General features: G+C 66.5%; 49 protein-coding genes (2 of these 49 only partly in view). 15 read left to right on the top strand and 34 right to left on the bottom strand.

From position 1 onward, the window contains the following. Positions 1-889, bottom strand: partial view of a 5-(carboxyamino)imidazole ribonucleotide synthase gene (locus AC5FRV_RS13060; protein ID WP_493561526.1) — the 5' portion only. Its footprint begins 287 nt before the window's first position; only the first 889 of its 1176 coding nucleotides appear in the window; it begins with the start codon at positions 887-889; the stop codon falls past the left edge of the window. Positions 890-1222: 333 nt separating this feature from the next. After that, positions 1223-3094 carry a flippase activity-associated protein Agl23 gene (locus AC5FRV_RS13055; RefSeq protein WP_493561525.1) on the bottom strand — a complete coding sequence of 624 codons (1872 nt, stop codon included), beginning with the start codon at positions 3092-3094 and terminating at the stop codon, positions 1223-1225. 198 nt (positions 3095-3292) lie between these two features. On the opposite strand from AC5FRV_RS13055, the gene ribH reads away from it, so the two are divergent. Continuing rightward, entirely contained in the window at positions 3293-3706 is a 414-nt protein-coding gene (gene ribH, locus AC5FRV_RS13050) for a 6,7-dimethyl-8-ribityllumazine synthase (protein WP_493561524.1), read from the top strand. Beyond that, on the top strand, positions 3703-4857 hold the full coding sequence (locus tag AC5FRV_RS13045) for a pyridoxal phosphate-dependent aminotransferase (protein WP_493561523.1): 1155 nt from the start codon (positions 3703-3705) through the stop codon (positions 4855-4857). The genes ribH and AC5FRV_RS13045 overlap by 4 nt, the downstream gene beginning before the upstream one ends. Before the next feature lie 110 nt (positions 4858-4967). Here AC5FRV_RS13045 and AC5FRV_RS13040 read toward each other — a convergent pair whose 3' ends face one another. The 4 genes from AC5FRV_RS13040 to AC5FRV_RS13025 form a co-directional block, all read right to left on the bottom strand. Further along, entirely contained in the window at positions 4968-5261 is a 294-nt protein-coding gene (locus AC5FRV_RS13040; protein ID WP_089815260.1) for a HalOD1 output domain-containing protein, read from the bottom strand. 133 nt (positions 5262-5394) lie between these two features. Further along, complete coding sequence (locus AC5FRV_RS13035) at positions 5395-6162, bottom strand: TrmB family transcriptional regulator (RefSeq protein ID WP_493561522.1); 768 nt, start codon at positions 6160-6162, stop codon at positions 5395-5397. A gap of 305 nt (positions 6163-6467) precedes the next feature. Beyond that, the gene (locus AC5FRV_RS13030) at positions 6468-6905 is read right to left on the bottom strand and encodes an FAD synthase family protein (RefSeq protein WP_493561521.1); all 438 of its coding nucleotides are present in this window, start codon (positions 6903-6905) and stop codon (positions 6468-6470) included. After that, complete coding sequence (locus AC5FRV_RS13025; RefSeq protein ID WP_493561520.1) at positions 6899-7390, bottom strand: Mov34/MPN/PAD-1 family protein; 492 nt, start codon at positions 7388-7390, stop codon at positions 6899-6901. The genes AC5FRV_RS13030 and AC5FRV_RS13025 overlap by 7 nt, the downstream gene beginning before the upstream one ends. 399 nt (positions 7391-7789) lie before the next feature. On the opposite strand from AC5FRV_RS13025, the gene han reads away from it, so the two are divergent. Continuing rightward, on the top strand, positions 7790-9700 hold the full coding sequence (han, locus tag AC5FRV_RS13020) for a Hef-associated nuclease (protein WP_493561519.1): 1911 nt from the start codon (positions 7790-7792) through the stop codon (positions 9698-9700). A gap of 588 nt (positions 9701-10288) precedes the next feature. Here han and AC5FRV_RS13015 read toward each other — a convergent pair. From AC5FRV_RS13015 to AC5FRV_RS13005, 3 genes are all read right to left on the bottom strand, one after another. After that, entirely contained in the window at positions 10289-11956 is a 1668-nt protein-coding gene (locus tag AC5FRV_RS13015) for a phospholipase D-like domain-containing protein (RefSeq protein ID WP_493561518.1), read from the bottom strand. 96 nt (positions 11957-12052) lie between these two features. Further along, the gene (locus AC5FRV_RS13010) at positions 12053-13324 is read right to left on the bottom strand and encodes a HEAT repeat domain-containing protein (RefSeq protein WP_493561517.1); all 1272 of its coding nucleotides are present in this window, start codon (positions 13322-13324) and stop codon (positions 12053-12055) included. A gap of 92 nt (positions 13325-13416) precedes the next feature. Next, positions 13417-13950, bottom strand: a complete 534-nt coding sequence (locus AC5FRV_RS13005; protein WP_493561516.1) for a cob(I)yrinic acid a,c-diamide adenosyltransferase — start codon at positions 13948-13950, stop codon at positions 13417-13419. 256 nt (positions 13951-14206) lie between these two features. Between AC5FRV_RS13005 and AC5FRV_RS13000 the strand changes: the two genes are divergently transcribed. Continuing rightward, complete coding sequence (locus AC5FRV_RS13000) at positions 14207-16138, top strand: asparagine synthase-related protein (protein WP_493561515.1); 1932 nt, start codon at positions 14207-14209, stop codon at positions 16136-16138. Positions 16139-16267: 129 nt separating this feature from the next. On the opposite strand, the gene AC5FRV_RS12995 is transcribed toward AC5FRV_RS13000, so the two are convergent. Next, on the bottom strand, positions 16268-17473 hold the full coding sequence (locus tag AC5FRV_RS12995) for a carboxylate--amine ligase (protein WP_493561514.1): 1206 nt from the start codon (positions 17471-17473) through the stop codon (positions 16268-16270). Positions 17474-17814: 341 nt separating this feature from the next. Between AC5FRV_RS12995 and AC5FRV_RS12990 the strand changes: the two genes are divergently transcribed. Further along, on the top strand, positions 17815-17985 hold the full coding sequence (locus AC5FRV_RS12990; RefSeq protein ID WP_177227234.1) for a DUF7838 family putative zinc beta-ribbon protein: 171 nt from the start codon (positions 17815-17817) through the stop codon (positions 17983-17985). A 352-nt stretch (positions 17986-18337) separates the two neighbouring features. Continuing rightward, positions 18338-18709 (top strand): response regulator, encoded by a 372-nt coding sequence (locus AC5FRV_RS12985; protein ID WP_493561513.1) that lies wholly within the window; start codon positions 18338-18340, stop codon positions 18707-18709. Between the two features lie 150 nt (positions 18710-18859). Here AC5FRV_RS12985 and gcvPB read toward each other — a convergent pair whose 3' ends face one another. The 4 genes from gcvPB to gcvT all read right to left on the bottom strand — a co-directional run bounded on the left by gcvPB (position 18860) and on the right by gcvT (position 23641). Continuing rightward, positions 18860-20344, bottom strand: coding sequence for an aminomethyl-transferring glycine dehydrogenase subunit GcvPB (gene gcvPB / locus AC5FRV_RS12980; RefSeq protein ID WP_493561512.1), 1485 nt, complete (start codon positions 20342-20344; stop codon positions 18860-18862). Then, on the bottom strand, positions 20341-21666 hold the full coding sequence (gene gcvPA / locus AC5FRV_RS12975; protein WP_493561511.1) for an aminomethyl-transferring glycine dehydrogenase subunit GcvPA: 1326 nt from the start codon (positions 21664-21666) through the stop codon (positions 20341-20343). Before gcvPA ends, gcvPB begins: the two co-directional genes overlap by 4 nt. 503 nt (positions 21667-22169) lie before the next feature. After that, positions 22170-22553, bottom strand: a complete 384-nt coding sequence (gene gcvH, locus AC5FRV_RS12970; protein ID WP_493561510.1) for a glycine cleavage system protein GcvH — start codon at positions 22551-22553, stop codon at positions 22170-22172. After that, positions 22550-23641 carry a glycine cleavage system aminomethyltransferase GcvT gene (gcvT, locus tag AC5FRV_RS12965; RefSeq protein ID WP_493561509.1) on the bottom strand — a complete coding sequence of 364 codons (1092 nt, stop codon included), beginning with the start codon at positions 23639-23641 and terminating at the stop codon, positions 22550-22552. The genes gcvH and gcvT overlap by 4 nt, the downstream gene beginning before the upstream one ends. 367 nt (positions 23642-24008) lie before the next feature. Here gcvT and AC5FRV_RS12960 point away from each other — a divergent pair, with 367 nt between their 5' ends. Then, the gene (locus AC5FRV_RS12960) at positions 24009-25169 is read left to right on the top strand and encodes a CBS domain-containing protein (RefSeq protein ID WP_493561508.1); all 1161 of its coding nucleotides are present in this window, start codon (positions 24009-24011) and stop codon (positions 25167-25169) included. A 53-nt stretch (positions 25170-25222) separates the two neighbouring features. Here the strand turns inward: AC5FRV_RS12960 and AC5FRV_RS12955 are convergent, their stop codons facing one another. The 3 genes from AC5FRV_RS12955 to AC5FRV_RS12945 form a co-directional block, all read right to left on the bottom strand. Next, positions 25223-25666: a universal stress protein gene (locus AC5FRV_RS12955; protein ID WP_493561507.1), complete on the bottom strand. Its 444-nt coding sequence runs from the start codon at positions 25664-25666 to the stop codon at positions 25223-25225. Positions 25667-25755: 89 nt separating this feature from the next. Further along, positions 25756-26475, bottom strand: coding sequence for a PH domain-containing protein (locus AC5FRV_RS12950; protein ID WP_493561506.1), 720 nt, complete (start codon positions 26473-26475; stop codon positions 25756-25758). Between the two features lie 2 nt (positions 26476-26477). Then, entirely contained in the window at positions 26478-28136 is a 1659-nt protein-coding gene (locus AC5FRV_RS12945; protein ID WP_493561505.1) for a CARDB domain-containing protein, read from the bottom strand. A gap of 209 nt (positions 28137-28345) precedes the next feature. Here AC5FRV_RS12945 and AC5FRV_RS12940 point away from each other — a divergent pair, with 209 nt between their 5' ends. The 3 genes from AC5FRV_RS12940 to AC5FRV_RS12930 all read left to right on the top strand — a co-directional run bounded on the left by AC5FRV_RS12940 (position 28346) and on the right by AC5FRV_RS12930 (position 30988). After that, on the top strand, positions 28346-28798 hold the full coding sequence (locus tag AC5FRV_RS12940) for an NYN domain-containing protein (RefSeq protein ID WP_493561504.1): 453 nt from the start codon (positions 28346-28348) through the stop codon (positions 28796-28798). 85 nt (positions 28799-28883) lie between these two features. Next, the gene (locus AC5FRV_RS12935; RefSeq protein WP_493561503.1) at positions 28884-29729 is read left to right on the top strand and encodes a TatD family hydrolase; all 846 of its coding nucleotides are present in this window, start codon (positions 28884-28886) and stop codon (positions 29727-29729) included. Between the two features lie 128 nt (positions 29730-29857). Then, positions 29858-30988: a DUF7972 family membrane protein gene (locus tag AC5FRV_RS12930; RefSeq protein WP_493561502.1), complete on the top strand. Its 1131-nt coding sequence runs from the start codon at positions 29858-29860 to the stop codon at positions 30986-30988. Between the two features lie 12 nt (positions 30989-31000). On the opposite strand, the gene AC5FRV_RS12925 is transcribed toward AC5FRV_RS12930, so the two are convergent. The 3 genes from AC5FRV_RS12925 to AC5FRV_RS12915 form a co-directional block, all read right to left on the bottom strand. Continuing rightward, positions 31001-32536 carry a TrkH family potassium uptake protein gene (locus tag AC5FRV_RS12925; protein ID WP_493561501.1) on the bottom strand — a complete coding sequence of 512 codons (1536 nt, stop codon included), beginning with the start codon at positions 32534-32536 and terminating at the stop codon, positions 31001-31003. A 148-nt stretch (positions 32537-32684) separates the two neighbouring features. Continuing rightward, complete coding sequence (gene trkA, locus AC5FRV_RS12920; RefSeq protein ID WP_493561500.1) at positions 32685-34019, bottom strand: Trk system potassium transporter TrkA; 1335 nt, start codon at positions 34017-34019, stop codon at positions 32685-32687. Between the two features lie 118 nt (positions 34020-34137). After that, on the bottom strand, positions 34138-35796 hold the full coding sequence (locus tag AC5FRV_RS12915; protein WP_493561499.1) for a potassium channel family protein: 1659 nt from the start codon (positions 35794-35796) through the stop codon (positions 34138-34140). Between the two features lie 260 nt (positions 35797-36056). On the opposite strand from AC5FRV_RS12915, the gene AC5FRV_RS12910 reads away from it, so the two are divergent. Both AC5FRV_RS12910 and AC5FRV_RS12905 read left to right on the top strand, forming a co-directional pair. After that, on the top strand, positions 36057-36506 hold the full coding sequence (locus AC5FRV_RS12910) for a universal stress protein (RefSeq protein ID WP_493561498.1): 450 nt from the start codon (positions 36057-36059) through the stop codon (positions 36504-36506). Further along, entirely contained in the window at positions 36503-38746 is a 2244-nt protein-coding gene (locus AC5FRV_RS12905; RefSeq protein ID WP_493561497.1) for an amino acid permease, read from the top strand. The genes AC5FRV_RS12910 and AC5FRV_RS12905 overlap by 4 nt, the downstream gene beginning before the upstream one ends. A gap of 135 nt (positions 38747-38881) precedes the next feature. On the opposite strand, the gene AC5FRV_RS12900 is transcribed toward AC5FRV_RS12905, so the two are convergent. Next, a complete protein-coding gene (locus AC5FRV_RS12900; RefSeq protein WP_493561496.1) occupies positions 38882-40111 on the bottom strand; it encodes an AI-2E family transporter in 1230 nt (409 codons plus the stop codon). An 833-nt stretch (positions 40112-40944) separates the two neighbouring features. On the opposite strand from AC5FRV_RS12900, the gene AC5FRV_RS12895 reads away from it, so the two are divergent. The 3 genes from AC5FRV_RS12895 (at position 40945) to AC5FRV_RS12885 (ending at position 49511) form a co-directional block, all read left to right on the top strand. Then, positions 40945-44985, top strand: a complete 4041-nt coding sequence (locus AC5FRV_RS12895) for a hypothetical protein (protein ID WP_493561495.1) — start codon at positions 40945-40947, stop codon at positions 44983-44985. Positions 44986-45203: 218 nt separating this feature from the next. Beyond that, positions 45204-48356 (top strand): hypothetical protein, encoded by a 3153-nt coding sequence (locus tag AC5FRV_RS12890; RefSeq protein ID WP_493561494.1) that lies wholly within the window; start codon positions 45204-45206, stop codon positions 48354-48356. Positions 48357-48938: 582 nt separating this feature from the next. After that, positions 48939-49511 carry a DUF7344 domain-containing protein gene (locus AC5FRV_RS12885; RefSeq protein ID WP_493561493.1) on the top strand — a complete coding sequence of 191 codons (573 nt, stop codon included), beginning with the start codon at positions 48939-48941 and terminating at the stop codon, positions 49509-49511. Between the two features lie 176 nt (positions 49512-49687). On the opposite strand, the gene secY is transcribed toward AC5FRV_RS12885, so the two are convergent. The 13 genes in view from secY to rplX are tightly spaced (at most 2 nt apart) and all read right to left on the bottom strand, a layout consistent with a single transcriptional unit that may run on beyond the window. Then, positions 49688-51175 (bottom strand): preprotein translocase subunit SecY, encoded by a 1488-nt coding sequence (gene secY / locus AC5FRV_RS12880; protein WP_493561492.1) that lies wholly within the window; start codon positions 51173-51175, stop codon positions 49688-49690. A gap of 1 nt (position 51176) precedes the next feature. Next, the gene (locus tag AC5FRV_RS12875) at positions 51177-51674 is read right to left on the bottom strand and encodes an uL15m family ribosomal protein (protein WP_493561491.1); all 498 of its coding nucleotides are present in this window, start codon (positions 51672-51674) and stop codon (positions 51177-51179) included. Next, positions 51674-52138, bottom strand: coding sequence for a 50S ribosomal protein L30 (rpmD, locus tag AC5FRV_RS12870; protein ID WP_493561490.1), 465 nt, complete (start codon positions 52136-52138; stop codon positions 51674-51676). Before rpmD ends, AC5FRV_RS12875 begins: the two co-directional genes overlap by 1 nt. Continuing rightward, positions 52138-52770, bottom strand: a complete 633-nt coding sequence (locus AC5FRV_RS12865; RefSeq protein ID WP_089815174.1) for a 30S ribosomal protein S5 — start codon at positions 52768-52770, stop codon at positions 52138-52140. The genes rpmD and AC5FRV_RS12865 overlap by 1 nt, the downstream gene beginning before the upstream one ends. Further along, positions 52767-53327, bottom strand: coding sequence for a 50S ribosomal protein L18 (locus AC5FRV_RS12860; protein WP_089815172.1), 561 nt, complete (start codon positions 53325-53327; stop codon positions 52767-52769). The genes AC5FRV_RS12865 and AC5FRV_RS12860 overlap by 4 nt, the downstream gene beginning before the upstream one ends. After that, positions 53327-53776 carry a 50S ribosomal protein L19e gene (locus AC5FRV_RS12855; RefSeq protein WP_493561489.1) on the bottom strand — a complete coding sequence of 150 codons (450 nt, stop codon included), beginning with the start codon at positions 53774-53776 and terminating at the stop codon, positions 53327-53329. Before AC5FRV_RS12855 ends, AC5FRV_RS12860 begins: the two co-directional genes overlap by 1 nt. Next, positions 53776-54531, bottom strand: a complete 756-nt coding sequence (locus AC5FRV_RS12850) for a 50S ribosomal protein L32e (protein ID WP_493561488.1) — start codon at positions 54529-54531, stop codon at positions 53776-53778. The genes AC5FRV_RS12855 and AC5FRV_RS12850 overlap by 1 nt, the downstream gene beginning before the upstream one ends. Then, positions 54531-55067 carry a 50S ribosomal protein L6 gene (locus AC5FRV_RS12845; protein ID WP_493561487.1) on the bottom strand — a complete coding sequence of 179 codons (537 nt, stop codon included), beginning with the start codon at positions 55065-55067 and terminating at the stop codon, positions 54531-54533. Before AC5FRV_RS12845 ends, AC5FRV_RS12850 begins: the two co-directional genes overlap by 1 nt. Positions 55068-55069: 2 nt before the next feature. Next, positions 55070-55462: a 30S ribosomal protein S8 gene (locus tag AC5FRV_RS12840; protein ID WP_493561486.1), complete on the bottom strand. Its 393-nt coding sequence runs from the start codon at positions 55460-55462 to the stop codon at positions 55070-55072. A 2-nt stretch (positions 55463-55464) separates the two neighbouring features. Then, positions 55465-55659 carry a 30S ribosomal protein S14 gene (locus tag AC5FRV_RS12835; protein ID WP_089815162.1) on the bottom strand — a complete coding sequence of 65 codons (195 nt, stop codon included), beginning with the start codon at positions 55657-55659 and terminating at the stop codon, positions 55465-55467. Next, the gene (locus tag AC5FRV_RS12830) at positions 55656-56189 is read right to left on the bottom strand and encodes a 50S ribosomal protein L5 (RefSeq protein WP_493561485.1); all 534 of its coding nucleotides are present in this window, start codon (positions 56187-56189) and stop codon (positions 55656-55658) included. Before AC5FRV_RS12830 ends, AC5FRV_RS12835 begins: the two co-directional genes overlap by 4 nt. After that, a complete protein-coding gene (locus AC5FRV_RS12825; protein WP_493561484.1) occupies positions 56186-56893 on the bottom strand; it encodes a 30S ribosomal protein S4e in 708 nt (235 codons plus the stop codon). Before AC5FRV_RS12825 ends, AC5FRV_RS12830 begins: the two co-directional genes overlap by 4 nt. Next, a protein-coding gene (gene rplX, locus AC5FRV_RS12820) for a 50S ribosomal protein L24 (RefSeq protein WP_493561483.1) crosses the window boundary here: on the bottom strand, positions 56890-57054 show its final stretch. The gene runs 198 nt beyond the window's last position; 165 of the gene's 363 nt are visible here — the last part of the coding sequence; the start codon falls outside the window, past its right edge; it ends in the stop codon at positions 56890-56892. The genes AC5FRV_RS12825 and rplX overlap by 4 nt, the downstream gene beginning before the upstream one ends.

Here is a 57054-nt window from a genome sequence, read left to right as displayed (position 1 = left end):
CGGCGCGGACGTGCTGTTCGAACTGCGAGGTGTGACAGCCCTCGATGGTCCAGTGGCCCGAGTTGTGCGGACGCGGGGCGATTTCGTTGAGGAGGATTTCGCCGTCGGGCGTCTCGAACAGTTCGACGCCGAACACGCCGCGGCCGTCCATCGCGTCGAGGACGTCCAGAACGACCGCACGCGCGCGGTTCAGAACGGCGTCGTCGTCGGTCCGCGGCGGTGAGACCGACTCCCGCAGGATCTCTTCTTCGTGAATCGTCTCGGTGACGGAGAAGGTGTCGCGCTCGCCGTCGGCGCCGCGACAGCCCATCACCGCGAGTTCGCGCTCGAAGTCGACCATCTCCTCGACCATCGCCGGGCCGTCGATGGCGGCGAAGGCCTCCTCGACGTCGTCGGGTGACTCGACCGGCACGTTGCCGCGACCGTCGTAGCCGCCCTCGCGGGCCTTGAGCATCGCCGGGTAGCCCAGTTCCTCGCAGGCCTCGCGGAGGTCGTCCGGGGAGTCCACCTGCCGGAACTCGGGGACGGGCACGCCAGCCTCTGAGAGCCGCCGTTTCTGGACGAGTTTGTCCTGGATCGTTCTGAGCGTCTCCGGGTCCGGGTGGACCGGCGTCCCGGTCTCCTCGGCGACGCGTTCGAGGACGTCCGGGTCGGCCAGTTCGATCTCGTAGGTCAGCACGTCCGCGCGCTCCGCCAGCTCGCGGAACGTCCCCTCGTCGTCGAACTCGCCGACGAGCGCGTCGCGGACGACCGGTGCCGCGGGCGGGTCCGGCGTCGGGTCGGTGACGACCAGTTCGACGCCCAGCGGCGCCGCCGCCTCGCCGAGCATCCGACCGAGCTGTCCGCCGCCGACGACGCCCAGCGTCGGGCCCGGTGTGGAGAGTGTCATGTGCGACGGATTCCGACCTGCGCGCTTAAACGTTGCTTCACGTGACGATGATTTTCTGGTGTGTACTCGTAGTTAGTTGCCACCGATACCGCAAACAAAAAGAAAGCCCTCGGCCCGCTCGTACCGCCGCGGGTCGCTGTCGTTCGAGAGAGCTCCGCTCTCTCGTGATGACGAAAGACCGGAGGTCTTTCGAACCACGGTCCTCACTCGCTTGCGCTCGTTGCGGTCCTTACTTCCCCGGGGCGGCGACGACCGGGCCTCGCCCTTTCAGTCCACCAGGATGCCGGATTGTCGGTTCGGCGTGAAAAACGGTTGGTCAGGTCGTGAAAGTCCCTACCCGCTCTCGTTCGGGACGTCTTCGTGGATCCAGAACGTCGTCTCCTTGCCCCAGGCGCGCATCTCGTAGGTCGTCCCGGTGTAGGACGATTCGAGGGCGCCGGTCGGCACGGTCGAGTCCGCGTCCTGGGTGATTATCACCGGCGGCGGGTTCGACTGGATTCTGGACTCCAATTGCGCGCGTTCGCGCGAGCAGTTCACCTGGACGTCTTCCTTGGCGAAGTACCACGGGAACGGCAGCGAGTTGTACCACCGCGCACACAGCGGCCTGGTGTCCAGCGACGAGGAGTCCCACTCGTTCGGGTCGTCCTTGACGAAGGCGAGGTTGTCGTCGTATGCGTCGCCCTGTTCGCCGTAGTAGAGGAGGACGTCGGTGCCGTTGCCTTCGCGGTCTGCGACGGCGCCGATTGTCTGGAGTTCGGCGCGCGGGTCGCCGCCCGGCTGGGCGTACTGGACGAGGTTGTTGTCGTCGGACTGGGGGTTGCCGTACACCGACGGAACGGCGACGGCGGCGACCTGGGCTCCGACGAGCAACAGGAGAACGGCGGCGATGGCGACGCCGACCGAGTCGTCGAGGACGAACGCCTCGTACCCCCAGTCGAAGATGCGCGCGAGGCCGACCGCGGCCGGTATCGAGAGGGGCACCAGCGCGTGGACGACGAGCCAGGCGCCGAAGATGTCCGTTCCCAGCGGGTAGCCGAGCACGGAGACGAAGCCGCAGTAGGCGGCGAACATCACGAGGTTTCGCGAGCGCTCGGCACCGTAGCGCTCGATGACGAACCCGAAGATGGCGAAGGCCGTCAGCGGCGCCGCCTTGTTTATCATCACCTGGACGAACTGGTCGAAGAAGTCCACGTACACCGCTGCGAGGCCCTCGTCCCCGGCCTCGGTCGACCGCTCGAACCACGTACCGAACTCCTCGGCGGAGTGGTTCCACGTCGCCTGGACCATGTCGACGAAGTTCGAGGGACTGGCGAAGCCCTGCCAGAAGCCGACGGTCCCCTCCGCGGCGGTCGCGGGTGGGTACGTCACGCCCTCCATCCCCGCGCCCCGCGGTGCGTAGAAGAACAGCAGGAGGCCGAAGAGGAGTATCAGGGCCCAGGCGGCGTCGCTGGCGTAGTGGAGGACGAACGAGAGAATCTCGTCCCGCGAGGAGTCGAAGCGGTCGCGGACGCCCCTCGCTTTGGAGCGCAGGAGGTCGTACCCGCTGGCGTGGTTCTGGGGCCGGTAGAGGGCCTGGTCGGCCAGGAGGCCGGCGGCGCCGAGCCACGTCAGGACGTACACCGCGGCGTTCTCCTTCGAGGCGAAGCCGAAGGCGACGAACGCGGCCGCGGCGTAGAGGTAGCGCGTCCGGCGCGTGTCGTAGAAGCGGACGAAGAAGCCGAAGGCGACGAACATGAACGCCGCGACGAGCACGTCGCTGCGCATGAACCGGGAGTAGTACAGCAGGACGGGGTTGAACGAGAGGAACAGCGCCATCGCGACCACTTCGACGCGCCGGAGATGTTCGCGGAAGAGGAGCGCCGAGAGGGGCAACAGGCCGCCGACGACGGCGACGGGTACGCGCATGGTGAAGTCGTTGGCGCCCCAGGTGGGGAACAGCCAGCGGTTGACGTGCTGGATGAAGGGGCCGTGGATGATGCGCCGGTAGGCGAACGACCCCGTCTCCTGGTAGTGGACGATCCAGTAGGCGACCCGTCCCTCGTCCCAGTGGGCGATGCGGTCGCCCAGCAGGATCAGCCGGGCCAGGAGGGCGAGGAGGGTGATACCGGCGACCAGGAGCACGACGTCGTCACTGTCGGGCGCCCAGTCGGGGAGGGACCGCTCGCCCGACGAAGTCGACGATTCAGGGCTGTCGGACGCTGCCATACCCGCCACTGACCAGTGGTGGCTTTAGAATGCTTCTGGTTTGTCACGCTGGATTTGTAGTTATCTAACAGCTAACTCGCCACTCTCGTACCGGCGACCCGTCGGCTGACCGTCGGCGACCCGTCGGTGGAAGGGACGGAAGCGTAGTAGCCACCGCACAACGGTACTTCTTTTAGTTCCGCACACGCCCGGTCGCATATGGTCCAGCTCGGGCTGGTAATCGCCCAGTACGACAAACACGGCGACGTGATAGACGCGATGGCGCAGTCGGCGAGAGACGCCGCCGAGGAGCGAGACGCCGACATCGTCGCGAGCCTCGACGTGCCCGGTTCCTACGACACGCCGCTCGCGGCCGACAGGCTCGCCCGTCGCGACGACGTCGACGCCGTGGCGGTGCTGGGCGCTATCATCAGCGGCGACACCGACCACGACCAGGTAATCGGCGCCGCGGCCGCCCAGGGACTGACCGACGTGAGCCTCGACCGCGACACGCCGGTCACGATGGGCATCATCGGCCCGGGCATGAGCCAGGACGAAGCCGAGGCGCGGACGGACAAGGGCGGCGAGGCCGTCCGCAGCGCCGTCGCCCTCGCGGAGGAACTCAAACTATGACTCTCGAATTCGCAGACCGCGTCGGACGCGTAGAACCGAGCGCCACGCTCGCGATCAGCAACAAGTCCGCCGAACTGGCGGCCGACGGCGTCGACGTCGTCGACCTCTCGGTCGGGGAGCCGGACTTCGACACGCCGGAGAACGTCAAGCAGGCGGCCAAGGACGCGCTGGACGCCGGCCACACGGGGTACACCTCGACGCCCGGCATCCCGGCGCTCCGGGAGGCGCTGGCCGAGAAGCTCCACGCCGACGGGCTCACCCAGTACGAGGCCGAGAACGTCGTCGTCACACCCGGGGGCAAGCAGGCCCTCTACGAGATCTTCCAGACGCTCATCGACGACGGTGACGAGGTCGCCCTGCTCGACCCCGCGTGGGTCTCCTACGAGGCGATGGTGAAACTCGCCGGCGGCTCGCTCGCCCGCGTCGACACCGCCGCCCACGACTTCCAGCTTTCGGGCGCCCTCGACGACCTGGCCGAGACGGTCTCGGACGACACCGAACTGCTGGTCGTCAACTCGCCGGGCAACCCCCACGGTGCCGTCTACTCCGACGACGCCCTCGCGGCCGTCCGCGACCTGGCGGTCGAGCACGACATCACGGTCATCTCCGACGAGATCTACAAGGAGATCACCTACGACGGCGTCGAAGCGACGTCGCTGGGCACCCTCGACGGGATGGAAGACCGCACCATCACCGTCAACGGCTTCTCGAAGGCCTACTCGATGACCGGGTGGCGCCTGGGCTACTTCGCCGGCCCGGAAGACCTGGTCACCCAGTCCGGCAAGGTCCACGGTCACTCCGTCTCCTGTGCCGTCAACTTCGTCCAGCACGCGGGCGTCGAGGCCCTGCAGAACACCGACGAGGCCGTCGAGGAGATGGTCGCAGCCTTCAGCGAGCGCCGGGACTTCCTGCTCGACCTGCTCCGGGACCACGACGTCGACGTCGCCACGCCCCAGGGCGCGTTCTACATGATGCCCCAGGTCGACGAGGACGACACCGCCTGGTGCGAGGAGGCCATCGACGAGGCCCACGTCGCGGCCGTCCCCGGGAGCGCCTTCGGCACGCCGGGCTACGCCCGCTTCTCCTACGCGAACAGCAAGGAACGACTCGAAGAAGCCGTCCACCGCCTCGCCGACGCCGACCTGATCTAACCGGTCGGCACCGTCGCTCCTCGTTCGAAGAATCGCTTTCGGGTTCAGGTTTCGACGAGAGTTCGCTACGTTCGCACTCCCTGGGAGCGCCCTGTAGCGGAGTGGAACGCTTACGGTTCGACGACGGTAATCGTGTTCGACGCGCTCACGGTGACGACCAGCCCCTCGTAGTCGAACCGGATCGTCGGCTGCGCACCGAGGTCTTCGTTCGTACACAGCGAATCGAGCGCGTCCGGGTCGACGGTCCGGTACAGCGGGTCGAGGTCGGCGGGCTCGACGTCGCGAATCGCCGAGACGACGTCGACGACGGCCTCGCTGGGGTCTCGGTCTCCGACTTCGGTCTCGTACATCTCTCCACCACAGACCGACCCCTCGGGTTGCCTGTCGTCTGTCGGCTGACTCATTGCTGCCACCATCCTCGACTGCCACCTTCCATACACACTCGACCGGAACGACAGGTGAAAAGCATTTTGTGATTGTCTGAATAAATTTCTGGACTGCTTACGGGATCATCTGGCAGACGGAAGCCGGGTGCGGTCACTCGGCGTCCGCCAGCCAGGTGTCGACGACCTGCTGGAGGAGCGCCACGACGTCCGAACCGGTGCCCTCGCTGAACAGTCCCACCTCCGTCGTCCCGTCGACCCAGGTTCCGAGCAGCGCGACGGTGTCGTCGGCGACGAGGAAGCGACTGCGGTCGTTCGGTGGCGTCGCCGTGTCGCGGACCGACAGGACCGTCGCGTCCGGGACGGCGGTATCGACGTCCACCGGTCCGGCGTCCCCGACGACGACGATTCGCACCGCGACGCCCCGGTCGTTGGCTGCGTCGATGGCGTCGAGGACGCCCGCGGACGGCGCGTCGCCGACCGAGACGTACGTGAGGCGGTCGTCCGCCCCGGCTATCGACGAACGGAAGCGCCGGGCCACCACCTCGGTCCCGGTTGCGACGACCAGGCCGTGATCGCTGGAGTCCGCGCTCGGGGTGCCGATGGCCCGCAGACCGAGTTCCGCGACGACCTGCCTGTAGACGTACTCGCGGTAGAACGCGCGGCGGATCCGCCTGGGAGAGACCGGCGTGAACTCCTTGGGATGGGTCTCGCGCACCCTGACGAAGCCCCGGTCGGCGAGTTCCTCGACTGCGTCGTAGACGCGCGTCCGTGGAACCGACGACGAGTCGCTCACCTCACGGGCGGACCCGCCGTCGATTCGCACGAGCGCCACGAGCGTCCTCGCGGCGTACTCACTCAACCCGAGCGCGTGCAGATTCCGAACCGCAGTCGATTGCAGTTTCCTGCCTTCACGTGTCATAGCGCTCCGTGACCGTCCCTGTGCCGCATCGCAGTCACCCTTCGACCGTCCACACCCGCAGTGAACTGGGTATGTATTCGAGAGTGACCTCCTTTACGTTTGTGTGATTCCCCGAGTGACGACGTCCTGACACAGTCCTCGCCGAGCCGATCGTGTTCGCGAGAACGACGGTCGTTGTCACGCGTATCGGTAATTGCCTGGCGCGCCGGAACCTATTCGAACGCGTGAATGTCAAAATGTCCGTGGAAGCGATCTTTGGAGTTCGTTCCGGCGCCGCTCCACACCACTGACGGATCGGCTCGCCGCTAGTCGGAGCCCCGTTCCTGGAGAATCCGGTCGATGATTCGTCCCGTCGAGAGCAGATAGTCGTCGTCCGTCTCGCGGCCCGACGCCCGGCGTACTTCGGCGTCGATACCCCGGTCGGCGAGGGCGGCCGCGATCGCCTCGTCGTCGTGGTGCTGGTCGTATCCAAGCGCGACGACGTCGGGTTCTATCTCCTCGATCGGGACGAAGATGTCGTCCGGGTGGCCCAGGCGAGCGTGGTCGACCGGGTCCAGCGCGGCAACCATCTCCCGGCGCTGCTCGTCGGGGACGATGGGCGGCGCCTTGTGGGTGACGTTGGTCGACCGGGCGATGATGACGTGGAGTTCCTCACCCATCGCCGCGGCGTCTTCCAGATAGTGCAGGTGGCCCGGATGGAGGATGTCGAACGTCCCCTGGGCGACGACGCGGGAAGTCACCACTCGTCCTCCCGCAGCTCGGCGTCGATATCTGCCTGGTCGAAGTCGAAGAAGGCCTCCTCCGGCGGGTCGACGTCGAGGACCCGCAGGTCGATGGGTTCGCCGTCGCGGTCGAAGGCCTGCCAGTCGTCCCAGCCGTAGGGCGCCCCGATGATGATGTGGACCTTCCCCTTGCCGAACGTCGCCAGGTCGGCGTCGCTGGGCCTGAGGACGCCGTTGGGATGGGAGTGGACCGACCCCGCGGCGCGCAGGTCGTTGGGAACCATGTTCGTCTTGACCGTCGCGCTGACGGGGTTCGATTCGGTCCCGGGGATGACGAGGACGTCGGTCAGGACGGTGCCGTCCTCGTCCAGCCCGAGTTTGCTCGCGTCCTCGCCGCGAAGCATCCCCATGTACTCGTTGGGGTGACTCTCCTCCGAGGCTGCCAGCGCGAACTCGAGGGCCGACTCGGCGATGCCGAGGATTCCACCCGAGCGAAACAGCGGCATAGCATGCTTTTCGTGCCGGCCGCTTTCTAAGCGTTCCGACTAGGCGACCGCTAAAAGGACGGTGGGTATGGCGGGTCTGTACTCGTACGCGACCCAGCAACTGACGACGATGAAATGACCGCCAACAACTCGAAAGCCCCCGGGCGCTTTCATTCCCACCCGGCCTGGATTACCGAACCGGGCCGGACTGAAAGGGGCGACCGTCTCGACGAACCCCGACGAAGCAAGGACCGCAACCGAACGCAGTGAGGTGAGGACCACAGCGAGTCGCGGGAGTCGAGACGGTCGGGGCTTTCGAGTTGTTGGTGTTGCCAGCGTCCGTCACTGCGAACTGCTTTACTCAGAACTCGCAGGACCAGACCGAAGCATAAAAAGCCGGTAACGCCGAAGAACGGTCAAATGTCTCCGCCTACAGGCACCGAAGACGGTGCCCAGGCTCCCGAGGCGGGAGCCGTCGTCTACGAACTCGCCGACAGCTGTACGCTCGACGACGTCGAAGAGGGGGAACTGTATCTCGGAACCGTCAACGGCGTCATGGAGTACGGCGTCTTCGTCGACCTCTCCGGGCCGGTCTCCGGGCTCGTCCACGCGTCGAACCTCCGCTCTGACCCCGAGGTGGGCGACCAGCTCGTCGTCGAACTCGGCGAAGTCCGCGAGGACGGCGACGTCAGCTTCGACGAAGTCGAACTCGCCGAGTACGAGACCCAGTACCGCGCCCACGGTGACGAGGCCGAGGTCGCCGACCTCGAGGGGATGACCGGCGAGACCGTCGTCGTCACCGGCGAAGTGCTCCAGATCAACCAGACCGGCGGGCCGACCATCTTCCAGGTCCGCGATGGCTCCGGCATCGTGCCCTGTGCCGCCTTCGAGGAGGCCGGCGTCCGCGCCTATCCCGACGTCGAACTCGGCGACATCGTCCGACTCGCCGGCCACGTCGAGGAGCGCAACGGCGGTATCCAGCTGGAGGCCAACGAGATCTCCGTCGTCGACGAGACCACCGCGGCCGACGTGCGCGAGGAACTCGACACCGCCCTCGACGAGGCCGCCGAACCCGAAGCGATCGACCCGCTCGTCGAGTGGGAGGCCTTCGACAAGCTCTGGGACGACCTCCGGGACGTCGCCCGGCGACTCCGCCGGACAGTGCTGGAAGGACGGCCCATCCGCCTGCGCCACCACGCCGACGGCGACGGCCTCTGTGCCAGCGTCCCGCTCCAGCTCGCCCTCGAACGGTTCATCGCCGAGCACTACCAGGACGACGAGGCGCCCCGACACATGCTCAAACGCCTGCCGAGCAAGGCGCCCTTCTACGAACTCGAGGACGTCACGCGCGACCTCAACTTCGCGCTGGAAAACCGGGAGCGCCACGGCCAGAAGCTCCCGATGCTGTGCATGCTCGACAACGGGTCCACGGAGGAGGACACGCCCGCCTACCGGAACCTCCGCCACTACGACATTCCCATCCTCGTGGTCGACCACCACCACCCCGACCCCGAGGCCGTCGAGCCGCTCATCGACGAGCACGTCAACCCGTACCTCCACGACGAGGACTACCGCATCACGACGGGGATGATGTGCGTCGAACTCGCCCGGATGATCGACCCGTCGCTGACCGACGACCTCCGGCACGTCCCCGCCGTCGCCGGCGTCTCCGACCGCTCCGAGGGCGAGGCGATGCCCGACTACGTCGACCTCGCGAAGGAGGAAGGTTACGACGAACAGGACCTGCGCGACGTCGGCGAGGCGCTGGACTACGCCACCCACTGGCTGCGCTACAGCGACGGCCGCGAACTCATCAACGACGTGCTCAACGTCGACTGCGACGACCGCGATCGCCACGAGGAGATCGTCGAGTTCCTGGCGACCCGCGCCGAGCGCGACGTCGAGGAGCAACTCGACGCCGCCATGAGCCACGTCGAACACGAGACCCTCGACAGCGGGGCCCACCTCTACCGCCTCGACGTCGAGAACCACGCCTACCGCTTCACGTACCCCGCGCCCGGGAAGACCACGGGCAAGATCCACGACCAGAAGGTCGAGGAGACCGGCGACCCCGTCATCACCATCGGCTACGGCCCCGACTTCGCCGTCCTCCGTTCCGACGGCGTCCGCCTCGACATCCCCGAGTACGTCACCGAACTCACCGACGAGATCCAGGGCGGCGGCGTCTCCGGCGGCGGCCACCTCGTCGTCGGCTCCATCAAGTTCGTCGAGGGCATGCGCGAGGAGGTCATCGACGCGCTCGTCGAGAAGATGGCCGACGCCGAAATCGACGAGGACCTCCAGCACTCCGGCGCGCTCTCCGACGACTAGCTGTTTCGGCTAGTTTTTCCGGATCTGTGGTTTCGGTCCCGTTCTGTCGAGTCTACGCGTGAAGTGAACGGGTGATTCTTCTGGGTTTCAGTTGGAACAAATAGAGACAGCAACAACTCGAAAGCCCTCGCGGCGCTCGACCACTCCGGGGCTCGCTGCGCTCCAGCAGGTGCTTGCGTCGCCCGGGAGGATTCGACCGCCACTCGCCCTTTCAGTCCTCCAGGCACAGCACCGCAGCCCTGCCCTCCCCCTGGTCACGAGAGCCTCGCTTTCGCTCGGCTACTCGCTCCCGGCCGGGCGGTTGCGGAGCCAGGAAGCGTGTCGCGCCGCCAGGCGCGACCGGGGAGGTTTGGTGGTATCAATCGCGAGCGCGTTTTATCGCGCGAGCGATGTTGTCCCTGGAGGACTGAAAGGGCGAGGTGCGGTCGGCGAAGCACGGCGACGCAAGCACCGCAGCCGAAGGCGAGGAGCGCAGCGAGACGCGCGAGACGAGCGTGCCGAGGGCTTTCGAAATGTTGCCGTTTCCTATTCCGTCTCTCTCTCGAACACACCAGATCGCTCACTACATACACTGTACTGACCAGTACGTCATCCTTCGAACTCCAGACGCCGCGCGACCAGTCCAGCCACGATCAAACATCCAACGACAGCGCCGATCAATCCGACCGGTAGTTCCGGCTTCCCGTCACCCCAGTCCGCGTCGAACACCTCGCCGTAGTAGTCGGCCACCTCGTCACCGTAGAGCAGGAGGACCACTTCGCGATTCCTCGTCGCCGCCTGCTCGTTCCAGTTCAGGCTCCCCAGAACGACTCGGTCGTCGTCGACGACGGCGCCCTTCGCGTGGATTTTCTCGTATCGATCCCCTGGCTCGGCGAGCTTTACGGAGAACGAGACGTCCCGGTCGCTCGCCCACTCCTCGAAGCGGTCGGCCAGTTTCCGGTTGTCCTCCCGGTTGTACCAGGCGTTGCCGAGCAGCAGCCGGATGTCGACGCCGCGGCGGGCCGCTCGGCGGAGGGCCGTGACGAGCGGCGAGTCCCAGTCGCCGAGAGTAACCTGGACGACGTCGACGGAGTCGTCGGCCGAATCGATGGTGCGGACGAGTCGCTGCTGGGCGTTGTCGGGCGCGACCAGCAGGTCGGTCCGGTCGACGCCGACCCTGGTGGCCTCGACGCGCGTCGGATAGTCGCCGACGGACCGCTCGCCGCGCTCGAACTGGCGACCTCGTCGGAAGTCGCCCCAGGACTTCGCGTCGCGCCAGCCCGCGTCGGCCCGGAACGTCGCCACCAGCCCGTCGACGACGCGGGGCTGGCCAGTCACGACGCCCCAGCCGCGGCTGCTGTTCCCGCCCGTTCCGGCCGGTTTCCAGTTCTCGGTCATCACGACTGCGCGGTCGTCGACGACGGCGTACTTGGCGTGATGGTAGTCGTACCGGGCGTGCTCGCCGCCGAGAAGCCGCACCTCGACGCCGGCCGCGACGAGACGGTCGAGCAGTGCTGCCTCACGCTGGGTTCGGCCACCGACCGGCTCGCCTTCCAGTAGCACTCGAACCGTAACCCGGCGGTCGTGGGCGCGAACGAGCGCGTCCACCACTCGCTGGGAGGTGAGAGTGTAGCCAGCGAGGAGAATACGCCGGTCGGCCCCACGGAGCGTCTCGGCCGGGACGGCGGGCGAATCGGGAAGGACGAAGGCCCGGACTCGTCCGGCGTCACCGCGGACGACGGGTCTGTCGGTTGCGCCGACCTGCTGCCAGCGGATGCGGGAGTCGTTCCAGGTTGCGATCTCGCCCTCCGGCGCGTCGCGGTAGCGGCGTTCGTGAACGACGGTGGCGTTTCCTCCGTCGACCGTTTCGTTGCGCTGGCCGGTAGTCTCGATTCGCTCGATCCGGACGGCTTCGCCGCCGTTAGCCAGCGAGAGCGACGATTCGACGAGAACCGGGTGGTCGGTCAGATTGGCTGCTCGCGGGTCGTTCGCGACGGCGACGCGACCGCTGGCCGACGCGTTGGCCAGCGAGACGGTCGCCTCACCGTCGGTGAAGACGTAGTTGGCGGGGTCGACGCCGGACGGGAGCGAGACGACGGCGTACTCGCCCGCGTCGTCGTCGGCGATGGGGTTCGGGTACAGTTCGACGATGACGGGCTCAGACCCTGCAGGCGTCGCTTCGGGAGCAGACGTTGCAGTGAATGCGGCCGTTCCCATCCCCGTTACCGTCACCGGGAGACTGCAGACGAGGACGAGGGCGACCAGCAGTCTTCGCATCGCGACGGTCTGGTCCCCTCATCGGGGATAAAGGCTCGGAGAAAACGACGTGGAAGCGGGAACTGTAGCAGCGGTGCGAAGCGAGTCGTTCGTAGTTCAGACGCCGGCGGCCTTCTCGGCCTCGGCCTGGACGAGGTACGCGCGGTCGTCGGTGTACTCGCTGGCGACCTCGAGGGCGCGTTCGGTGCCGATCTGGCGGAGCGCCCACGCCGCGGAGGCGCGGACGGCGTCCTCGTCGTCGTCTGCGAGGACGTCCGAGAGGGGCTGGATGGCGCGCGTGTCGCCGAGCAACCCCAGCGCGCGGGCGGCCATCGACCGGATCTCCGGGTCGTCGGCGTCGAGTCGGTTGGCGACCGGCTGGGTCGACTCCTCGCTGCCCATCTCACCGAGCGCGCGCAGGACTATCTTCTGGAGCGACGCGTCGCCGTCCCCGTCGATGAAGTCGTGGAGCGTCTCGGCGGCCGCCGGATCCCCGATCTTGCCGAGGATCTCGATGGGCGCCTTGTTGCGCTTCTGGGCCCGCTGGTGGAGTTCGTCGAACGCCGGCGCGGCGTCTTTGCCCATGTGGAGCAGCTGGTCGAAGACGTACTCCTCGAAGAAGTCGGAGTCGCCGAGCTTGTCCAGCGCCAGCAGGATGGGCTCGACTTCGCCGTCGTTGGCGTAGAGCTTGATGGCGTTCCACTCCGGCGGGAAGTCCTTGCGGTTCTCGTTGGTCAGGACGTCGTAGAACCCCTGGGCGGCGAGTTGCTCCTGGACGGTGAGGTCCTGCCAGGTCTCGGCGGCCTCCAGGTCGTCCTCCAGCGTCTCGGCGGCCTCCAGCAGGCTCGCGATTTCCTCGCTGTCGTCGTCCGGGTCGAGGCCCGAATCGGCGATGGTCCCGGCGACGGCGTCGAGCGCGGTCGCCGCGTCATCGGTGGTGTTGCCCGCCGAGACGGTGACGGAAACGTACTCGTCGGCGGTTTCGAGGAAGTCTTCGACGGCGGCGATGGCCTCGTCTTCGCCGTCGGCTGTCCACTCGCTATCGGCGACGGTGGCCTCGGCGTCCTCGACGACGGCCGCGACGTCCTCGACGTAGGGCCCTCGCTGGGCCTCGAGGTCGTCGCGGAGGTCCGAGAGCCGGGACTCCAGGTCCTCCCGGGGGTCTTCGGCGTCCTCCTCGTCCTCGTCCGGTTCGGGCAGGTCGGCGGCTTCGAGGTCGGACTCGATGCCGTCGAGTTCCGCCTCGACGTCGTCCAGGTCCGCCTCGGTCTCCGCCGCCTCCAGGTCCGCCGCCGCGTCGTCGAGCCGCTGCTCGAACGTCACGACGGGCCCTTCTGCGGCGGCCGACTCGTCGCCGTCGGCGTCTTCGGCGTCGTCCCCGTTGCTCATGCTTTGCGATGTGTCTGTCCGGGCCAAAGGCGTTTCTATCCAGTGCGAGGGGTCGCAGTTCCTGCGAGCGGTCGTAACTGGTCGCCGAGAACTCAGTACTCGGGACTCTCTTCGGGGACGTCGTCGCGCTGGTTGACGAGGCGGGCGAGCGTGAACAGCGCGTCAGAGAGGCGGTTCAGGTAGGCGACGGCAGTCTCGTTGATGGACTCCTCGGCGGCCAGCGAGACGGCGCGTCGTTCGGCACGGCGACAGACCGCGCGCGCGTGGTGGAGCTTCGCACCCGAGTCGGATCCGCCGGGCAGGATGAAAGACGTGAGGGGTTCGAGTTCGTCGTCCGCCGAATCGATGTACGTTTCCAGTTCGTCGACGTGGTCCTCCGCGACCTGCGGGTGGTCCTCGTCCGGATCGGGGTTGGCGAAATCCGCCTGGACGACGTGGAGGTGGTTCTGGATATCGCGCAACTGCTCGTCGATGTCGTCGTACCCCGTGGGCCTGACCGACCCGACCAGCGCGTTGACCTCGTCGACGGTGCCGTAGGCCTCGATGCGACGGCTGTCCTTGGACACCCGGTCCATCGTCCGCAGGTCGGTCTGGCCCTCGTCGCCGCGACCGGTGTAGATAGGCATAGGCTATCGTCGCACGGTACACACTTAGAAGTGCACGCCCAGGGCTTTCGTCCGGTGATTGACGCGGCGCCACGTCACTATCGGCAGGTTTCTTACGCCCGATTAATCATAATACGTATGAAAGTTTTAACCGTTAATTAAAAGCGTTATTAGCTCTTACGGTGAAATCGAGGAATGAGTAGAGCTGGACTACCGGCACTGACTGGCAGAGGGATGGTGGGGGACGACCGAACGTCACCGGGGACGCACTAAACGGATGGTGGGACTCTGTGGGGTACTCGGGACGGATAGTGAACTCCCCGGCGAAATGACCGAGTGGGTGACCTGGCGCGACGACGAGCGAACGGATTCGTACGCCGACGAGGACGTCGAACTGGTGGTGTCCTGTCACCCGCGGCTCGCGGGCGACCAGCCCGTCTTCGCGACGGGAGAGGATACGCTCGTGTGGGTCTGGGGGGACGTCTACGGCCACGGGAGCGGTGAGGACTACACCCCGCGACCACACGATGCGGGCACGAGTGCGAGCTTCTGTGCCCACCTGTACGGGGAACACGGCATCGAGATGGTCGAAGCGCTCAACGGCGACTTCGCGCTCGTCGTCTACGACCGGACCGCCGACGTCGTCTCCTTCGTCACCGACCGGGTGGGGACGCGACCGATATACTACGCGCGCCCGGACGAGGAGACGTTCGTCTTCGCCTCGAACCTGCAGGCGCTGCCGTATCACCCAGACGTCGACGTGGCGTTTCAGGAACCGTACTTGCAGGAGTACCTGGCGCTCCGGCGCGTGTTCGGCGTGGAGACGCCGCTGTCCGGCGTTCGAGAGCTCCAGCCGGCGTCGGTCACGTCGATCGACCTCGACGACCTGACGATGAACGAGGCATCCTACTGGCGGCCCCACTACGAGCCGGTGAACAGGTCCGCCTCGTGGTTCGTCGACCGCTTCACCGAGACGCTCCGGACCATCTTCGAGGAGTGGACGCGCGACGACCTCGACTACGGCCTGCTGTTGAGCGGCGGCAGCGACTCCCGCCTCGTCGAGGCCTGCATCGACCAGCCCGTCACCGCGTTCCACGTCACCGACTGGAACAACCGGGAGACCAGGGTCGCGAGACACGTCGCCGAGACGGCGGGCGACGACTTCCACCCGCTCTACCGGGACGACGTTCACGAAGCCAGGTCCCTCGGAACCACGCCACCGCTCTCGAACTTCAGCGGCTGGTTCGATCAGGCCTACTGTGCGGAGTTCGAGGAAGAGATCCGCGAGGAGGTCGACGTCCTCGTCTCGGGGCTGTTCGCTGACATGCTGTTCGGTGGCGGCCCCATCCAGACCAGGAGTTACTCGCTCGGGCCCGTCGGCAAACTCTCGGTCCCGATCGGTCGACGAGTCGACGACGTCGAGGACTACGTCGCGGCCAAGACCGGCGACCGCGGTGAGATACCCTACTTCACGCCGGACCTGTCGCTTTCCGACGTCGTCGCCGACGGTATCCGACGGACGGCCGACGGCGGCGTCGTCAGCCACGGCGTTCGCTACGAGTCACTGCGCGACCTGGTGATGTACGGCGACTACTACCCGCTGAGCGCCGACACAGAGGCCATCTTCTCGCGGAGCCTCACGCAGATCCGTCCGTACCGGACGCCGTTCCTGGACAACCGACTGCTCGACCTCCAGCAACAGGTCCCGGTGAAGTACATGTTGCGACGCGACCTGGTCGGCGCGGGACTCCGGACGGTCGACCCGGCCCTCGCCGACATCCCCCACGCGGGGACCGGCGTCCCGCCGTCGACGTCGTTCCCGGTCGCGTACGTCCGGAAGAACCTGATCGGGCTCTACCGCAAACACGTCTGCGACGAACCCGTCCCGGCCCCCTATCTCGACCACAGGCCGTGGCCGGACCGCCGCGAGTTGCTCCGGGCGTTTCCCTTCGCCATCGACGCCATCCGCGAGAACGAGGACCTCATTCGCGCCCTTCCCTTCCTCGATTACGACGGCGTCCGGGAGACGTTCCAGTCTCACCAGGTGAACGAAGACAACCACACGACCCTGTACTCGCTGCTGACGCTTCTGGAGATGCCCCTCACCGACCACCTCGCGCCGTCCGCTGGCGACGAAGACGGAGACGCCGTTCCGGAGACGGCAACCGCCGAGCCGACGGGCGACGAAGTCGGCACGCACCCGCTCTGAACCCGTTCTGAACCCGCTGGCGTTCTCCGCCGCTTGCCGGCCGGGCCTGAACGAATCGGGCTGAACGAGCCTAACCGAAGGAATCGACTTCATCAAGGCTGGGCGAGACGTCGACGAGACTATTCCCGATCAGTCGATTCGCCTGTCGACAGCGCCGGAACTCGCAGTGAGGGCCTGCCTGACGACCGGCAACGGGTCGTCGAGGTGGAGGTAGTCGAACCCCGTCGTCTCGAACCAGGAGCGAGCGATGTCGAGCGCGGTCGAGGACAGCGACGGCCGGTCGACGAGCGAGGAGCGCTTGCGTGCCACGCTGACGAGGTGTTCGAGCTCACCGAAGAGGTAGTGCGTCCCGACGCCGACCTCGTACTCCGGGTAGATCCGTTCCGGCCGGCCGGTCGCCTGCAGCCAGTACCAGTACGGGAAGTCCGCGCCGGCCCGGATCGCGCAGGCGAGCGACTGCCACGTCCGCGGGTTGATTTCGACGAGCGAGAACTCGCCGGTCTCTGCGTCCTCGATGTACTCGATGCAGGCGAGCCCGTGCCACTCGAGTTCGTCGAGGATTGCGCGCCCTGTTTCCGCCAGTTCCGGGACGTCTACCGTCTCGCGGTAGACGCCGCCACCGCCGGTGTAGGAGTCCTCGCGGAGCTGCCGGTGCTGGAACGTCGCCAGCGGGTCGCCGTGGTCGTACAGCGCCCCGAAGACGTACTCGTCGGTGCCGTCGACGTACTCCTGGACGATCGGTTCGTGTTGCATCTCCGCGCGAATTCCGTCCGTATCGAGGACCTCAGAGGCGCGGAAGTGGTACGTCGGTTTGGCGATGTGGGACTCCCCCGGCCCGAAGGAGTCCACGTACTCGTCGACGAGCAGGTTGTACCGGGACTTGACGATCCGATCGGCGTCCCAGTCGACCGCGTCCTCGAGGAGTCGAGTCTCGGGGACGGCGACGCCGGCGTCCGCTGCGATTTCCGCGAGGCGCTTGCGGTCGTGGACGGCTTTCAACGTGTCGAGCGGCGGGACGACCAGATCGACGTGGCGGTCGAACGCGTCGTAGAACTTCGAGAGGACGTAGGGGCCCTGGGGTCGGTGCGGGATTATCGTTCGCACCTCCGGCCGGGCGGCGATGCCCAGCAGCGCGTCCCTGTAGGCCAGGACGTCGTGCGACGGCGGCACCCGAACCACTTCGTCGCAGTACCGCGACGCGGTGACCGGGAGGTTGTCGTCCGAGACGGCGACGATGGTGTGGACGTCGGTGCGACCGAACGACCGGACCGACGCGTAGCCGTGCGGATACCGCGAGGCCGGAACGACCACGGCGTCCCGATTCTCACCCGGCACGGTGCACCCCCGCTCCGTCTTCAGCCCACGCCTGCAGTCTCGATCCGACCCCCGATTCCACCCGTTCACCGCCGCAGACGGTGAATTCGATACGTAACCCCCCTGATCGTACCATCGATCACCCCTCTATTTTCAGAGACCTTATCAGTTGTGTTCAACCGTAATTTTGAGAATCGAACGTGCAATGTGGCTAATAAACCGTTTACGGCTCGCTGCCAGCCCGACGATAGCTGGCGAGAGACGGGAAACCGCAAGCTACGCCAGATCGATTTGATATAGCGAAATAGAATTCATTGCCTCTAAACCGGGAGTTTGAACTGCGACGGCGAAAAACGTCCGCTATGGCCCTCGAAATGCAGCATTACTGCCCGGACTGCGGCGGCGAACAGACGTTCTGGCGGGTCGCGAGCACCGAGATGCACCTCGGCGAGAAGGTGAAGTGGAACTGTGGTGAATGCGACTACGGCTTCGTCAGGATCGACGAGACCGTCGACACCAGCGTCTCGGCCTGAACGCCCCGACCAGGGAGTTCGGTACCGGACGGAGCGTTCTCCACAACTCGATACTGCTCGATAGCCCTCCGAGCTGCGCATTTGTCCGTGGAGTCGAATGGCCACCACGTGGATCCCGACTGGGCCGACGCTTCCGACGGCGGTCGGGAGCCACCGGTCAGAACGTTACCGCCCCGGATTGCCATCGGCGAACACGCACACCAGTCCGGTCCCTTTCCCGTCTCCCAGGGCAACGAGCCATCGATCCCGCTGACGCGGACATAGTCGAATGTTGATACGTCGATCGTGGAATCTCTGGCGGCGAGACGGTGATCAGCAGGTTTTAACGGGAAAAGTCTCCAAGAAGTAACCAATGGCAATCGAAGTACTCGTCGTCGACGAGGAGGCGGACGTCCTCGACATCACCGAGACTTTTCTCGACCGACAGGACGGGCTGTCCGTGGCTTCGGAGATGGACCCCGAGCGAGCGGCCGAGCGCATCATCGACGGCGAGTGTGACGCCGTCGTCAGCGACCTGACCATGCCGGACCTCAACGGGCTGGAACTGTGCCAGCGCGTGCGCGAGGCCGGTCGTGAGGTCCCCTTCTTCCTGTTTACCGGTCGTGACGAGACCGAAATCGACGACTCGCCGGGCAAGGAGTGCGTGACCGGCTTCGTCCGGAAGGGGACGGGCACCGAACAGTACGAGACGCTCGCCGAGAACATCCGGAACGCAGTCGCCTGACCGCGACCGGGCGGTACCCGGCTGGCGTTCACTCTCTACAACTGCAGGCTTCTCTCGCGGCATCACCATCCGCCCACAGCCCTCCCGGTACTTCGACGGCAAGACCGTTGAAGCGACGGGAGGTGAAGCACCGCACCTCCGGCGGTGTCTTCACTCGGACAGTTCGCGCCAGGAGAGTCGTGGCTCTCGAGCGGCCGAGACCTGGTCGATGCGCCCGGCGGCCGTCCGCGTCGGCGCGGACGCGAGCGCGTCGTCGTCCTCGGCCGCGACCGCGTCGAAGGCGGCTGCGAGCTGGTCGAGCGTGTGCTTGCTCTCGATTTCGGTCGGTTCGGTCATCAGCGCCTCCGGGACGATCTCGGGCCACTTCGTCGTCGGCGGGTGGACGCCGTAGTCGAGCATCCGCTTGGCGACGTCGGCGGCGTCCTGGTCGCCGGCCGAGGCGACGAACTCGTGGTGGAACGGGCCGAACGGGACGTCGTAGGAGAGTCTCGAGGCGAGGTAGTTCGCGTTGAGCACGGCCTTCGCGCTGGCGTCCGCGAGGCCCTCGTCACCGAGGCGCGCGATGTAGGCGTAGGCCTTCAGCAACACGGGCCAGTTGCCATGGAAGCCGTGGACCTTGCCGATCGAGTGTTCGGGGTCGAACAGTTCGAACGTTCCGCCCCGTTCCTTGACGCGGGGCGCAGGCAGGTACGGTTCGAGGCGTTCGGCCACGCCGATAGGGCCAGCGCCGGGGCCGCCGCCTCCATGGGGCGTCGCGAACGTCTTGTGGACGTTGTAGTGCATCACGTCGAAGCCCATGTCGCCAGGGCGAGCGCGACCGAGCAGGGCGTTGAGGTTGGCGCCGTCGTAGTAGAGCAGCCCGCCGGCGTCGTGGACCAGGTCGGCGATGGCCTCGATGTCGCGCTCGAACAGCCCCAGCGTGTTGGGGTTGGTCAGCATCAGTGCGGCGGTGTCGTCGCCGACAGCGGCCTCGAGGGCGTCCACGTCGACACGGCCGTCGTCGTCGGAGGGGAGTTCGACGACGTCGTAGCCGGCCATCGCTGCGCTGGCGAAGTTGGTCCCGTGGGCCGAGTCCGGGATCACCACTTCGGAGCGGTCGTTCCCGTTTGCCTCGTGGTAGGCCTTCGCGACGAGGATGCCGGCGAACTCGCCGGCGGCGCCCGCCGGCGGCTGGAGCGAGACGGCGTCCATCCCGCCGATGCGCCCGAGATAGTCCTGGAGGCCGTGCATGATCTCCAGAGTCCCCTGGACGTACCGCTCCGGTCGGTCGGGATGGACGGCGGCCGTCGGCAGGGCGGCCAGATCCTCCGTCACCGGTGGGTTGTACTTCATCGTACACGAGCCGAGCGGGAACGGACCCGAGGTGACGCCGTAGTTCATCTGGGAGAGCCGGGTGTAGTGACGCGCGATCTCCGGCTCTGAGACGTCCGGCAGTTCGAGCGAGTCCCTGGTGAGGTCGTCGGGGAGGACCCCTTCGTCGCCGGCGTCGTCGGGGTCACCGCCACTGTTACCGTCCGCCTGGCCATTGCCACCGCCACTGATCTCGACCGTCTTCGTCGACTTTTCGGAGAGCAGTGGTTCGTACGCCTCGCCGTCCTCGTCGTCGATCCAGCGTGCCTGGTCGTATCTCGTCATGGCGCCACCTCCTCGAACGTCTCGACGAAGTCGTCCTTCGAGTGCTCCGTCGTCTCGGTGGCGCAGACCTGGATCAGGTGTTCACCCACGGCGTGGACGGCGTATCCCTCCTTCGCGAGGTCCGCGCGCACCGCCACCGCGGGCTGGTCGGTCCGGGCGACGAACTCCCGGAAGTGGTGGCGGTCGTGAACCGGAGCTTTGACGCCCTCGATTTCGTCGAGTCGCGCCGCGAGATCGCGCGCTCGCGTGACGCACGACTCGGCCAGGTCGACCAGCCCGTCGGGTCCGAGCCAGGCGGCGTGGATGGCCGTCCGCAGGGCGACCCACGCCTGGTTCGTACAGATGTTCGAAGTGGCGCGCTCGCGGCGGATGTGCTGTTCGCGCGTCTGGAGCGTGAGGGTGTACGCCCGCCGACCCGAGTCGTCGTCGCTCGCACCGACGAGTCGCCCGGGCACCTGTCGGAGATAGTCTTCGTGGGTGACGAACAGCCCGAGGCCCATCCCATAGGCCGTGCCCGTCCCCAGGGTGCTCGCGTCGCCGACCACCACGTCGGCGCCGACGGCGGCGGGTTCTTCGAGCAGTGCGAGCGCGACCGGGTCGGAACCCAGGCAGAACAGTGCGCCGTGGTCGTCGGCGAAATCGCCGATTGCCGAGAGGTTCTCCTCGATGGTCCCTCGGACCGTCGGGTTCTCGGCGTACACCATCGCCACGTCGTCGTCGAGCGCGTCCGCGAGGCCGTCGACGTCGACGTTCCCGTCGTCCATCGGGTAGCTGTCGACCGCGATATCCGACCCGGCCGCGTAGTTCTCCAGTACCTCCCGCTTGCCCTCCCGGAGGAGGTCCGGCACCAGGACGCGGTCGCCCGAGACGCTCCGGACGCGCCGGGAGAGCGTCGCCGCCTCACCCAGCGCCGTCGCGGCGTCGTACGTCGAGCAGTTCGCGACGTCGAGACCCGTCAGTTCGACGAGCATCGACTGGAACTCGAACAGCGCCTGCAGGAACCCCTGTGCGACTTCGGGCTGGTACTGCGTGTAGGAGGTGAGAAACTCCGAGCGGCCGGCCAGGTCGTCGACAACCGAGGGGACGTAGTGGTCGTAGTGGCCCCGCCCGAGGAACTCGGTCACGTCGTCGTTCCGCTCCAGGATGCGCTCGACGTGCCGGCGCGTCTCGCGCTCCGAGCGGGCCTCGATGCCGAACTCGTCGTCGAACCGGACCGACGCGGGGATGTCGAACAGGTCCGCCTCGGTCTCGACGCCGACCGCTTCCAGCATCTCTGCGGTCGTCTCCGGCGTATGCGGTGCGTACGGACTCCCCTCAGACATCAGAATAGCCTCCCGTGACGCGCGTCATTGGCCCGAATTAGCGGCCGGCGCTATTTCACTGTGGCCTTTCGCGGTGTCTGAGTGAGAGAGTTCTCTGTTCGATGGCTAGCAGTGGGCTGCGATACCGCAAACACGTCGAAAGCCTTCGGCCCGTTCCGGTCCCGCGACTCGCTGCGGGCCTCGCCCTTTCAGTTCGCCAGGTAGAACCGCAGGCAGCACTGCCCTTCCCCGGGTCGAGCGAATCCTCGCGTCGGCTCGGTTCGCGCTCCCGGCCTGTGGCTCACTGTTGCCTGAAAAAATCCAGCATAAGATACCCCACCAGAACAATCAGGAATAGTATCACGAAGAGTTGAAGCGCGCCGATGATGCCCATGGAGGAGCTTACTGAATCCCTCGCTTTGTTCTCTTCGATAGGCTGTCAAGTCAAGAGTAAACTACCAAGCCCCGCCCATCATCAGAGACGGAGCCAAAAGACGAACGTGGTCTAACCGAGACCCACGGGCTCATTCAATCTGATCGCGGTACTCGTCGGGGGAGAGCAGGTCCTCCAGATCGCTCTCGTCGGAGAGTTCCACCTCGATCAGCCAGCCGCCGCCGTAGGGGTCTTCGTTGACCAGTTCCGGCTGGTCGACCAGGTCGTCGTTGACGGCGGCGACTGTTCCGGAGACGGGGGCGTAGACGTCCGAGACGGCCTTGATCGACTCGACGACGCCGAAGTCGTCGCCCGCGGCCAGGTCCTCGCCCTCGCCCGGCAACTCGACGAAGACGACGTCGCCGAGTTCGTCCTGGGCGAACGCGGAGACGCCGATTCGGGCGGTCCCGTCCGTCTCGCGGACCCACTCGTGTGATTCGAGGAACAGACAGTCGTCTGGGACGTCGAAGCTCATCTGTCGAGGAATGGGGTGGCCCTGATACGTGCCTTCTTCGGTTCGCCGCGGACGACGACGCGGACGATCTTCCCCGACTCGATGGCCTCGCTCGGGAGGTACGCCAGCGCGATGGGGTCGCCCAGCGTCGGGCTCATCGTCCCGCTCGTCACGTGTCCGAGGTGTTCACCGTCGGCGGTCGTCACCTCGTAGCCCTGTCGGGGGACGCCGCGGTCGATGAGCGCGAGGCCGACCTGTTTCTCCTCGGGCCCCTCGGCGTCGACCCCTTCCAGCGCGTCGCGGCCCACGAACTCCGTGTCGAGTTTGACGACGAAGCCGATGCCCGCCTCGTAGGGGTTCCGGGGCTCGTCCTCGGGGTGGAAGTCCTGCCCTGAGAGGAGAAAGCCCATCTCCAGGCGGAGGGTGTCGCGTGCGCCGAGGCCGCAGGGCTGGCACTCGAGCGCGTCCCAGACCGTCTCGGCCTCGTCCCAGGGGCAGACCAGCTCGAAGCCGTCCTCGCCGGTGTAACCCGTGCGCGCGACGAGCGTCTCGACGCCGGCCACTGCCCCCTGGGCCAGGTCGAACCGCGAGAGGTCGTCCAGGTCGAGGCCGGTCTCCTCGTCGAGCAGTTCCGCCGCCTCGGGGCCCTGGAGAGCGATCATCGCGTACTGTGTCGTGCGATTGTCGACGTCAGCGTCCAGGCCCCAGTCGTCCCGATGGTCGCGCCAGCGGGCGGCCATCTCGTCGTCGTGGCCCGCGTTCGGGACGAACAGGTAGTCGCCGTCGACCGATTCGGGCAGGCGGTAGACCACCGTGTCGTCGATCATCACCCCGTCGTCGCGCGTAATGGCCGCGTAGTGGGCCTCGCCAGGGTCGAGTTCCGTCACGTCGTTGGTGGTGAGCAACTGAGTGAGGCGAGCGGCGTCGGGGCCCGAGACGACGATCTCCCCCATGTGCGAGACGTCGAACTTCCCCGCAGACTCCCGTACGGCAGCGTGTTCGGTCCGGATGGAGTCGAACTCGACGGGCATCTCCCAGCCGCCGAAGTCGGTGAAGCTCGCGTCCGCCCGCTCGTGGGTCGAACGTAGCGGCGGTGACCGGAGGGTCATGGTCGGTAAATCGGTCGGAACCGCCTTACATATTCCCCAAGCCGCCTGGAATCGCCGTTTCACGCGGTTCATATAAACTATATACCGCGATAGCAAATGTCCAAGAATTTCGACCCCCGGGCCTTTCTGAAGCCGGTTCGGGAAGGCCACCACGTCGCCGGCGAAAAGCCGGTCCGTTTCAACGAACAATCGGGCGGAAGATGGATTTAGAGAGTTCGAGAAGGCGTTTTCGACCGAATGGGGGAGAGAGGTACTGGACCGAGAAACTGGGCTCGCTAGCGGGTCACCAGCCCGGGGCCACATGTCACGGGAGCCAGCACATCTGGTCAGCCATGGAGTTCATTGGTCTCTGGCCCGAATGCCGGGTATGGCAAGTCTTCGCGTCGGTTCGCTGTTCGGCATCCCGATCAAGCTCGGCGCCTCCTTTCTGCTCGTCCTCCCGCTGCTGGCGTATCTCATCGGGACGCAGGTGACGCCGACCGTCGACCTGCTGAACCAGGTCTTCGGTACGGCCATCGCTCCCGGCGAACTCACGGACGGCCAGCTCCCCTGGCTCCTCGGCGTGAGTGCAGCGCTCGGGCTGTTCGTGAGCGTCCTCCTGCACGAACTGGGCCACTCGCTCGTGGCGCGCCGGTACGGACTGGAGATCGAATCGATCACGCTGTGGTTCCTCGGCGGCCTCGCCCAGTTCGCCGAGTTCCCCGAGGACTGGCGCCAGGAACTCACCATCGCGGTCGCCGGACCGGCCGTCAGCGTGATTCTCGGTGTCGCCTGTTACGGGCTCTTCACCGCGCTCCCGGCCGAACTACCCGCCGCGCTGTTCGTCGTCGGCTACCTCGCCGTCCTCAACGTCGTCCTCGCGGCGTTCAACATGTTACCGGGGTTCCCGATGGACGGCGGACGGGTGCTACGGGCGTTGCTCTCCCGGAATCGGTCACGTCTCCGGGCCACCCGCATCGCCGCGGCGGTCGGCAAGGGGTTCGCCTTCCTCCTCGGTATCGCCGGCATCCTCACGCTCAACCTCTTCTGGATCGTGATCGCCTTCTTCATCTTCGTCGCCGCGACCAGCGAGACCCAGCAGGTCGTCATGGAGGCCGCCTTCGAGGGGCTGACCGTCGGCGAAATCATGACGCCCGAAGCCGAACTCGATACGGTCACGGCCGAGACCTCCATCGAGGACCTGCTCGACCGGATGGTGCGCGAGCGCCACACCGGCTATCCAGTCCTCGACGGCGGCGCGCTAGTGGGCATCGTCACGCTCGAAGACGTTCAGGTGAAAGCACCGAGCGAACGTGACCTGGTAACTGTCGGTGACGTCATGTCCACAGATCTCGTGACGGTCACGCCAACCTCCGAAGCCGCAAAGGCGCTGAACACCCTCCAGCGTGAAGGGATCGGGCGGATCCTCGTCACCGACGGCGACGGAACCCTGGTCGGGCTCGTCTCCCGGACCGACCTGATGACCGTCTTCGAGATAACACAGACGAGCCAGGCGCGGTCGGTGACGCCACGATCAGCAGACGACTGATGGGGCCGAGAACCGGGACGGCGCTCGACTGCCCCGGTCTCATTCGGCCGCTCTCACTCGGACTCGCCCCGCTGGCCCCTCGATATCGGGACGGTCAGCACGGGAACGTCGACGCTCCTGATCACCTTCTCCGTCGTGCTCCCGACGAGATAGCGGTCGAGCCCGCTTCGTCCGTGGGTCCCCATGACGACGACGTCCCCCGGCCGAGTCGTCTCGACGATGGTCGTCGCGGGCGTTCCCTCCGCGATGTCGCTCGTCACGCCCAGGCCCGCCCGGCGAGCGCGCCCGGTGACCGAGTCGACGTGTTCCCGACCGATGGTCTCCAGTTCCTGGACGACCTGACCGGCGTACGCGTCGGTCGTCCGGCCGACCGTCACGTCGACGACGTAGAGGACGTAGAGCGGGGCGTCGTACCGCTCGGCCAGTTCCATGGCGTCGGCCGCGGCGACGTCGGCCGCGTCGCTGCCGTCGGTGGGGTGAAGTACGCGCTCGTACATGGACAGCAGTTCACGGCGGAACGGGATAGAACTGTTCGTCGTTCGAGGGGTCGTCGTCGGAGAGACGGACCTGACGTGACGGCCGTCACTTACGCTTCCGGGCCGGGAACGAGGTCCGCCTCCTCGCCGGTGGTGTCGCCGTGAGACCCCAGTTCCATCCGGATGGTGTCCGCGAACTCGTCGGACTCGTAGATCCCACCGATCGAGACGGCCAGGCCCCCGCCGGAGCCGGACCTGACGACGACGTACCCGATGCCGAGCATGGACCCCCAGAAGGTCCGGCGCTCCTCGACGCCGCGGACCTTGTCGTGGGGCACCTCGTTGCGGACCAGCGAGATGAAGCGGTACTCCACGAGGACGCGCTGGTTCGTCACGTAGTACTTCGTCAGCGTGTTCTGCCAGTACGTGTACGAGCCCGTCGAGAAGAGGTAGAATCCGGCGGCCAGCGCGACGATCGGGTAGACGTACTGGAGTTCCGTGAAGTACAGCAGGTAGATACCCACGCCGAGGACGGGGAACGACGCGAACGCTTTGCTCAGAGCGTTCCGCAGTGCCGGGACGCGTTCGTCGACGACGCGTTCCCCCCGGCGGAGCGTCGGCGCCGAGGGCGCGGTGACGTACTGGACGTAGACGCCGAGGCCCAGGACGAAGAGCCCGAAGACTGCCAGGACGACGCCGGCCGCGGGCGGTGCCGTGGCCTGTCCGTCGGCGATCGGATACTGCGCCTGGAAGGCCGCGACGTACGTCCCGGTCGCGACGAACGGGAGTGCGAGCAGGCCGCTCCATACCGCTGGAAGTCCACGTGCCATGGTCACCCGTTAGTCATCTCGTAGAGGATCCCGATCACCGACGTGGCGATGCCGATCAGCGTCAGTGTCGTCTCGTCGAGCCCGGTCCCCCCACAGGGCGTGAGGATGCCGCGCTGGCAGGACTCGGTCTCCGTCTGACCGGTCGATGACCCATCACTGTCCCCGGGAGCGCCGTTCGATCGGCTGTCGCTGTCGGTGAACGTCGCCGCGGCCGTCGCCGTCTCGGTCTCGAACGGTCCGTGGACGGTGAGCGGGCGCGACTGCAGGGCGGTTTCACCCACCCAGACGCCGTGGTCCGTCTCGCCCGGCGTTGCCAGGACGTCCCGGCGGTCGAGCGCGTCGTGGGGCACGGTGAAGGTGATTGTCCGGCGCTCGTCGACGGGGACCCGAACCCAGGCGGTGTCGACGGCGGAGCCGTTGACCCGGTAGGCGATCTGGCCCTCGAAGGCGGCGTCGGCGACGTTCAGCACCGAGACGTTGACGGTCATCGTCTCGCCGGGGCGGAGGTCGTCGCTGGCCCGGAACTGCTGGACGGCGAGCGCCGACGGGTCGGCGCCCGCGCCGCGTCGGACGAGCACCTCCCCGCCGTCGCGGGAGCCGCCGTCGGCGACGACGGCGTGGGTGTGGGTCGACCCGTTGGCGATAGCCCCGGCGGCACGCTCGAGCCTGTCCGGTCGGATCTCGAAGGCGACACGCTCGCTCTCGCCACCGGCGACGGTCACCCGCTTCGTCGCGATAGCGACGCCGTCGAAGGCGTAGCTCACGTTCCGCGTGATCGCCGACTCCGCGGGGTTGTCGACCGTCCCGAGGACGACGTACGGGTCGCCGCGTGAAATCTCGGTCGGGGCCGCCATCTTCTGAACCGTGAGGTCGACGTCCGGGGTGACGCGGAGCCGCTGGGCGACGCCCGCGCCCGTGGCGTTCCGGACACCGTGGACGTAGGTTCCGGGGTCGAGTCCGGCGGTACTCCCCGTGAACGTAACTCGCGTCGACTCGCCGGCGTCGAGGGAGAGGCGCTCCGAGGTGGCGGTACGGCCAGCGAGCGAGTAGTTGACCCGACCTGTCGCGTCGGCCGTCCCGGCGTTCGTGACGGTCGCCGTCACGGTGACCTCGTCGCCGGCGCGGACGGCTGCTGGCGCGCTGACGTCGGAGACCACGAAGGCCGATTCGGGAGTCGACGACGACGTTCCCACTGTCCCGGCCGTGGCCGTCGACGACGTCGTGGTCGCCGTTGCCGTCGGTGAGTCGGTCGCAGTCGGCGATTCGGTCGACGTCGCGGTCGGTTCGCTGGTTTCGGTGTCCGACGGGGATTCCGCCGACGCTGGGGCCGACGTCTCGGTCGTCGTTGTCGCCGTCGCCGCGGTCGTCGTGGTCGCTGACGCGGTGTCGGTCGCAGTGCCTGATTCGTTCTGTGAGGAGCCGCTCTGGGCGAACACCGGCCCACTCGTTGCGAGCGGCGAGTTCGGTTCGTCGGAGCCGATCGCGCCTGGAACGGCACGGTCAGCGGCGGTCAGGGCGCCGGCGGCAGGCGTCGAGCACACCAGTACCACTGCGGCGATCAGGAGGAACCGGCCACTGACGTGGATTCGGCGACGGGACGGACCGTCCGCGTCACCGCGCTGGTCCGGGGGAGGGTCCAGTTCGAATCGGAGGGCAGACATTTCGGTTCGGTTCGCAACCCCGCGCAGTAGCCGAATAAACGTACTGGTATTCGACCGTTGTCAGGTTTGAAACGGACTGCTTACCACCTGCCTAGTTAACTCCGGGCCGCCATTCAGACGAGGGGAGTCTCAGCCGTCGCCCCGAGGCCGTCGCCGACCGGGTCGTCCCGGACCGAAAGTGGCTAAGCCGCCGCGGTTAGCAGACAGGTATGGGCCTACTGGGCCGGTTGCTCGGCGGCGACGGCGGACAGCCGCGCGTCGGGCTGTACGTCGACGGACCGAACGTCCTCCGCTCGGAGTTCGACGTCGACTTCGACGACCTGCGGGCGGCCGCCGCCGAGTACGGTCGCGTCACCGTCGCGCGCCTCTACCTCGACGAGCACGCGACGCCGAACCTGATCAAGGCCGCCGAGGCCAACGGGTTCGAGGTGGTCGTCACCAGCGGCGACGTCGACGTGAAACTCGCCGTCGACGCCACCGCGGCCGCCACCCGGGACCGCATCGACACCCTGGCCGTCGCCTCGCGCGACACGGACTTCAAGCCCGCACTGGAGACCGCCGCGAACCGTGGAATCAGGACGGTCGCCATCGCGCCCGGCGAGTACGGCCGGTCGGACGCGCTCCAGAAGACCGCCCACGAGGCCGTGACGCTGGACGAGTAACGGAGCCCAGGAGAGAGCGACGAACTGGCGCGTGTCACCGGCCGCCGACGAACCGCTTTTCCCGCCCGCTGTCCCAGTGACTGGCATGGACGAACTCGACACGCCGGTGCTGGACAACCACATGCACCTCGACCCGGTGAACGGCCGGGGCGTCGAGGCCGCCGAGGAGTTCGCCAGGTTCGGCGGGACACACCTGCTCGTGCTCAACAAGCCCTCCTGGAACCTCGTCGAGACGGCCACCGACGCCGAGACGTTCCGCGAGGGGTTCGACCTGACCGTCGAGGTGACAGCGGCGGCCAGCGAGGTGCTGGACGGGAACGCCTGGCCGGTTCTGGGAGTGCATCCCGCGCTGATCTCACAGCTGGTCGACGACGGCTACTCGCCCGAGGAGGCCCGCAACATCATGCAGGCGGGGCTAGACGTCGCCGCGGAGTTCGTCGCGGACGGCCCGGCGCTGGCCATCAAATCGGGCCGGCCCCACTACGACGTCGACGACGCGGTGTGGGACGCCTCCAACGAGGTGATGCGCCACGCCTTCGAACTCGCCGGCGAGGTCGGCTGTGCCGTCCAGTTGCACACCGAGGGCGGCGAGGACTTCACCGAAGTGGCCGACTGGGCCGAGGACGAAGGGCTCCCGCGCGAGCGCGTGGTCAAGCACTACTCCGGCGGCCGTCTCAGTGGACCGGTCAAGAGCGTCATCTCGAACCGTGAGGACCTCGAAGTGGCAGTCGAGGAGGGCGGCCCGTTCCTCATGGAGACGGACTACATCGACGACCCCGACCGGCCCGGGGCGGTGCTCGGGCCGAAGACGGTCCCCCGACGGGTACGCTGGATGCTCGAGGAGGGGTGGGACGACGCCGTCGCGACTGCGCACGTCCAGACGCCGGCGCGAGTGTACGGCATCGACACCGAAGCGACGCTCGCGGACTGAGCCGTTCGGTAACGGTGTGGGCCGGGGAACAGTTGGGGCCTACGCGGAGCGAACTCCTCGTACGACCAGTATCGACCTGGCACGTCGCCTTATGCGGATTAGACGCGTACTGTGTACGCACCCACAGGATGAGTGACGACGACCAGAACATCGCCGAAGAGGGGGCCGAAGCCGTCAGGGACTACACGGAGGACCTCGAGTCCGCGCTGAGCCGGCCCGGCGAGAACCGGGTCAAACGATGGGTCCTGATCGAGGGACGACGGATCGTCGTCACGCTGGCGCTGCTCTGCGCCGTCTTCCTGTTGCTCCTCGGCGGGTCGCTCATCAGACCGGTCCAGCTTCGCGACCTGCTGACGGAGACGGACACGGTGAAGACGCTGTTCAACACGCTTCTCAGCGGTGTCATACTGCTCGTCTCCGTCGTCGTCTCGATCAACTCTATCGTCCTCTCCCAGGAGATCGGTGACATCGAAGCCCAGGAAGAGCGGACCTCGGCCTCCCTGGAGTTCCGCCGCCGGATCGAGGAGTCCATCGAGTCGGACGTGACGCCGGCCCGGCCCGGAGAGTTCGTCCGCGTCGTCCTCTACACGATCCTCCACAAGACCAACGAACTGCAGGGGGTCGCGGCAGACACCGCCAACGACGAGTTCCAGCAACAGGTCGAGGACCTGGGCGAGAAGATTTCGAACGACGTCGAGCGGGCGCGAAACATCCTCGGCGAGGCCAAGTACGGGACGTTCCGGGTGCTGCTGGCGGGGTTGAACTACGACTACGCGGGCCAGCTCCACGCGGTCCGGTACCTGAAGCGGTCCCACGGTGCGGACCTCACTGACGAAGAGGTGGACGCGCTCGACGACCTCGTCGATTCGCTGGTCTTCTTCACGACCGGACGGGAGTACTTCAAATCGCTGTACTACAAGCGCGAGCTCGCCCAGCTGTCGAGTCGGTTGCTGTACGTATCCCTGCCAGTGATCGTGTTCATCTCCTACGTCCTGCTCGCGGTCGACGCGAAACGGTTCCCGGACACCTGGGTACTGGGGCTACCGCCGCTGTTCCTCTTCATCAGTCTCGCGTACTCTATCGCGCTCGCGCCCTACGTCGTCCTCACGTCCTACGTCCTCCGGGCGTCGACCGTCTCGCTCCGGACGCTGGCCGCCGGCCCGTTCATCCTCCGGCAGGGCGACGACGTCGACGCCGTCGACCTCGAGGACTACGACGAAGAGATCGAGTGGGAGTCGGAGATGGCCTCGGACGGGTGACGTCCGAATCCGTCACCGACGCCAGAAGCCGCCCGTAAACAGGGCGAGGACGGGAATTATCTCCAGACGACCGACCAGCATCAGGAACACCATGAACAGCTTGGAGGTCGCCGGGAAGCTGACGTAGCTGCCGAACGGTCCGAGGAAGCCGAATCCCGGGCCGATGTTCCCGAGGGTCGCCAGGCTGGCGCTGGTGGCTTCGAGGGGGGTGATAGCGAGCCCGACCCGACTGGCGTCGAGCGCGAGGAACACGGTGCCGACGACGTACAGCACGAGGTACAGCAGGGTGAACCCGAGAACGCCGCGGACGGCGTCCTCGTCGATGACGTGCCGTCCGAGGCGGATGGGCTTGACCGCTTCCGGGTGGGCCGCGGTGAACAGTTCGCGGCGGAGGACCTTCATCACGACCAGCCAGCGGACGACTTTGACGCCGCCGCCGGTCGATCCGGCCGAGCCGCCGATGAACATCGCGAACAGGAGGACGACCTGCGCGTCCGTGTCCCACTGGGCGAAGTCGCTGGTCGCGTACCCGGTCGAGTTCAGCAGCGAACCCACCTGGAAGGCGGCCTGCCTGAGTGCGTTCTCCACCTGTCCGGCGGTCGTCCCGCCGATCTCTAGCGTCGGGGCCGAACCGAGGAAGAGGAGAACGAATACCACGAGCGTGACCACGACGTTCGCGCCGACGTACGCGCGGAACTCGGGGTCGCCGAGGAACAGGTCGACGTCCCGGTTGAGCAGGTGCCAGAACAGCGCGAAGTTCACGCCCGCGACGAGCATAAAGGGAATCACGAGCCACTGGACCACCGGCGAGAAGTAGGCGATGCTCTCGGCCTGCGGCGAGAAGCCGCCGGTCGGGAGCGTCGTGAACGCGTGGGCGACGGCGTTGTACACGTTCATCTCCGGCGCGACCCCCGAGTAGTGGAGCAGGAGCAACAGGAGCACGTAGAGGACGGTGAACCCGAGGTACACCAGCCAGAGGACTCGGGCCGTCGCCGCGATGCGTGGGGTCAGCTTCTGGAGTCGCGGGCCCGGCGCCTCGGAGTCCATCAGTTGCGCGCCGTTGACCGCAGCCTCCGGGAGGATGGCGATCATCAGCACGATGATCCCCATGCCACCGAGCCACTGGGTCAGCTGTCGCCAGATCAACAGCGCGTGGGAGTGACGGTCGAAGGATATCTCCTCGGTGACCGTCGCTCCGGTCGTGGTGAATCCCGAGGTCGCCTCGAACAGCGCGTTGACGGGGTGAGCCAGCGCCGACTCGGTCCCCCAGCCCGCCACGACGTACGGAACGGCACCGACGACGGAGACGGCGAACCAGGCGAGTGCGACGAACAGTAACGCCTCGCGAGTGCCCAGGTCGTCGCTGTCGTCGACCTGTTCGAGTCCCCAGCCGAGCGCGACCGCGATCGCCATCGAGGCGACGAAGACCAGGGAGTCCTCGCCGTACACGAGACTCGTGAGTAACGGGACGACCATGGCGACCGCGAGCCACTTCACGACGGTCCCGGTGAGTGAGACGCTCTGGCGCCATTCGACGTAGATTGCCATCAGGAATCACCGTGGGCCGAGGGCGACTGCCGGCATAACACAGACACAACGTGTAGGGATCGGGTGATGAATCTGTCGACAGCGGGAAGGTGACTGGATGCGAGGACTCGTGGAGACGGGCGGACGACCACTGTCGACAGTGAGCCGATCACAGCAATCTGGTCGCCTCGTCGATGACGGACGCGTCGAGAAAGCAGACGACGTGGTCGTCCTCGCGGACGACCGTGTCACCGCGCGGGATGATGAACCGTCCGTCGCGCGTTATCGCGCCGATGACCACGCCGGGCGGGAGGTCCTGGACGGACTCGCTGATGGGGCGGTCGACCAGGACGCTGTCGGCGTTGACCTCTATCTCCAGCACTTCGGCCTTGTCGTGCTCTATGAGGGCGACGTTCTCCGCACGCCGCGCGCGGGTGAACCGGGTTATCTCTTCGGCGGTCGCCTCGCGGGGGTTCACCGCGACGTCGATGCCGACGGCCTCGAACAGCGGGACGTATTCGCCGTCCTCGACGATGGCGACGGCCCGGTCGACCCCGAGCCGTTTGGCCAGGAGTCCCGCCAGCAGGTTCTTCTCGTCGTTGTCCAGCGCTGCGACGATGGTCTCGACGTCGTCGATATTCTCGCGTTCGAGAAACTCACGGTCCGTCGCGTCGCTCTCCAGCACGGTGGTCTCCGGAAGGTCTTCGGCTATCTCGCGGGCCCGGTCGGGGTCACGTTCGATGAGACGGGGTTTGAGGCCGCGTTCGCCGAGGAGTCGCGCCGTGTGGTAGCCGATATCGCTCCCGCCGACGACGAGGACGTTCCGGGCGCCCTCGACGTCCGGCGCCACCGCGGTCGCGAACTGCTGGACGCTCTCGCGGGACCCGATGACGACGACGTCGTCGTCGACGCGGATCCGCGTGCTCCCAGTGGGGATCTCCACGTCGCCGTTCCGGATGATGGCGGCGAACGTGAGCGACTCGAAGCGGTCCGCCTCCTGGACGGTCTGGTCGGCGACGGGACTCTCCTCGCTGATCTCGAGTTCGGCCATGTGGACCTGGCCGTCGGCGAACGTCTCGACGTCCCTGGCCGCCGGGAGTCCGATGACGCGCGCGATGGTCTCGGCGGCCAGCAGGTTCGTCCCGACCATGAAGTTCACGCCGAAGGCGTCCGGCGACCCGCGCCAGGTGTCGAGGAACTTCGTGTCGCGGACCCGCGCGATGGTGAAACAGTCGTCGTTGATCGTGTTCGCCGTCCCGCAGGTGACGATGTTCGTCTCGTCGTCGTCCGTACTGGCGATGAGGAGGTCGGCCTCGTGAACGTCGGCTTCGAAGAGCGTCTCCAGCGACGCGCCGTCGCCCTGGACGGCGAGCACGTCGACGTTGTACTGGAGCGACTCGACGCGGTCACCGTCGAGGTCGACGACGACGACCTGGTGAGAATCGGCCAGGCTCTCGGCGATACTGGACCCGACCTGGCCCGCACCGACGATCACGATGCGCACGGTCGATCCCCCCGATTTGACATGAAACCACGTATCCGGTCCCGCCGTGTAAATCTCCCGTTATCCGATCGCGACGCCGAGGGGCAGTACGCGCCCGGTTCTGGTTACTGCGTCGCGGTCACGAGCGATCGACTTCCCGCTCGAAGTCCTGGATCGTCTCGTCGCTGCCGGCGACGAACACCTCGTCACCGGTCTCGATCGTTGTGCGCTCGTCCGTGTAGACGGTCCCGTCTCGCGTGAGGCCGACCACCGTCCAGCCCCGGTCAGGTCGGCCGCGGGCGTCTGCAAGCGACTCGCCGGTAAAGGCCGTCGCGTCTGCCCGGACGAGACGGATCTGGCTGACCGGATCCATCACTCGCTCGCCGTGGACTTCGGCCGCAGCCAGACGGGCGCAGACCCGCTGGACGGAGAGGACGTAGTCCGCGCCGGCCCGGAACGCCGGGGAGGCCTTCTCGGCGTCGGTGACGCGAGCCAGTATCTCCACGTCGTCGGAGAGCGATCGGGCCATCGCGACGGTCAGCAGGGCGGTCGCGTCGTCGTCGACCGTGACTACCAGCGCGGTGGCCTCGTCGATGCCGGCGGCCCGGAGCGTCTCGGGTTCGGTGACGTCCCCGACGACGTCCGGCTTCGCTCCCTCCGAGTCGTCGATAGTCGTCACGTCGACGTCGTCCGGAAACGCATCGACTGCCGCCGTCCCGCCCTCGCCGGCACCGGCGACGAGGATGCGGGAGTGAGCCGTGGCCTTGCGCGCGCGGACGCCCGACACTTCCCCCGTCAGTTCGTCGATTTCGTTACTTGGCCCGGCCACGACCAGGACGGTGTTGGGCGTCAGTCGGTCCGATGGAGACGGGGGCATCCGTAACTCTCCGTCGAACCAGCCGGCGACGAGCGTGAGGTCCGGGTGCGCCGCGAGGGGAGAGTCCCGGACTTCGACGCCGTGGAGCGGACTGTCCCGGCGAACGAGAATCTCACGGATGGCGACGGGGCTCTCGCCGGCCCGGGGCTCGACCGTGACGGGCGTCGTCGCTTTCTCCGCCAGTCGCCGGCCAATGAGCGCGTGGGGTGCAACACTCCGATCCACGCCGATTTCCGCGAGGGCTGCCTTCCGGCGCGTCGACGCCGTGAAACTGAGCACCCGCAGGTCATCGTTCGCTTCCAGGGCGGTCAGCACGACGCTCGCGGTGCTCTCGCCGGCGTCGGTGATGAGGAGTGACGCCCGCTCGATAGTGGCGCGGTCGAGGTCTTCCCGGTCCTCGGGGTCGCCGTTGATCGCCTGGTAGCCGTCGTCCGAGAGTCGCATGGCTTCCGTCTCGTCGGACTCGACGAGGACGTAGTCGACGTCGAGCGCTTCGAGCTCGTCCAGCAAGACCTCGGTGTCGCGCTGGTACTCCGCGACGACGACGTGGTCGTTCTTGATCGTGAGTCTGTCGTCGAGATTGAGCGGGGTGCGTTCGAACAGCGGGATGACCAGCACGCGGAGGGTGATGAACCCGATGACGACGCCGGATACCTGCATGGTCGCCACCAGCACGTTCATCACCGGGGTGGCCCACGGCGAGTCCGCGCCGTAGCCCGTCGTCGTCATCGTCTCGATGACCACGTTGAACGCCTGGAATATGTTCCTGTCTCGACCCTCGAGCGTTGTCACACCGTAATGGTACACGAACGTGAAAGCCAGAACGACTGAGACGAGACCGACGGCGTAGACGACCAGCAGTCGCTGCCGGCCCGTGAGGTCCCGTGGACTGCGTACGTCCAGGTCGCGAAGTTCGCGCATTCGATAAATCTCCGGTTGGTCATCAGTAACACCGGTAGCCCCTAAACCCTTGTTCGCGAGCGAGCGGCCGCGAGGACGTCTCGCCCGGTGTCGCTCCCCGGCTGGCAGTGACGACGTCTAGTCCGAACGACCTTCTGACGTGCGAGGCGGAACAGTTACGTTCGGCGGAGACAAGCGAACGCACATGTTAGCGCCCGCCGGCGACGCCAGCACAGTGGTATCGCATCGCCGACAGGCAGTCCCCCGCTCCGAGGAGGCCGATGACTGAGCTCCTCAACCGGGTCCTCCTACCGGTGGCACAGGAAGAAGACGCCGCCACCACGGCCGCGGCCGTCGAACCGTATCTCGACGGCGAGATAATCGCCGTCAACGTCGTCGAGAAGGCCGGCGGCGCACCGGACAAGGCCTCCGTCGAACAGCGCGAACTCGAGGCGGAAGCCGCGTTCGACGCCCTCCGGGACCGTCTCGGCGATATCGAGACCGAGATACGCTACGGGACGGACGTCGCCGACACCATCTTCGCCGCCGCCGCCGACCACGACGTGTCGAGCATCGTCATCACGCCGCGGGGCGGGAACCGGCTGGTCCAGCTCCTGACGGGCGACGTCGCCCTGACGCTCGTGACCGAATCCGACCGGCCGGTCGTCGTCCTGCCTGACGACGAGGACGGAAGCGAGAACGAAGAGAAGAGCGGGGGTGGGGCCGCGTGACGGACGAGGAACTCGCGAAGGACCTGGGTCTGTTCTCCGCGTTGAGCATCGGTATCGGGACGATGATCGGTGCCGGTATCTTCGTGCTGCCGGGCGTCGCGGCCCAGGAGGCGGGCCCCATCGTCGTCCTCTCGTTCGTCGCCGGCGGCGTCATCGCGATGGTGAACGCCCTGTCGGTCTCCGAGCTCGGAACGGCGATGCCGAAGGCGGGCGGCGGCTACTACTACATCAACAAGGCGCTGGGGCCGATGTTCGGCTCCATCGCCGGCATGGGGGACTGGATGGGGCTGGCGTTCGCCTCGGCCTTCTACTGCATCGGCTTCGGCCAGTACCTCAACGTCTTCCTGCCGTTGCCGGAGGTTCCCTTCCTCAACTCCTTCCAGGTGGGCGCGCTGCTGGCCGGGGCCGCGTTCGTCGGCGTCAACTACATCGGTGCCAAGGAAACCGGCGGCATCCAGACGGTCATCGTCTTCGTCCTGCTCGCGATCCTCACCGCGTTCGGTATCGCCGGCCTCACGACGTTCGACTACGCGACCCTGGTCAGCGAGGGCGGCCTGGCGCCGTTCGGTACCGGAGCCATCCTCCCCGGCACCGCGCTGGTGTTCGTCTCCTTCCTCGGGTACGCCAAGATCGCGACGGTGGCCGAGGAACTGAAGAATCCCGGCCGGAACCTGCCGCTGGCCCTCATCGGGAGCGTCGCCCTCGTCACGGTTTTCTACGCCGTCCTCGTGTCGGTCATGCTCGGTGTCATCCCGTGGCCCGAACTCAGTGAGGAGGCCCCGGTCGCCCAGGCAGCCGAGGTGGCCTTCCCCGCCGGATTTGCTGGCGCCGCGGCCATCGTGATGACGGTCGGAGCCCTGCTGGCGACGGCCTCCTCGGCTAACGCGTCCATCCTCGCCTCGGCGCGGATCAACTTCGCGATGGGCCGGGACAAGATCGTCACCAACTGGCTCAACGAGATCCACCCGCGCTTCGCCACGCCGTATCGGTCCATCCTCGTCACCGGAATCCTCATCATCGTGTTCATCGGTGGGCTGGGACAGGACATCGAGATCCTGGCGAAGGCGGCCAGCGTGCTCCACCTCATCGTCTACGCCCTGATGAACGTCGCGCTCATCGTCTTCCGTGAGGCGGACGTCCCAGAGTACGACCCGGACTTCACCGTCCCGCTCTACCCGCTGACGCCGATCGCGGGCGCGTTGCTGTCGCTCGGGCTGGTCGCGTTCATGGACAGCATCGAGATCGCCCTGTCGGGCGCGTTCGTCCTCGCAGCGGTCGTCTGGTACTTCCTCTACGCCCGCACCGAGACGCCCAAGCGGGGCGTGCTCTCGGACTACATTCTCAGCCGGGCCGACGAGATGCCGGACCCTGCGGTCAGCGCCGCTGCGACCGTCCAGCCCGACGGCGGCACCTACCGCGTGATGGTTCCGCTCGCCAACCCCGAACACGAGAAGGAACTCATCGAACTGGGCAGCGCCATCGCCAAACAGCGCGGCGGCACCGTCGTCGCAACCCACGTCGTCACCGTCCCCGACCAGACCGCCCTCGCGAGCGCGGCCGACCACGTCGAGGACCTGGACGCCGACTCCGAACGTCTATTGCAAAGCGCCCGCGAGGACGCCGAGACGTTCGGCGTCCCCGTCGAGACGCACACCATCGTCTCCCACCAGTCCTTCGACGCCATCTTCGACGCCGCCCGCACCCACGCCGCGGACCTCGTCGTCATGGGCTGGGGCGAGGACTCCCACGGCTCACCCGGCCGCGTGGAGTCGGCGTTCGACGACATCACCGAGACCATCCCCTGTGACTTCCTGGTGATGCGGGACCGCGGCCTCGACCCTTCGCGCGTCCTCGTCCCGACCGCGGGCGGCCCGGACTCCGAACTGTCCGCCGCCATCGCTCGCATCCTCCAGCGCGAGTACGGCTCCGAGGTTACGCTCCTGAACGTCAACGACGACGAGGCCGCCGGCGAGGCGTTCCTCGCCGACTGGGCCGCCGAGCAGGACCTCGAGGACGCCACCCTGCGCGTCGAACGGGGCGACGTCGAGCGAGCTATCGAGCGGGCGAGCGACGACGCGACGCTGCTCGTCATCGGCGCGACGGAAGAGGGACTGCTCAGGCGCCTCGTCTCTCGGTCGATGGTCCTCGACGTCGTCGACGACGTGGACTGCTCGGTCATCATGGCCGAGAAACACCGCTCGCGCGGCCTGCTCGAACGGCTCTTCGGCGGGCAACGGTAGCCCCGACAGTCCCGCGGGCTTCGCGGTCGTTGCGCACCGGCGTTCGACCCTCGGTACGCCCGCGCCCCGTCGTACCCGGCCATGAGAAGGGGCGGATTGCGGACGTGGAACCGACATCGAGGGGAGACGCATCGGTCAGTCGTCGGTCCGCTCCCCGGCGGTGCCCGACTCCGACTCCTCGCGCGGCCTGAGCATCGCCGACGGAATGCCCCGGAGCACGCCGCTCGGCGATCGGACCGGGGACGACTCGCCCGGCCGCGCGGGCCCGGACTCCCGCTCCGGGTGAGCCAGCCAGGGGACGACGATGCGAGCGAACTCGAAGACGACCACGAGCACCAGCGGTCCCAGGAAGAGGCCGTACCAGCCGAACAGGAGCGGCCCGACGATGTAGGCGAGCATGATGGCGCCGACGTGGAGCGAGCGCCCCGAGACGTAGGGCCGGAGCAACTGGTCGGGGATGTAGTCGATGACGACGATGGACACTCCGGCGAACAGCACCGGGAACCACGCCGTCGCGGGGTCGGTCACCAGCGAGTCGACGAGCAAGATGACGGCGATGGGGATCCAGACCAGCTTCATCCCGATGACCGGTATCAGGCTCGCCACCCCGGTGAGCAGTCCCAGTAAGACCGGCTCCGGAATCGAAACCACGTCCGGTGCGACGAGATTGAGTGAGAGGTAGACGACGGCGCCGAGCACGCCCGTCACCATCGCGTTGAGGATGTTGCCGAAGTAGACGTTCTTCAGGTCCCGGTCGACCGCCACGAGATAGCGCTCGACGACGCTGCCCCGCGGCGCGAACGCGTCCCTGGCCCACGACGCCGCCCTGTGGTCGTCCCGGAGCAGGTAGAAGGCGATGACGAGAACGATGAACAGCTGGAGAAGGACGTTGAACAGCAATACGAAGGTCCCCAGCAGCGTCGCGAAGACCTCTCCGACGCCGTTGCCCCCAATGGCCGTGACCTGTTGGGGGTCGGCAGCGATCTGTTCGGCGGCGACGATCAGGTCCGCCTGGAGCGTCGAGAGGTCGACGTAGGGTTCGACCATCTCGGCGAGTTCCTCGAACCCGGTCGAACTCAGCAGGTCCAGGAGCCCCTGGATGGCGATGGCCGCCGTCCACCCGGTGAGGAGCAACACCGGCAGCGCGACCGCGAACAGCGAGACCACCACCGCCAGCATGCGGTTGCCGACCCGTCCGTATATCCTGTCGAACACTGGCCGGGTGACGTAGTAGGCGAACAGCCCGAGCATCACCGCGCCGACGTACTGCCACGCCACCCACAGGAAGGTCACCAGCAGCAGGAGCGCCACGACCCAGAGGACGAGCCTGTCCCGGCGAAATTCGGTGTCGAGCGAGACGCTCACCCTGACCACCCGTGGGAGCCATCGCTGTTCGCCCGGTGAGAGCGGAGCCAGTCGGTGCGCATTCGTAGAACACCTGTCAGGACGGTCGTCTGATATCTAAGCGTTGACCCCAGCTCCGTGCGCAATCACGCCGCATACGTACCACTGGTGGCCCAGTTCCCGACCCGGTCGGCGACGCGCGAGGATAGCACGCCGTGACGGCGTCCGCGGGCGCCAGGCTACCATCGCGCCGTGCGAGCAGATCACAGCAGGCAGGAGCGCGCGCTCGTCGGGGACGGCAATCCAGGTGAGACGGCGAACTGGCGCCGTCGACCATCGGTAGGACGACCCAACAGCCCCGGTACGCGATAGTTTCCGGCCGGGCCGCTGTGACTGGGCCGTTCCCGAATCAGCGCAACCCGAGAGACGACGGGTCTTCCCAGCCGTGTTCGATCGGGCAGGGAGTGGTACGAACTCCGCAAGCGCACGTCACCAATCGACGACCGACTGATTACAACCGCGACCGGAGACCGGGCAACGAATCCGGAGACGGCGACCAGACAGGCCTCCCGGCCGCGAAAACGGCCATACCGGGGTAAGCATTCGTTTCCTCGCGTACCGGAACCAGGATTCGGCATCTCGATCGTAGCGTCGCTCCGCGGCGTTCGGTCTACTCCGGTGACTGGCACGACGACGGACCGCCAGTCGCGGATCGAAAATCCGGCAGTCACCAGTCCGTCGATGCGAGTGGTAACGCAGGTCAAATACCGCGACCCCGAGCGCGTAACGGGCGTTACGACGAGTATCGGCCGCGTATAACAAATCCGGTCCCAGTATTCCGAACTTTCCAGAGGATGGACTCCGGAGACCTCACAGACGGCGACAGGTATCGTTGGAATTCTCCCGCGGTCCGCGCGAAAACGATCGCTTTCCTGCTGGCGGTCGTGGTCGTGATCGGCACCGGTGGAACCGCCGCCGCGGTCGGCGGAAGTTACGGGGCTGCACCCAGTGAAACCTCGGAACTGGCCGGGCCCGCGAACCCGTCAGCCGCCAGCGACGACGTGGGCGCGGCGACGGCGGAGATGGACGCCAGCGCTGGTGGTCCGCCGACCGGACTCGTCGATCTCGGCGAGAACCAGACCCGGTTCGACGACGAGGCGGGCGACGCGGAGTTCGGCCGTTCGATCGCGAGCGGTGACGTGAACGGCGACGGCACGAGCGACGTCGTGATCGGTGCGCCGGGCGCCGGCGGGACGGGAGCGGCGTACGTGTTCTACGGGCCGGTCGACCCGTCGACCGTCTCCGCCGCCGATGCGGACATCGTCCTTCACGGCGAGGAGGCGGGCGACCGGGCGGGCGCGGCCGTGGCGAGTGGTGACGTCGACGGCGACGGCGTCGACGACCTCGTAATCGGCGCGCCCGGCGCAGACGGGGACGGAGCGAACGCCGGCGCGGTCTACGTGGTCCGTGGCGGCGAGTCCCTGACCGGTGAGCGGGCCCTCTCGACGGCCGACGCGACCGTCGTCGGCGACGGGGCGGGCGACCGACTCGGCCACGCCGTGGCCGCGCGAAACGGGTCCGACGACCGGGCCAGCGTCCTGGTCGGTGCCCCGGGAACGGACGACGACCGTGGGACCGCGTACGCGTTCTCGGCGTCGATACTCCACGATTCGGACGGTGGCACCGCCGCGGAGGTGGCGGATGCGTCGTTCGTCGGTGAGGCCGACGGCGACAGGGCCGGCTGGGCCGTCGACTGGGGCGGCGACGTCACCGGCGACGGGACGACGAACGCGCTGATCGGTGCTGTCGATCACGACGCGGACGCGGGCGCACGAGCGGGCGCGACGTACGTCGTCGAGATCCCCGCCGAAGGCTCGATGGCACTCGACTCGGCCACCGGGAAGATCGTCGGTGCCGCGGCGGACGACGGCGCCGGGTTCTCGGTGGCCGGGACCGGCGACGTCGACGGCGACGGCGTCGGCGACGTCGCGGTCGGGGCGCCGTTCAACGACAGCGCCGGTGACGACGCCGGGGCCGCCTACGTCGTCGCCGGGGGCGAGGACCTCCGGGGGACGGTGACGGTCGAACGAGCCGCGATATCGGTGTACGGCGAAGCGGCCGGCGACCACACCGGCTGGTCGGTCGCCGGTGCCGGCGACCTCGACTGTGACGAACGGTCCGACGTCGTCGTCGGAGCGCCGTACCACGACGCCGACGGTGCGACTACCGGCGCGGCCTACCTCCTCTACGGCGGGTCCGACAGCGACGAGTTCCAGGCAGCGAAACTCGTCGGCGAATCGCCCGGAGGGCAAGCTGGATACGACGTCGCGACCGCCGGTACCGCCGACGGAACCGACGCCGACGGCGTCCTGGTCGGCGCGCCGGCCGCGGGGAACGACTCCCAGGGCGGTTCGGCGTATCTGGTCTCCGGCGCCTGCGAGGCCGACCAGTCGACCAGGGACGACGACGATCCCGCCGAAGCGGAGTCGTCCGAGCAGCCGAACGCCGTAGACACCGAGACGGAGCGTGTCGACGGGGCCGAGGCCGGCGAGGACGGGGCCAGGGACGATACTGGCGGTGACGACCGGGACGACGCCGACGGTGACGGTGACGAAAGGACAGACGAAGAGAGCGACGAAGCCACCGACGTCGACGACGACGGTACCGACCGGAACGTCGACGAGGATGACGCTACCCCCCGCGATGCCAGCACCGAGGAGGGTGACGACGACGGTAGTGGGGACGAACAACGCGATGGCGACGACGAGACCGAAGCCGGAGACGAAGACCCGGGCGACGACGAGGGTCCGGCGGAGTCGCCCGAGGACGACGAGGTTTCGACTGAATCACCCGGGAGCGGGACCGACGACGAGACTGAGTCGACGCCCGACGGCGGGGATCAGTCGAGTCAGTCCCAGCGACAGGGAATCCACGTCACCCAGCGTCAGTGTCAGACCCAGACCGGTGACGGCCAGCAGGACCAGCATCAGGAACAGGGCGTCACCGTCGACCAGCACCAGGACGGCGACGTCGGCGAGTGGTACCAGTCACAGGACATCTACGTCGACCAGAGCCAGTGTCAGTACCAGGGTACGGGGTCGGGCAACGACCAGTATCAGCGCCAGTCTCTCGTTATCCGCTTCGCCAGCCAGCGCCAGGGCGAGGGCGGAGACTGGATCCAGACCCAGCGCTCGTCTGGCCGGGCGAACCAGTCCCAGTCCCAGAACCAGGACCAGGAGGGCGATGGCCAGTCCCAGCGACAGATCCAGCAGTTCACCGTCACGTTCCTCAGCCAGGACCAGGACGCCCCTGCCGGTGCGGACGACGCGAGCCAGTCCCAGGAACAGACCGTCCACGTCGACCAGGACCAGGAACAGGGTCAGGAAGCGGGCGTCGACCAGCGCCAGACGCAGGTCCAGCACGTCTCGGTGGTCTACGCGGGCCAGGAACAGGTCCGCAGCCACCAGCAGGGACAGTCACAGCGGCAGTCGGTGAACAGCACTCAGCGACAGGCCCAGGTCCAGACCGCCAACGCGACGAACCAGTCGCAGGACGGGAGCGTCGAGGTAGCCCAGGGCCAGCGACAGAGTCAGAACGGCACCGACGGAGCGCAGGCGCAGAACCAGACGGTAGCGGTCGACCAGGATCAGAACCAGTCACAGAACAGTTCCCTGGTCACCCAGACCCAGCGCCAGAACCAGTCGGTCGTCGCCGCCCAGTCGGGGAACCAGTCCGGCGGCGGGAATCAGACACAGAACCAGACGGAAAACCAGACGCAAAGCCAGAACCAGTCGGTCGAATCGGGAATCCAGCAGTCCCAGAACTACACGGACGGGACCGGTGAGGAGACGCAGAACGCGACCTTCGACGGCGCCCAGAATCAGACCCAGAACCAGTCGGGGACGGGGACCCAGCGTCAGGAACAGTCGATCTCCGCGGACCGGAACCAGAGCCAGAACCAGACCGCGAGCGACCTCGCGGACGGCCCGGAGGCGAACGCGACGAACGGATCGCCGAACGCGTCGATGAATAACTCGACGGCCGAGTCGATGGGCAATTCGACGAACGCGTCGATGGGCAATTCGACGAACGCGTCGATGGGCAATTCGACGAACGCGTCGATGGGCAATTCGACGGTCGAGTCGACGGACGAAGCGACCGATGGAACGTCGAACACCCCGGCTACCGCATCGCCGGACAGCGAACCGGGTCCACGGTCGAACAACTCGACCGAGTCCGTCACCGCGACTAGCACGGAGACGGTGACGAACGGGTCGGATGCCGAGGCGACGGCGCCCCCGCCAGCGACAGATTCGGCCGCCGAGGCGACCGAAACGACGGCGCCGTCGGGCTCGACTCCCGTGTCGGCACCGACACCGTCGGACGAACGCACGACTGAGACACCTGCCGCGACAGATGGAGACGCTTCGGCGACGGAACCGGGCACGACTCCCGAGCAGACGCCAGCCGCGACCAGCGAGCAGACGTCGCCAGAGCGCGATACGTCGACGGAGACGCCGCTACCGACCGACACGCCGCTACCGACCGACACGCCGACGGCGGCAGAGACGTCGACGACGACGCAGACACCGTTACCGTCTCCCCCAGAGACACCGACGGCGGTCGTGACTCCCACGGAGACGCTTACCCCGTGGAACACGTCGACACCTGCGGGGACGGTCTCGGCTACAGACACGCCGTCCGTGACAGTCACACCGCCGGCCACGCCCGTCGACTCGTCGCTCTCGACGCCCTCGCTCACGGGGACCGACGCGCCAGACGGAACTGCATATCCGGTGACGACGCCGCCGACGTCCGTCAGAACGGCCGAGACGTCGACGGCTGCATCGACCGCACCGGGTGCGAAGACGACTGCGAACGGTGGGACGGCCTGAACACGGAACTGCGGTGTGCCTCTGAATCGGTTCGTCCGCGGACGTTAGACGAGGAATATTCAGACGAAGCGCGCCGGAAATGATTGGTAAGGTTTCATATATGCCCGTAACGGCCGTTACCGCCGGCGGTAACGGTCGTTACAGGTCGAATTCCCGATTATAACAAAACAGGTGTCGGAGCAAGCACACTCCCGGTAGGGTTTCCTACTGGAAACACGATGACATCGAGAACCACAAACGCCAGGCGCCTCCTCACAGCAGCCCTCGTCCTCGTTCTGGGCTTCGGGATGCTGTTATCAGGCGTCGGCACCGTGTACGCGCAAAGTGGATCGTGCCAGGAACAGATAAACGTCGTCTCGGGGAGCCAGGACTCCGTCCAGAACGCCTCGGGAGACACGAACGACCAGCAGGGGACGGCGACGGTAGACGGGGACCTGCTACAAAACCAGGAGTCTGACGGCGATGGAAGCTGTCAGGCGCAGGCCCAGACGCTCTACTACCAGCAGAACCAGGAGCAGTGGGTCATCGCCGGTGAGGACAACGACCAGGCCTCCGGACAGGGTATCGTCGTCTTCTACACCCAGAACCAGACGACGACTGGTGACGACAACGACCAGGACAGTTCCCAGAGCGGCGGCGTCGGACAGGAGGAGATTCAGTACGTCATCCTCGGAGACGATAACGAGCAGGTGAACGCACAGGCCGCCGCCCAGCTGCTCGAACAGTCCCAGTCCATCGGCTCCGGAACCGGGAGCGATAACGTCCAGAACGCCGAACAGGACGATAACAACATCAGTCAGTTCCAGGTCCAGCTGTCTATCGCCGGTGACGACAACGAGCAATCGGGTGGCCAGGGCGCGGTGCAGGTGTTCACCCAGGAGCAAGACGTCGACGACGGCGACGAAAACGATCAGAACGCCGAGCAGAACGACAACGACATCGGCCAGCAGCAGGTCCAGCTGACGATTCTGGGCGACGACAACGAACAGGTCGCTGACCAGGACGCCGAACAGGACTTCGACCAGGAGCAGTCCGTCGACGACGGCGACGACAACGAACAGAACGCCGAACAGAACGACAACGACATCGGCCAGCAGCAGGTCCAGCTCGTCCTCTTCGGCGACGACAACGAGCAACTCGCCGAGCAAGACGCCGAGCAGGACTTCGACCAGGAGCAGTCCGTCGACGACGGTGACGGCAACGAGCAGAACGCCGAACAGAACGACAACGACGTCGATCAGCAGCAGGTCCAGTTGATCATCGGCGGTGACGACGTCGATCAGACGTCCGACACAGACGCCGAGCAGTCCTCGGACCAGGACCTCGAAATCGACGACGGTGACGACAACGACCAGGACGCCGAGAGCGAAGAGGACGCCGAACAGGACACGAACCAGCAGGCCGACGGCGACTTCAGCGAACAGGACGCTGACCTGGAGAGCGACCAGGAGAGCGACCAGGAAGCGTCGGTCGACGACGGTGACGACAACGAACAGGAATCCGACAGCGACCAGGACGGCGAACAGGACGCGAGCCAGGACACGGACGGCATCGCGAACGACCAGGACGCCGACCAGGAGAACGAACAGGAGAACGAACAGGAGCAGGAAGTCGACGACGGTGACGACAACGAACAGGACGCCGACAGCGACCAGGACGGTGAACAGGACGCCGACCAGGAGAGCGACGGTGCCCTGAACGACCAGGACGGTGACCAGGAGAACGAACAGGAGAACGAGCAGGAACAGGAAGTCGACGACGGTGACGACAACGAACAGGACGCAGAGAACGACCAAGGTGCCGACCAGGAATCAGATCAAGAGTCCGATGGCGTCGCGAACGATCAGGATGCCGACCAGGACGCTGAGCAAGAGAACGAACAGGAACAGGAAGTCGACGACGGTGACGACAACGAACAGGACGCCGAGAACGAACAGGGCGCAGCCCAGGAGAACGAGCAAGACTCCGACGGTGTCCTGAACGACCAGGATTCTGACCAGGACGCTGAACAGGAGAACGAGCAGGAGCAGGAAGTCGACGACGGTGACGACAACGAACAGGACGCCGAAAACGAACAGGGTGCAGCCCAGGAGTCGGACCAGGACGCTGACGGCGCCCTGAACGACCAGGACGCCGAACAAGACGCTGAACAGGAGAACGAGCAAGAGCAGGAGGTCGACGACGGTGACGACAACGACCAGGACGCCGAAAACGAACAGGGTGCAGCCCAAGAGTCGGACCAGGACACTGACGGTCTTGCCAACGACCAGGACGCCGACCAGGACGCCGAACAGGAGAACGAGCAAGAGCAGGAGGTCGACGACGGTGACGACAACGAACAGGACGCCGAGAACGAACAGGGCGCAGCCCAGGAGAACGAACAAGACTCCGACGGTGTCCTGAACGACCAGGATTCTGACCAGGATGCCGAACAGGAGAACGAACAGGAGCAGGAAGTCGACGACGGTGACGACAACGAGCAAGACGCCGAAAACGAACAGGGGGGAGAACAGGAGAACGAACAGGAATCAGACGGCCTCCTCAACGGTCAGGAGTTCGATCAAGACGGTGAGCAAGAGAACGAACAGGAGCAGGAAGTCGACGACGGTGACGACAACGAGCAAGACGCCGAAAACGAACAAGAGAACGAGCAAGAGAACGAGCAGGAGAGCGACGGTTTCGCCAACGACCAAGAGAACGAACAGGATAGCGAACAGGATAGCGAACAGGAACAGGAAGTCGACGACGGTGACGACAACGAACAGGAAGCCGAGAACGAGCAAGAGAACGAACAGGAGAACGAGCAAGAATCCGACGGTCTCCTGAACGAACAGGAGAACGAACAGGACGCTGAGCAAGAGAACGAACAGGAACAGGAAATCGGCGACGGTGACGACAACGAACAGGACGCAGAGAACGAGCAAGATGCCGAGCAAGAGTCGGACCAGGACGCTGACGGCGCCCTGAACGAGCAGGACAGTGAACAGGACGTCGAACAGGATAGCGAGCAGGAGCAGGAGGTCGAGGGAGACGGTGAGGACAACGACCAGGACGCCGAACAGAGCAGCGACGTCGAGCAGAGCAGCGACCAGGACGCCGACGGCGTCGACAACGAGCAGGAGTCCGACCAGGACGCGGAGACGAATCAGGAACAGAGCCAGGAGACCGACGGTGACGACAACGAACAGGACAGCGAACAGAGCATCAGCATCGATCAGGAGTTCGAACAGGACGCCGACGGGGACGAAGAGCAGTCACAGTCTTCGGACGTGTCGGTAGACCAGTCTCAGGATCAGGAGACGAGCGGCGACGACAACGACCAGGACCAGAGTCAGTCGACGACGCTTACGACGAGCCAGACGCAGGACTGAGCGAGAGCGGTCGCCGGGCCGGTCCCGGCCACCACTCCGCGGTCCGTTTTCTTTTGCTGGCGTACGAACCGGACGTCCCCAGCGTAGTGTTCTCGACGAGTCGTCGGACAGGATCTCGCAGCCAGCGACCCCGGCGACGTTCGAAGCCGGTCGCGAGACGTCGTCGTCCCGGAGATACCCATGCAATGATCGGCTTAACTCCGTCCATCGGGGGATCGGCGTGTCAGTTCCCGACGCCGAAAGTACCGACGACAGCCTGTTTGCGGCCGTAAGAGCCCCCATACACTACTGCACGGACGTTTGATGGATGCTTCCGCCCGAGTAAGTGTCAATTCGTTATCTTTTAAGCCACCGGCGTTCGGACCGACCCAGTGAGAGTATGATGCGGTTCGCGTCGTGCAGTTTCCGGATCTAAGAAACCCCGTCGCCCGAAGTAGCACGCCCTTTGCAGGATTACGTATCAGACTATATATGATATTAAGTTGAATTGTCAGCAACCTATATACACCACGCGCGATGTGAGAGAAAGCATGGGAGTGTCACGTGTCAGTACCCAGATAGTGGAGAGTGGAGTGACGAACCATGGCGTCGAATGAACCGCCCGAACAGTGTCGTTCGAGCGACGACCTGTACGCCGTTCTGAGCAACATCCGGCGGCGGTACGTCCTGTACTACGCAAAACGGGTGGACGTACCGATTCTACTCGACGAGCTGGTCGAACAGATAGCGACGTGGGAGAGCCCGCGGGGCGCCGACAACGTCACGCAGAGCCACCGGAAGTCCGTCCACAACGCCTTGCGACAGACGCACCTCCCGAAACTCCAGGCCGCCGGGCTGATCGATCACGACACCGAGGCGAACGTCGTCACTCCGACCGATGAAGCGGACCGAATCAGGCTCTATCCGTCCGCCGAAACGTCCGTCTGGGGCCACGGTTACAGCCTGCTGAGCGTCGCCATCGTCGTCTTCGTCGGTCTCGACCATCTCGGAACGGTTCTCCTCACACCGCCAACGGGGACTCCGTGGGTCGAGGGGCTGTTGCTCGCGTGCGTCCTCCTGACTGTCGGCTACAACTACGACCGACTCCGACGGTGCCGCCGGTGCCAGCGCTGCGGACCCGACGTCATCGTCGAAGAGGAGCGGCGCGGTGACTGACGGCGACGACCGCGAAACGCCTTCGCAGCGAGCATCCCGATGGAAGGTCAGTACCGAGCCGCGTTCCCACGGTCAGTGACCCGACCGATAGCTGGCATCGGAACCGAGTCGCACCGCTCACCGTCGCGCGTCGACCGAAAAATGAGTCGTTACCGGAACGGGAGTCGAAGGGGGCGTTACCCGAACATCCGGCGCATCGCCGGGTGCATCTCCATGAGCTGCTCCTCGGCGATCTCCTCGTACAGCTTGTACGTGATGGAGACCGTCAGCAGCAGGCCCGTGCCGGAGACGCCACCGATGGTGCCGAGCATGTTCGCCATGACGGCGAGCAGGCCGACCAGCGCACCGCCGATGACCGTCACCTGCGGGATGTAGCGTTCGAGCACCTTCTCGATGACGCCGACGTTCTGGCGGAACCCGGGGATCTGCATCCCGGAGTTGTGGATCTGCTGGGCCGTCGCCTCCGGGCCCATGTCGGTCGTCTCGACCCAGAAGACGGCGAAGACGGCACCGCCGATCACCATGAAGGTGAGGTCGATGCCGATGCGGATGAGGATCTGCCAGATCTCCTGGCTCGCACCGGCCCACCACATCCACTGTTCGGGCGACTGTATCGGCGCCATGTAGTAGAACAGCCCGCCCGTCGGCTGGGTCGGGTTGCCGGCCCGCGTCGCGTACGTCCCCAGCCACGGCGGGAGTCCGCCCAGCTGAGAGTACAGGATCCGACCCAGGAACTGGATGTTGGCCTGAAGCGCCCGGACGAGGATCATCGGCAGGACGCTCGCGTAGATGAGCTTTACGGGGAAGCGACCACGCGCTCCCTTGACCCGCGCGTTCGACAGCGGGATCTCGACGCGGACGGACTCCGCGTAGACGACCACGACGAAGATGAGCACCGTCGTGATCAGCGGGAGGATCATCCCGCCCTCGTTGCTGAAGACGAACTGGAGCCCGTCAGCGGCCAGGATCGGCCCGGTGGGGATATCGCCGAGGATGATCCCGATCCACGTGGCGAAAAAGCCCCGCTGCTGACCGCCGATAGCCGGGAAGGTAAAGAGCCCGCCGATCAGTCGCTGGCTCACGCCGGCGATGATGAACAGGCCGATACCGCTCCCGACGCCCCACTTGGAGATGACCTCGTCCATGAACAGGATGAGGACGCCGCCGACGAAGATCTGGGCGAAGATGAGCCACTGGACGACGCCGACGCCGAGCTGTGCGCCGAACAGATTGACGCTCTGTGCCGGCAGGAAGTTCCCTGCGAACACCATCGGCAACCCGGTCAGGCAGATCATCACGAGCACCAGCAGCTTCTGGAGCCCCTGGTAGAGGATCTGGTCGCGTGGGTTGTTCTGCGTGTCCAGTCCGAGCAGGTCGGCACCGCCGAGCAGTTGCAGGACGATGCTCGCCGTGACGATGGGACCGATCCCGAGTTGCATGATCGACCCCTGGTTCGCGCCGAGGATCGAACTGAACTGACCGTAGATCGACCCCTGGTTGGGGTCGAAGTTCAGCCCGAACAGCAGGATGTTCGAGAGGTAAAAGTACAGTACCAGCACTCCGCCCGTCCACATGAGCTTCCGCTTGAAGGGAACGTGTCCCTCCGGTCGGCGGACTGCCGGCATGCGGACGAGGACCGGTTCGGCGGTGTCCTTCCAGCTCATTTTATGCTTCGTCTTCGTCCGAATCGTTTGCGTCTTCCGGTTCGGCCTGGCGCTCCTCGCCGAACTCGGTCAGTTCGGCGGCACCGCCGGCTTCTTCGACCTTCTCGCGAGCGGCCTCGGAGAAGTCGTCGGCGGTCAGGACCAGTTCGTTGCGGACCTGGCCGCCGCCGAGCACCTTCACGACGTCGGCCGTGTCGGCGTCGTCGACGACGTCGCGGGCGTCGATGTGGAACGCGCCGCCCTCGACCTCTGCGAGCCCGTCGGCCGCCAGCAGCGTGGCGTCCTCGTCCAGTTCACGGACGTCGATTTCGACGACCTCTTCCTGGACCTTCTGGGGTCGCTTGAAGCCGCTCTTTCCGAGTGGCTCGTGGTTGTGGAACTCGTGCTTGTCGCGCCCGGCGTTTCCGCGACCACCGCGGTGGCCGGCGCCACGTCGGTTCTTGTGCGTGCCGCCGCTGTGGGTTCGCGAGCCGCGCTGTCGTCGTTTCTTGCTCGTCATTATCGCATCGCCTCCAGGAGTGCGTCGATCTGCTCGGTGTCGTGCTTGCCGAGCTGGCCACCTTCCTTGGTGGGGTGCTTGACGCCGTCGTGGCCGCCACGGGGCGGGTGCAGACGGAGCGTCGGCGAGAGACCCTGCTCGCGGAGCGTGGTCTCCTCGTCGACGAGCGCCTCGGCGAGCGCTTCGATATCCGAGTAGTCGGTGTTCTCGTCGATCCAGGCGTCGTCGACGTCGGCGTCACCCTCGAGGGGCTCGCCGCGCTTGGCGATCAGTTGCGCGACCGTCTCGACGCTCGGTTCGCCGAACGCGACGTAGTCGTTTACCTTCGTGACCATGCCGCGGTAGGTGTCCTCCTCGGGCACGAACGTGCAGTGGTTCACGTTGTGGATGTTGAGCATCCCCAGCGTGTCGTGGACGTCGCCGTCCATGTTCACGTCACCGCGGAGCTGAACGAGCGCTTGCATCACTCGATCACCTCGCGCTTCTCGAAGGTTCGCTCCGGCACGCGCGCCTCGGCCGTGTTGCGCAGGGCGTTGAACGTCGCCTTCGCGAAGTTCACCGTCGTGCGCGTGTTGCCGCTGGAGCGCGTCCAGATGTCTTCGATGCCGGCGAGTTCGAGCACGTGGCGGACGGTCTCCCCGCCTGCCAGGCCCAGTCCGCGCGGTGCGGGCTGGAGCTCGACCTCGACGCTGCCGGCCTTGCCGGTGGTGCGCAGCGCGACCGTGTGCGGTCGGCCGCAGCCACACTCCCAGGACCCGCAGCCCCGGGAGACGTCGATGAGATTGAGCTTGCCGATCTCGATGGCTTTCTGGATCGCACCGCCGACCTGGTCGTCCCGCCCCTCGGCGTAGCCGACGAGGCCGTCGCGGTTACCGACCGCGACGACGCAGCGGAACTTGACCCGGCGACCCGAGTCCGTCATGCGCTGGACCATGTTGATGTCCAGCACTTCGTCCTCGAGGTCGGGGACGAGTTGGTCGACGATCTCCGGTTCCTTGAGCGGGAGGCCCGAGTTGAGGGCCTCCTGCATCGTCTCTATCTCCCCGTCGACGACCTTCTTGCCCAGTCGCGTGCGGGGTTCCCATCCGTTACTCATAGTTCATCTGCCTCCAGTAGTGTCTCCCGGGTCTCCGTGAAGTGGTCCGGGAGGTCCGTGGCGTCGAAGTCCCCGCTGTACAGCGGTTCGTCGAGGGATTCGGCGTACTCGGCGATGTGGTCGCCGCGCGTCCGTTCCCACTCGGCGAGCACGTCGTCGTTGTGGGGAATCTCGACGCCTGCGTCGATTGCGCCTTCCTGTACCGCGAACACCTTGCTGCCCGGCGTCGGGCTGTTGAGACCGATGTCGAGGACCGCCTCCTCGACGCCGTTCTCGACGGCCCGGAGGCCGGCGAGCAGACCGGTGAGGTAGGCCGCCGGCAGATTGCCGGTCGGGGCCTCCCAGCCGTACTCTCGCAGGTCGTTCGACGCTGCTGCCGCGTGTGTTCGGTCACCGTCGGGCCCGGTGGTCACCAGCTGCGCCCTGACCTGGTTGTTGCTCTTGCGAGCAACGAGTCGTGGCTTGCCTGATTTCAACAGGCGCAACCGCTGATGGTAGTCCGTTCGGGCCTCGCGGCGACGCCGCATCGGCACCTTGTATCGTGGTCCTGTCGCCATTATTGTTCACCGTAGTTGTTGTCGATGTACCGCTGGAGGTCGGCGACCGAGTCGAATTCGCCGCCGCCCGCCTTGTCGTACAGCTCGCGGTACTGGGAACTCGACAGGTCGCCCTCGTCGCGGAGTTCGCGCAGTGTCTCGCGCTGTGCGCGGATGCGGGAACTCCAGTCCTCTTTGGGGTCCTGTCGCGCGCCGGCCTTGCCCTTCCGGGACCCAGCGCCCTGCTGGTGACCGTACGCCTGCTTCGCCTTGCGTTCTCGCGCGCGACCGCGCGAGTTACCCTGTGCGTCCTTCGCCTGGATGGCGCCCTCGTCGATCATCTCGCGAACGTCCTCGCGAGTGATGGCGTCGGCCAGGTCCTCCTGGCGCTCGGGGTCGAACCAGACGCGGTTCTTCCCGACGTCGAGCACTTCCGACGCGAGTCGCTTCTGTGCGGAGAGATCCGTCATCACTCACTCACCTCCACTTCGACGTAGGTGGGATTGAGCACGCGGATGCCCTCGTCTTCCGCGACCTCCTCGATGCGCTCGCGCTTGCGAGCGCCGACCTTGGAGGCGATGCGGACGGCGTGGGTGTCCCCGTCGACGCCGTCGAGGTCGTCCACGTTGTGGACGTGGACTTCCTCGAAGCCGGAGGGGTGCTTGCCGCGGACGGCCGTCGGCGTGCGGTAGCCCGCCTCGACTTTGTCGCCCTTGCCCTTGACGCCGCGGCGCTGCTTCGAAAGCTGGCCGCGCGGTCGTCGCCAGGCAGTGGGGACGCGCTTTTTCTTGTGGTAGTCCTGCTGGTTGAACTGCGGCTTGCCGACGCGTCGGCGCTGGGTCAGCAGTTCGGACTCCTTCTCGGAGAGGTCGGGCGTCTTGTCGACGAGTCCGCGAGGCTGGAGTTCCGTCTCCACGTCCTCCTCGGCCTCCTCGACTTCCTCGGCGCCTTCCTCTTCGACTTCGGCCTCGGTCTCCGTGTCCACTTCGAGGCCACCGACGTCGGCCTTGATACGGGCGGCGAGCGCGTTGCCCACGCCCTCGGCTTCGGCCAGTTCGGACTGGTCGGCCGCGCGAACGTCTTCGACCGTCTCGAAGCCGGCGTCGCGCAGCGCGTCCGCCTTGGACCCGCCGACGCCGCTGATGTCGGTGAGTTCCTGCGGTTCGTCGGAGTCGTTCTGGACTTCCTCTTCGACGTCGTTGTTTGCTTCCTCGTCTTCTGCCATCAGGCGTCACCTCTACTCGGTTTCGTCGTGATGTAGACGCCGTCCTGGAACACACGGACGTCCTTGTCGTTGACGCGCGTGAGCTGTTCGATGTCGGCGGCGGTCTGGCCCACGGCCTCGATGTCCGGGCCGGAGAGGGTCAGTTCCTCGCCGTCGACGGAGACGTCGGTGTCGCCGTGGATGGGGGCGCGCCGCGGTGCCCGCTCGCCGAGGAAGTTCTCGATGACGACCTCGCCGTCTTCCACGTCGACCTGCATCGGGAAGTGAGAGTAGAAGAGCTCCATCTCGTACTCCCAGCCCTCGGTGACGCCGTGGTACATGTTCTCGACGTGACTCTCGAACGTGCCGAGCGTCGACATCGTCTTCGCGTCGTCCTCGTCGGACTCGATGACCACGGCCCCGTCGTCGACGGAGACCGTGATGTCGGGGTACCAGAGGCGCCGCGTTACGCTACCGTTCGGACCGGAGACCGTCAGCTCGAGGTGGTCGACCTCGGCGTCGACGTCCTCCGGGGTTTCGAGTTCTATTCGTGGCATTGTCAGTATACGTAGGCGATGACCTGGCCACCGATGCCCTCCTCGCGGGCGTCGTAGTGGCTCATGATGCCGTGGCTGGTCGTGACGACGAGCGTCCCGTAGTCACGGGCGGGGAGGAATCGCTTCTCCCACTTCTCGTAGCCGTCCGCGCCCACGCTGTAGCGGGGCTTGACCGAGCCGCATTCGTTGATGGCACCTTTCAGTTCGACCTCGAACTTGCCGGCTTTGCCGTCGTCGACGAACTGGAAGCCGTCGATGTACCCGCGGTCGTAGAAGACCTCGAGTACGCTGCCGATCGTGTTCGAAGCGGGCTGTAGCGTCTGGTCCAGGTGGCCGACGCTCTCGGCGTTGTCGACGGCCGAAAGCGCGCTGGCGAGTGGATCGTTTCCTGTCATGGTTAGCTGTACTTCTTGAAGCCCATACCCCGGGAGATCTCCCGGAAGCACTGGCGACATAGCCAGATGTTGTACTTGCCGACGAGCCCCTGCTCGCGGCCACAGCGCTGGCACTCCTCGAGCTGTCCCGTGGGGACGGACTCCTCGGTGGCCTCGTCGTCGGCCGCCTGGTCTTGTTCTGTTTCGCTCTCGCTCATTCGCTCACCTCCACGTCGTAGGTCGACTCGACGAACGCCACTGCGTCCTCGGCGTCGAGTCGGTGGTTCGACGGGATCGAACGCGACGCCTTGTCCCGCTTGGCGACGCGGTAGCCGGGGCGGACGAGGTTGACCGTCACGTCCATCCCGTAGATCCCGATGCTCGGGTCGTACTCCTGGCTCGGGAAGTCGGTGTGCTCCTCGACGCCGAAGCTGAAGTTGCCGGTGTCGTCGAACTGCGTGGCCGACAGGCTCACGTTCTCGAGCGCCTTGTCCAGGAACTCGTGTGCGTCGTCGGCTCGCAGCGTGACCTTCGTCCCGATCGGGTCACCCTCGCGGATGTTGAACTCCGCGACGGTCCCGCGGGCGACGGTCCGAACCGGCTCCTGCCCGGCGACTTCCGCCAGGATCTCCTCGGCGTTCGCGAGCTCGCGACCGCCCTGGCCGACGCCCATGTGGACGACGACCTTCTCGACGCTGGGTTCCCGCATCTCGTGGAACTCACCGCCGGTCTCGCTCTCGGAGCTCATTCGTCGTCACCTCCGGTGAAGTTCTCGTCGATGACGACGACGTACTCTTCGACCGTCTCGAAGCCGTCTCCGTCCTCTTGCTCGACGATCACGTTGTTCGAGGAGCTACCAGGGGTGACCTGGATCTCGTCGACGGTGCCGATCTCGCCGGCGTGTGCGCCGTCGACGGCGGTGACGAGCGCGCCCTCCTCGTAGGTGAAGTGGGCGACGACCTCGCCGTCCTCGTTGCCGACGACCAGCGAGTCGTTCGGGGTGTACTCGTCGTCGTCTTCGACCAGCAGCGTCTCGCCGTCGTGGAGCGTCAACTGGACGTCCCCGCCGGAGACGTACTGCTTGCCGACGATCTTGCCGAGTTTCGAGTCCGCGGCGTCGGGGTCGATGGCCGTCAGTGCCAGGCGACCGCCCTCGCCGGGGAAGACGCGGTAGTACTCGTCGCGTTCCGTGAACGCGAGGATGTCGAACATCCCGACGGGGCGTTCCTCGTCGGAGACGGCCTTCCCGTTGATCTCGACGCTGTCCTCGTTGAGCGCGTAGCGCGCTTCCTTGCGGCTGTCGGCGTAGCCGAGCACGTCCCGCAGGACGATGAGCAGGGGAACCCCTGCCTCGCCGTGGGGGCCGGCGTCGGCCTTGACGGTGAACGTCTCCGTCTTTCGCTCGACTGGCCAGCTCTTGGGTACCGAGAGTCGTTTCTGGTGTTTCGTCATGCGCTATCCTCCTCCGATTCGAGGCGCGCCTCGCGACGGTCGTCGTCGAGGTCGAGGCTGATGACGCGGAGGTTGCTCGCGTCGACCGGACGCGGCACTTCCTCGCCGTCCGCGGCCTCGACCGTGACGCCCTCCACGTGGATGGTGGCGTCGTCCAGGTT

This window comes from Halomicrobium sp. HArcel3 (assembly GCF_058933135.1).
The sequence above is the reverse complement of the archived record's forward strand: the minus strand, read 5'-3'. Positions and strand labels throughout refer to the sequence as shown.

Bases quoted from the DNA above. Each gene is read 5' to 3' on its own strand.
- AC5FRV_RS13055 (WP_493561525.1), bottom strand. From the start codon at position 3,094: ATGGCAGCGTCCGACAGCCCTGAATCGTCGACTTCGTCGGGCGAGCGG.
- ribH (WP_493561524.1), top strand. From the start codon at position 3,293: ATGGTCCAGCTCGGGCTGGTAATCGCCCAGTACGACAAACACGGCGAC.
- AC5FRV_RS13045 (WP_493561523.1), top strand. From the start codon at position 3,703: ATGACTCTCGAATTCGCAGACCGCGTCGGACGCGTAGAACCGAGCGCC.
- AC5FRV_RS13040 (WP_089815260.1), bottom strand. From the start codon at position 5,261: ATGAGTCAGCCGACAGACGACAGGCAACCCGAGGGGTCGGTCTGTGGT.
- AC5FRV_RS13035 (WP_493561522.1), bottom strand. From the start codon at position 6,162: ATGACACGTGAAGGCAGGAAACTGCAATCGACTGCGGTTCGGAATCTG.
- AC5FRV_RS13025 (WP_493561520.1), bottom strand. From the start codon at position 7,390: ATGCCGCTGTTTCGCTCGGGTGGAATCCTCGGCATCGCCGAGTCGGCC.
- han (WP_493561519.1), top strand. From the start codon at position 7,790: ATGTCTCCGCCTACAGGCACCGAAGACGGTGCCCAGGCTCCCGAGGCG.
- AC5FRV_RS13015 (WP_493561518.1), bottom strand. From the start codon at position 11,956: ATGCGAAGACTGCTGGTCGCCCTCGTCCTCGTCTGCAGTCTCCCGGTG.
- AC5FRV_RS13010 (WP_493561517.1), bottom strand. From the start codon at position 13,324: ATGAGCAACGGGGACGACGCCGAAGACGCCGACGGCGACGAGTCGGCC.
- AC5FRV_RS13005 (WP_493561516.1), bottom strand. From the start codon at position 13,950: ATGCCTATCTACACCGGTCGCGGCGACGAGGGCCAGACCGACCTGCGG.
- AC5FRV_RS13000 (WP_493561515.1), top strand. From the start codon at position 14,207: ATGGTGGGACTCTGTGGGGTACTCGGGACGGATAGTGAACTCCCCGGC.
- AC5FRV_RS12990 (WP_177227234.1), top strand. From the start codon at position 17,815: ATGGCCCTCGAAATGCAGCATTACTGCCCGGACTGCGGCGGCGAACAG.
- AC5FRV_RS12985 (WP_493561513.1), top strand. From the start codon at position 18,338: ATGGCAATCGAAGTACTCGTCGTCGACGAGGAGGCGGACGTCCTCGAC.
- gcvPB (WP_493561512.1), bottom strand. From the start codon at position 20,344: ATGACGAGATACGACCAGGCACGCTGGATCGACGACGAGGACGGCGAG.
- gcvPA (WP_493561511.1), bottom strand. From the start codon at position 21,666: ATGTCTGAGGGGAGTCCGTACGCACCGCATACGCCGGAGACGACCGCA.
- gcvH (WP_493561510.1), bottom strand. From the start codon at position 22,553: ATGAGCTTCGACGTCCCAGACGACTGTCTGTTCCTCGAATCACACGAG.
- gcvT (WP_493561509.1), bottom strand. From the start codon at position 23,641: ATGACCCTCCGGTCACCGCCGCTACGTTCGACCCACGAGCGGGCGGAC.
- AC5FRV_RS12960 (WP_493561508.1), top strand. From the start codon at position 24,009: ATGGCAAGTCTTCGCGTCGGTTCGCTGTTCGGCATCCCGATCAAGCTC.
- AC5FRV_RS12955 (WP_493561507.1), bottom strand. From the start codon at position 25,666: ATGTACGAGCGCGTACTTCACCCCACCGACGGCAGCGACGCGGCCGAC.
- AC5FRV_RS12950 (WP_493561506.1), bottom strand. From the start codon at position 26,475: ATGGCACGTGGACTTCCAGCGGTATGGAGCGGCCTGCTCGCACTCCCG.
- AC5FRV_RS12945 (WP_493561505.1), bottom strand. From the start codon at position 28,136: ATGTCTGCCCTCCGATTCGAACTGGACCCTCCCCCGGACCAGCGCGGT.
- AC5FRV_RS12940 (WP_493561504.1), top strand. From the start codon at position 28,346: ATGGGCCTACTGGGCCGGTTGCTCGGCGGCGACGGCGGACAGCCGCGC.
- AC5FRV_RS12935 (WP_493561503.1), top strand. From the start codon at position 28,884: ATGGACGAACTCGACACGCCGGTGCTGGACAACCACATGCACCTCGAC.
- AC5FRV_RS12930 (WP_493561502.1), top strand. From the start codon at position 29,858: ATGAGTGACGACGACCAGAACATCGCCGAAGAGGGGGCCGAAGCCGTC.
- AC5FRV_RS12925 (WP_493561501.1), bottom strand. From the start codon at position 32,536: ATGGCAATCTACGTCGAATGGCGCCAGAGCGTCTCACTCACCGGGACC.
- AC5FRV_RS12915 (WP_493561499.1), bottom strand. From the start codon at position 35,796: ATGCGCGAACTTCGCGACCTGGACGTACGCAGTCCACGGGACCTCACG.
- AC5FRV_RS12910 (WP_493561498.1), top strand. From the start codon at position 36,057: ATGACTGAGCTCCTCAACCGGGTCCTCCTACCGGTGGCACAGGAAGAA.
- AC5FRV_RS12895 (WP_493561495.1), top strand. From the start codon at position 40,945: ATGGACTCCGGAGACCTCACAGACGGCGACAGGTATCGTTGGAATTCT.
- AC5FRV_RS12890 (WP_493561494.1), top strand. From the start codon at position 45,204: ATGACATCGAGAACCACAAACGCCAGGCGCCTCCTCACAGCAGCCCTC.
- AC5FRV_RS12885 (WP_493561493.1), top strand. From the start codon at position 48,939: ATGGCGTCGAATGAACCGCCCGAACAGTGTCGTTCGAGCGACGACCTG.
- secY (WP_493561492.1), bottom strand. From the start codon at position 51,175: ATGAGCTGGAAGGACACCGCCGAACCGGTCCTCGTCCGCATGCCGGCA.
- AC5FRV_RS12875 (WP_493561491.1), bottom strand. From the start codon at position 51,674: ATGACGAGCAAGAAACGACGACAGCGCGGCTCGCGAACCCACAGCGGC.
- rpmD (WP_493561490.1), bottom strand. From the start codon at position 52,138: ATGCAAGCGCTCGTTCAGCTCCGCGGTGACGTGAACATGGACGGCGAC.
- AC5FRV_RS12865 (WP_089815174.1), bottom strand. From the start codon at position 52,770: ATGAGTAACGGATGGGAACCCCGCACGCGACTGGGCAAGAAGGTCGTC.
- AC5FRV_RS12860 (WP_089815172.1), bottom strand. From the start codon at position 53,327: ATGGCGACAGGACCACGATACAAGGTGCCGATGCGGCGTCGCCGCGAG.
- AC5FRV_RS12855 (WP_493561489.1), bottom strand. From the start codon at position 53,776: ATGACGGATCTCTCCGCACAGAAGCGACTCGCGTCGGAAGTGCTCGAC.
- AC5FRV_RS12850 (WP_493561488.1), bottom strand. From the start codon at position 54,531: ATGGCAGAAGACGAGGAAGCAAACAACGACGTCGAAGAGGAAGTCCAG.
- AC5FRV_RS12845 (WP_493561487.1), bottom strand. From the start codon at position 55,067: ATGCCACGAATAGAACTCGAAACCCCGGAGGACGTCGACGCCGAGGTC.
- AC5FRV_RS12840 (WP_493561486.1), bottom strand. From the start codon at position 55,462: ATGACAGGAAACGATCCACTCGCCAGCGCGCTTTCGGCCGTCGACAAC.
- AC5FRV_RS12835 (WP_089815162.1), bottom strand. From the start codon at position 55,659: ATGAGCGAGAGCGAAACAGAACAAGACCAGGCGGCCGACGACGAGGCC.
- AC5FRV_RS12830 (WP_493561485.1), bottom strand. From the start codon at position 56,189: ATGAGCTCCGAGAGCGAGACCGGCGGTGAGTTCCACGAGATGCGGGAA.
- AC5FRV_RS12825 (WP_493561484.1), bottom strand. From the start codon at position 56,893: ATGACGAAACACCAGAAACGACTCTCGGTACCCAAGAGCTGGCCAGTC.